Genomic DNA, 53,780 nt, shown 5'->3' with positions numbered 1-53,780 from the left:
AACACCGCCCGCATACGCTCCACTTCGTGCACGTCCACGCTCCTCAACATGCTCTTGATCAGCGCAAACGGGAAGACCTAACGGAGTCCTACTAGAAGGCCCGCAGGAAGCGCCACAGAAAGCGTCACAGGACTTGAAGGAACCGCTGGCTCAGGACTCGAAGGAACCGCTGGCTACAGAGAAGAGAACCGACGAAAGACCGAAAGACTTACTCGTCCTCGGCCAGCGTCAGCTCGACGCCGCCCACGAAGCCCGCGGAGAGGTTGTAGATGAAGGCGCCGAGCGTCGCGAGCGCCGTGGCGAGGACCACGTCGATGACCGCGATGATCGTCGTGAACATCAGGACGCGCGGCAGCGACAGGAAGGACTGCAGGTCGAAGCCGTTGGACTCGTTCGAGCCCGTCGCCTCCGAGATCGTGCCGCCCACCGTGGAGAAGACGCCCATGGCGTCCATGACCATCCACAGCACGGCGGCCGCGACGATCGTGCAGATGCCCAGCGCGATGGAGAGCAGGAAGCTGACCTTCATCACCGACCACGGGTCGGCCTTGGCCACCCGCAGCCGCGCCTTGCGCGTACGAGGCGTCGTGCGCGCCCCCGTCCGCGGCCTGCGCACGGAACCCGTCTGGGAGTTCTGCTGGTAGGCCTGCGGCGGGTGGTACGGCTGGGACGCCTGCTGCTGGGGCTGGCGCTCACCGGGCAGAGCACCGGTGGCGTTCGGGGACCCTTGGCCCCCTTGGGACCCGTCGGCGTACTGCGCTGACTGAGCCGGCTGCGGCCCTCGGGTGTCGGTCACGGTTCCCCCCTGGGATCCACGGGACTCATGCGAGTCGGGAGAATCAGTGGCGGAGCCACGGACACCGTCTGTACCGGCTGTGCCGGCTCCACTTGCTCCGGCGCCCGTGGCTCCACTCACGATGACTCTCTCCTCGCGCTACTCGGCCGCGGACTCCGTGCCCTCGTCCGTACCGGCGGCCGGCTCGCCCTCGGCCGATTCGACGACGATGTCACCGTCGACCTCTTCGGCCTCGCGCCCGGCCTCGGCGTTACGAGCGATACCGACCACGGCATCGCGCTTGCCCAGGTTGATCAGTTGGACGCCCATGGTGTCACGGCCCGTCTCCCTGACCTCGTTGACTCGCGTACGAATCACACCGCCGCTGAGGGTGATGGCGAGGATCTCGTCGGTCTCCTCCGTCACCAGCGCGCCCACGAGCTCTCCGCGGTCCTCCACGATCTTGGCGGCCTTGATTCCGAGGCCACCACGACCCTGGACGCGGTACTCGTCGACGTTGGTGCGCTTGGCGTACCCACCGTCGGTTGCGGTGAAGACGAAAGTACCCGGCCTGACGACATTCATCGAGAGCAGTTCGTCGCCACCGCGGAAACTCATTCCCTTGACGCCCGACGTCGCACGGCCCATGGGGCGCAGCGCGTCGTCCGTCGCCGTGAACCTGATCGACTGCGCCTTCTTGCTGATGAGCAGCAGATCGTCCTCGGACGAGACGAGTTCGGCACCGATCAGCTCGTCGTCCTTGCCGTCGTCCGTCTCGCGGAGGTTGATGGCGATGACGCCGCCGGAGCGAGGCGAGTCGTAGTCCTTGAGCGGCGTCTTCTTTACGAGGCCGCCCTTTGTGGCGAGAACCAGGTAGGGCACCGCTTCGTAGTCACGGATCGCGAGGATCTCGGCGATCTGCTCGTCCGGCTGGAAGGCGAGCAGGTTCGCCACGTGCTGTCCGCGGGCGTCCCGTCCGGCATCCGGAAGCTCGTACGCCTTCGCGCGGTAGACCCGGCCCTTGTTCGTGAAAAACAGCAGCCAGTGGTGCGTCGTCGACACGAAGAAGTGGTCGACGATGTCGTCCTGCTTCAGCTTCGTGCCACGCACGCCCTTGCCGCCGCGCTTCTGCGAGCGGTAGTCCTCCGTCTTGGTGCGCTTGATGTAGCCACCGCGCGTGATGGTGACGACGATGTCCTCTTCGGCGATCAGGTCCTCCATGGACATGTCGCCGTCGAAGGGCACGAGCGCCGAGCGACGGTCCTCGCCGAACTTGTCGACGATCGCCGCGAGCTCTTCGCTGATGATCTGGCGCTGCCGCTCGGGCGAGGCCAGGATCGCGTTGTACTCGTTGATCTTCGCCTGCAGTTCGTCGTGCTCGGCGACGATCTTCTGGCGCTCCAGGGCGGCGAGCCGGCGCAGCTGCATCTCGAGGATGGCGTTGGCCTGGATCTCGTCGATCGAGAGGAGGCCCATCAGGCCCTCACGCGCGACGTCGACCGTCTGGCTGGCCCGGATGAGCGCGATGACCTCGTCGATCGAGTCCAGGGCCTTGAGGAGGCCACGCAGGATGTGGGCCCGCTCCTCGGCCTTGCGCAGCCGGAACTTCGTGCGCCGGACGATGACCTCGACCTGGTGCGTCACCCAGTGGCGGATGAAGGCGTCCAGGGAGAGGGTGCGCGGCACGCCGTCGACCAGGGCGAGCATGTTGGCGCTGAAGTTCGACTGGAGGTCGGTGTGCTTGTAGAGGTTGTTCAGCACGACCTTGGCGACCGCGTCCCGCTTCAGGACGACGACGAGGCGCTGGCCCGTACGGGAGGACGTCTCGTCGCGGACGTCGGCGATGCCGCCGACCTTGCCGTCCTTGACCAGGTCGGCGATCTTCTGCGCGAGGTTGTCGGGGTTGGTCTGGTAGGGGAGCTCGGTGACCACCAGGCACTGGCGGTTCTGGATCTCCTCGACCGCGACGACCGCGCGCATGGTGATGGAGCCACGGCCCGTGCGGTACGCCTCCTCGATGCCCTTACGGCCCACTACTAGTGCGCCGGTGGGGAAATCGGGGCCCTTGATGCGCTCGATGAGGGCGTCGAGCAGCTCCTCGTGCGAGGCGTCCGGGTGCTCCAGGGCCCACTGCGCGCCTGCCGCGACCTCGCGGAGGTTGTGCGGCGGGATGTTGGTGGCCATGCCGACCGCGATACCCGCCGAGCCGTTGATCAGCAGGTTCGGGAAGCGCGCGGGCAGGACCGTCGGCTCTTGGTTGCGGCCGTCGTAGTTGTCCGTGAAGTCGACGGTCTCCTCGTCGATGTCACGGACCATCTCCATGGCCAGCGGCGCCATCTTGCACTCGGTGTACCGCATGGCGGCCGCCGGGTCGTTGCCCGGAGAGCCGAAGTTGCCGTTGGAGTCCACCAGGGGCATCCGCATCGACCACGGCTGGGCCAGGCGGACCAGGGCGTCGTAGATGGAGGAGTCGCCGTGCGGGTGGTAGGTGCCCATGACGTCGCCGACGACGCGGGCGCACTTGTAGAAGCCCTTCTCGGGGCGGTATCCGCCGTCGTACATCGCGTACAGGACGCGGCGGTGTACGGGCTTCAGGCCGTCCCGTACGTCGGGCAGCGCGCGGGACACGATGACGGACATCGCGTAGTCGAGGTAGGAGCGCTGCATCTCCGTCTCGAGCCCGACGGGCTCGACACGCATGCCCACGCCGGGAACGGCGGGCTCCTCTTCGGGCATCACAGGGGTGTTCTCGTCGGCCATTGCTGGTCAAAGTCCTTTCGAGGTGCGGCTTGTACGGGCCGACTCAGATGTCGAGGAAACGGACGTCCTTGGCGTTGCGCTGAATGAACGAGCGCCTTGCCTCGACGTCCTCTCCCATCAGCACCGAGAAGAGGTCGTCGGCCTGTGCCGCGTCGTCCAGGGTGACCTGGCCGAGAACGCGGTGATCCTGGTCCATCGTCGTGACGCGCAGCTCCTCGGCGTTCATCTCGCCGAGACCCTTGAAGCGCTGGACCGAGTCGTCCCTGACGCGCTTGCCGGCCTGGCGGCCGATCTCGATGAGGGCGTCGCGCTCGCGGTCCGAGTACGCGTACTGGAAGTCGTCCCGGCTCCACTTGATCTTGTAGAGCGGCGGGCGCGAGAGGTACACGTGACCCGACTCGACGAGCGGCCGCATGAAGCGGAACAGGAACGTCAGGAGCAGGGTGTTGATGTGCTGGCCGTCGACGTCGGCGTCCGCCATCAGGATGATCTTGTGATAGCGGAGCTTCTCGATGTCGAAGTCCTCGTGCACGCCCGTGCCGAAGGCCGAGATGAGGGCCTGGACTTCCTGGTTGTGCAGGATCTTGTCGATCCGCGCCTTCTCGACGTTCAGGATCTTGCCTCGGATGGGCAGGATCGCCTGGTACATCGGGTCACGGCCGGACTTCGCCGAACCACCGGCGGAGTCACCCTCGACGATGAAGATCTCGCACTTCGTCGGGTCGTTCGACTGGCAGTCGGAGAGCTTTCCGGGCAGCGAGGCCGATTCGAGCAGGCCCTTGCGGCGGGTCAGGTCGCGCGCCTTGCGGGCGGCGACGCGGGCCGTGGCGGCCTGGATGCTCTTGCGGATGATGTCCGCGGCCTCGTTCGGATTGCGGTCGAACCAGTCCGTGAGGTGTTCGTGCACGACCTTCTGCACGAAGGTCTTCGCCTCCGTGTTGCCCAGCTTGGTCTTCGTCTGGCCCTCGAACTGGGGCTCGCCGAGCTTCACCGAGATGATCGCCGTCAGACCCTCGCGGATGTCCTCGCCCGTGAGGTTGTCGTCCTTCTCGCGCAGCAGCTTCTTCTCGCGCGCGTACCGGTTGACCAGGCCCGTCAGCGCGGCCCTGAAGCCCTCCTCGTGCGTACCGCCCTCGTGCGTGTGGATCGTGTTCGCGAAGGAGTAGACACCTTCGGTGTACTGCGAGTTCCACTGCATCGCGATCTCGGCCGAGAGCATGCGCTCCTTGTCCTCGGCCTCGACGTCGATGACGGTCGGGTGGATCACCTCACCCTTGCGGGAGTTGAGGTACTTCACGAAGTCGACGATGCCGCCTTCGTAGTGGTACGTCACCGTGCGGGCCTCGGGGGCCGCCTCGTCGTCGGTCGCCTCGGTCGAGTCCGCACCCGCCGTCGCCTTCGCCGACTCGCGCTCATCAGTGAGTTTGATGGTCAAACCCTTGTTGAGGAACGCCATCTCCTGGAAGCGCCGTGCCAGCGTCTCGAAGGAGTACACGGTCGTCTCGAAGACGTCCGGGTCGGCCCAGAAGGTGACCGTGGTGCCGGTCTCCTCGGTCGCCTCGTGCCGCTCCAGGGGGGCGGTCGGGGCTCCCGTCTTGTAGTCCTGCGTCCAGCGGTAGCCGTCGGTCTTGATCTCGACGGCGAGCTTGGTGGACAGGGCGTTCACGACGGAGACACCGACGCCGTGCAGACCACCGGAGACGGCGTACCCGCCGCCGCCGAACTTGCCGCCCGCGTGCAGCACGGTGAGCACGACCTCGACGGCCGGCTTCTTCTCGACGGGGTGGATGCCCACCGGGATGCCACGGCCGTTGTCGATCACGCGCACGCCGCCGTCGGCGAGAATCGTGACGTCGATCGTGTCCGCGTGACCGGCCAGCGCCTCGTCCACGGAGTTGTCGACGACTTCCTGCACGAGGTGGTGCAGGCCACGCTCACCGGTCGACCCGATGTACATGCCAGGTCGCTTGCGGACCGCGTCCAGACCCTCGAGGACGGTGATCGCGCTGGCGTCGTACGAGGCCGTGACCTCGCCGTTCTCGCCTGCGGCGGTGGACGGGATGTTCTCGTTGGGGTTGCCGGAATCGGCCACGAAGCGCCCTTTCTGGCACAGCACAAGCCAAGCACCCGGCGGTGGCCGGAGCGGCTGCGTCGTTCAGCGATAGTCAGCGTTGCTCGGTGCGACCCACAAGTGGGGCGGGATTAGCTTCCAGTCTACCGGTAGCGCCGACAGTGATGGGGGTTTGCCGGTACCTGAGTCCGCATGTGCCGTCCTGAACCGGCATCATCCGACTCCCCATATGCGGCCCGGGGCTCTAAGAGGCTCACAGCGGCACTCAGCGCTTTGAGGTGTCAACCTTGAGCTACCAACCGGTACGGCCTCAGCCGTAGGTGTCTCCGGGGCCCGTGCTGCCCGGCGCGCGCAAGGGTCCGAAGCGCCGCGTGGGGCCGCTGGGACCAAGGACTTTGATGAGGCGCACGGTGCCGTGGCCGAGGTCCTCGTTGAGGCGCGCGACGAGCTGCGGGGCCAGGAGGCGCAGGTTCGTCGCCCAGGCCGTGGAATCGCACTGGACGGTCAGAACGCGCTCGTTCTCGTCGTACCGCTGTGGCACGCAGTGTTTGGCCAGGTCCTCGCCGACGATCTGCGGCCAGCGGCCCATCACACCGCCCACCGCGGCCGGGGTCTCCCAGCCGCGCTCGGTGATCAGGCGGTTGATGGCGGAACCGAGCGGCTGCGGGTCACGCCCGTCGGCGCGCGCGCCGGAGCGAAGGCCGCCTCTACGGGCCTGCTTCTTCTGCTGCGCGGCGTCCCCACGCGCGCGTGCCTGCTCCTTGGCGGCGCGCAGGGCGACCCGGGCGAGATCGACACCGGAGGGCTCGGGCGTCTTCGGCGTCTCCTTGGGAGCGTCCTTGGCGGGCTCTTCCGCGCTCATACGCGCTCCACCGCGCCGTCCGACACCGCGAACCGCGTCCCGGCGAGCACGCCCGGCACGTCGTCGTCCACCGCGGCCGTGACCAGGACCTGCTCGCCCGGCGCCACCAGCTCCGCGAGCCGCTCCCGGCGGCGCGCGTCGAGCTCCGCGAACACGTCGTCCAGGACGAGCACGGGTTCGTTTCCCTCGGCGCGCAGGAGGTCGTACGAGGCGAGGCGCAGCGACAGGGCGTACGACCAGGACTCGCCATGGCTCGCGTACCCCTTGGCGGGGAGCTGGCCCAGCTTCAGGAGCAGGTCGTCGCGGTGCGGGCCGACCAGCGTCACTCCGCGCTCGATCTCCTGCTTGCGGGCCTCTTCGAGGGCGGCGATGAGCTGCTCGAACAGAGCCTCGCGCGTGTGGCCGTCGCCCGGGGCGGACGGCTTGTACTCAAGGGTGACGGGCCCGCCGCCGGGCGCCAGCTGTTCGTACGCCTTGTCGGCGAGCGGCTGCAGTGCGGCGATCAGGTCGAGCCGCTGGGTGAGCAGTTCGGCGCCCGCGCGCGCGAGGTGCTGGTCCCAGACGTCGAGTGTGGACAGGTCCATGGAGCGCCCGCCGTGCCGCCGTGCCAGGGCCGCCGACTTCAGGAGGGTGTTGCGCTGCTTCAGCACCCGGTCGTAGTCGGAGCGCACGCCCGCCATGCGCGGGGAGCGGGCCGTGATCAGCTCGTCGAGGAACCGCCGGCGCTCACCCGGGTCGCCCTTGATCAGCGCCAGATCCTCGGGCGCGAACAGCACCGTACGTACGATTCCGAGCACATCACGGGGCCTGACCTGCGAGGACCTGTTGATGCGGGCGCGATTGGCCTTGCCCGGATTGAGTTCGAGTTCGACCAGCTGCTGGCGCTCGCCCTGCCGGACCGCGGCCCGGACGACGGCACGCTCGGCGCCCATGCGCACCAGGGGGGCGTCCGAGGAGACCCGGTGGCTGCCGAGCGTGGCGAGGTAGCCGACGGCTTCCACGAGATTCGTCTTGCCCTGGCCGTTGGGGCCCACGAACGCGGTGACGCCCGGATCGAGAGGGACCTCGACCCGGGCGTACGAGCGGAAGTCGGCCAGCGACAGATGCGTGACGTACATGGTGTGCGCCGACCTCCCCCGGCTTCCTTCTCTTGCTGAGAGGCCTGTGGGAAACAGCGGATGTTCCCCACAGGCTGTGGATCAGTTCTCGCTCTTGGACTCGACCGCGTGGCCACCGAACTGGTTGCGCAGCGCCGCGATCATCTTCATCTGCGGGGAGTCGTCCTGCCGCGAGGCGAACCGGGCGAAGAGCGAGGCCGTGATCGCGGGCAGCGGCACGGCGTTGTCGATGGCGGCCTCGACCGTCCACCGGCCCTCTCCGGAGTCCTGCGCGAAGCCGCGCAGCTTCTCCAGGTGCTCGTCGTCGTCCAAGGCGTTGACCGCGAGGTCGAGCAGCCAGGAACGGATGACCGTGCCCTCCTGCCAGGAGCGGAAGACCTCGCGCACGTCCGTGACGGAGTCGACCTTCTCCAGGAGCTCCCAGCCCTCGGCGTAGGCCTGCATCATGGCGTACTCGATGCCGTTGTGGACCATCTTCGAGAAGTGGCCCGCACCGACCTTGCCGGCGTGCACGGAGCCGAAGTCGCCCTCGGGCTTGAGCGCGTCGAAGATCGGCTGGACCTTCTCGATGTCCTTGGCGTCGCCGCCGTACATCAGGGCGTAGCCGTTCTGCAGGCCCCAGACGCCGCCGGAGACGCCGCAGTCGACGAAGCCGATGCCCTTGGCGGCGAGCTCCTCGGCGTGCTTCTCGTCGTCCGTCCAGCGGGAGTTGCCGCCGTCCACGACGACGTCGCCGGGCTGGAGCAGCTCGGCGAGCTCATCGACGGTGGACTGGGTCGCGGCTCCCGCCGGAACCATCACCCAGACGACGCGCGGACCCTTGAGTTTGCCCACAAGCTCTTCGAGGCTGTGGACATCCGCGACGTCCTGGTTGCGGTCGTATCCGATGACGGTGTGGCCTGCGCGGCGGATGCGCTCGCGCATGTTGCCGCCCATCTTGCCGAGGCCGACGAGACCGAGCTCCATCAGTGGTTCCTTAAGTAGCGATGTGGCGTGGAGGCACCTTCGTACCCGCGTCCGAGCCTACGCCCGGACGCCCGCTCACACCTGTGGGCTCAGCCGCTCAGACGTACAGGCATGATCAGGTACTTGTAGGCCTCGTCGGCCTCCGCGTCCAGGGCCGGCCTGCCGCTCAGGAGCGCGGGCTTCGTCGACGTCGTGAACGACAGCTGGGCGACCGGGGAGTCGATCGCGCTCAGGCCGTCGAGCAGGAACGTCGGGTTGAAGGCGATCGAGACGTCGTCACCCTCGAGCTGGGCGTCGACCCTTTCCACAGCCTGTGCGTCGTCGCTGGAGCCGGCCTCCAGGATCAGCACGCCCTGCTCGAAGCTGAGCCGCACCGGGGTGTTCCGCTCGGCCACCAGGGCCACGCGCTTCACGGCCTCGACGAACGGGGCCGTCTCGATGACCGCGATCGAGTTGAACTCGGTGGGGAAGAGCGTCTTGTACTTCGGCAGGTCGCCCTCGAGGAGACGCGTGGTCGTACGCCGTCCGGCGCCCTCGAAACCGATCAGGCCCTCACCTGCACCGGAGCCGGACAGCGCCAGGGTGACCGTGTCGCCGCTCGTGAGCGCCTTCGCGGTGTCCAGGAGCGTCTTGGCGGGCACCAGGGCGACCGCGGACGCCTCGGGGTTCTCCGGCTTCCACAGGAACTCGCGGACCGCGAAGCGGTAGCGGTCGGTGGAGGCCAGCGTGACCGTGTCGCCCTCGATCTCGATGCGTACGCCGGTCAGGACGGGCAGCGTGTCGTCGCGGCCCGCGGCGATGGCCACCTGCGCGGCGGCCGAGGCGAAGACCTCACCAGGGACCGTGCCGGTCGCGGTGGGCATCTGCGGCAGCGCGGGGTACTCCTCCACAGGAAGTGTGTGGAGTGTGAATCGCGAGGAGCCGCAGACCACCGTGGCCCGTACACCGTCTGTGGAGATCTCCACCGGACGGTTGGGGAGGGCGCGGCAGATGTCGGCGAGAAGCCGGCCGGAGACGAGGACCGTGCCCTCGTCGTCGATCTCGGCGTCCACGGAGACGCGCGCTGAGACCTCGTAGTCGAAGCTGGAAAGGCTGAGTGCGCCTTCCTCGGCCTTCAGCAGCAGGCCCGCGAGGACAGGTGCCGGTGGCCGGGCCGGGAGACTGCGCGCCGCCCACGCCACTGCCTCCGCGAGTACGTCGCGTTCCACCCGGATCTTCACTTAGCCGCCCTCCTGCTGTTGCTGGCACTGGGGACCAGTCTGACGCACCGCGCTGACAGTGGGTGCCCGTCGGGGTCAAGTCGTGACGAGCGGCGTCTGAGGTCCGGAGCGCGAGTTGTGCACAGGCCCCTCTTCGAAGCCAATTCCCCGGTGACTCTAGGGGGCAGTAGTAGTAGGGCCTGTGGAAACCGTGGATAACCGCGTATGCGCAGGTCAGTGCCGGTTTTTTATCCACTGCGCCTGTGGGCGGAGGCGGTGGACAACCGGTGGTTTCTGTGGACGGGCGAAAGTTCTGCACACCCGATGCACAGGGAGGGGGTACTTCTCCCCAGCGCCATCCCCAGTTTTACCCACCTTCCCCACAGGCCAACCGACCACCTTGGTGTGACGCCTTTCACTCGGCACGGTGACGGGGCGCGTTGCGTTGCCGAACAGTGGACAGCCGTGTGGAGAAGCTGGGGAAAGCTGGGGACAACCGGCCCGAGCCTGTGGGTGGCCGGTGGACAAGTTCATGCACACCCTGTGGACGAGATTTTCCTCCACAGGCTGTGGAGGACCGTCGTCCACCAATCCACAAGCACTTGACCTGGCTTGATGATCCTTCAGCAGGGTCCCCTGTGGACAGCGTCTGGACAACTTCCCGGTCCCCAGGGTGTGGAGGGGAAAAAGTGCGCACATCTGTGGAGAACAGGCCTCTCAGCTGGGGAAATCGAACAGCGGGGACGGTCCGACGGGCTCCACGCGCGCGTGCACAACGGCAAAGGGCGCCCCGGAAGTTGTCCCGGGGCGCCCTTGAGAGGTGTTCGGCGGTGTCCGTCAGCCGTTCTTGATGCGGTTGGTGAGCTCGGTGACCTGGTTGTAGATCGAGCGCCGCTCGGCCATCAGGGCGCGGATCTTGCGGTCCGCGTGCATGACCGTCGTGTGGTCGCGGCCGCCGAACTGCGCGCCGATCTTGGGCAGGGAGAGGTCCGTCAGCTCGCGGCAGAGGTACATCGCGATCTGGCGGGCCGTCACCAGGACGCGGCTGCGCGAGGATCCGCAGAGGTCGTCCACCGTGAGGCCGAAGTAGTCCGCGGTCGCGGCCATGATGGCCGGAGCCGTGATCTCCGGAGAGGCGTCCTCGCCGCCCGGGATCAGGTCCTTCAGGACGATCTCCGTCAGCCCCAGGTCCACCGGCTGCCGGTTGAGCGAGGCGAAGGCCGTGACCCGGATCAGCGCGCCCTCGAGCTCACGGATGTTGCGTGAGATGCGGGACGCGATGAACTCCAGAACCTCCGGCGGGGCGTTGAGCTGCTCCTGCACCGCCTTCTTACGAAGGATGGCGATACGCGTCTCGAGCTCCGGCGGCTGGACGTCGGTGATCAGTCCCCACTCGAAGCGGTTGCGCAGCCGGTCCTCCAGCGTCACCAGCTGCTTGGGCGGCCGGTCGCTGGAGAGCACGATCTGCTTGTTCGCGTTGTGGAGCGTATTGAAGGTGTGGAAGAACTCCTCCTGCGTCGACTCCTTGCTCGCGAGGAACTGGATGTCGTCGACGAGCAGGATGTCCATCTCGCGGTACCGCTTGCGGAAGGTGTCGCCCTTGCCGTCGCGGATGGAGTTGATGAACTCGTTCGTGAACTCCTCGGAGCTCACGTAGCGCACGCGCGTGCCGGGATAGAGGCTGCGGGCGTAGTGACCGATGGCGTGCAGCAGGTGCGTTTTGCCGAGCCCGGACTCCCCATAGATGAAGAGGGGGTTGTACGCCTTGGCGGGCGCCTCGGCCACGGCGACGGCCGCCGCGTGCGCGAAGCGGTTCGAGGCGCCGATCACGAAGGTGTCGAAGAGGTACTTCGGGTTGAGGCGCGCGGTGGGTTCGCCGGGCGCCGACGCCGGGGCCGGCTGAGCGGCCAGCGGGCCGGGGGTGCCGCTGCCGTGGACACCGTGACCGTTGCCGTGGCCGCCGCCCCTGGGGTCGTGGCCGCCGGATCCCTGCGACTGGTCGTGACGCTCACGTCTGTCGTGGCGGTCGTGGCGGTCCTGCTGGTCCTGCCGGTCCTGGCGGTGCTGTTCATACGGGGAGTGCCCCTGCGGGGGCTGCGACCGGTAGTCGTGCTGGGGCTGCTGCTGGGGGCTCGCGTACGGGTCCCGCTCGGGGAAGCCGAGGCGCTGCTGCTGCCAGCCGTAGTCGTCCTGCTGGGGCTGCTGCTGCGGCCAGGCGCCGGGCGCGGGGCGCTGATAGTCGGGGTACGCCGGGCGGGCGGTCGGCAGCTGGTCGGACCCGTGGCCCGAGGAGTGGTCGTCCGAGGTGCGGCGGCCGTAGCCGTCGTACTGCTCATGCCCCTGATGGGGGCCCGGGTGCTGCTCCGGCTCCTCATAGCGCTGCTGCTGTTGCTGCTGGCCGGACTGCTGCTGGTACGGCGGCGTCGTGGGGCCGGGCCGGTCCATCGGGTCGCCGACCGAGTCGTCCACCGTGATGGCGATACGGATCGGGCGGCCGCACTCGCGGCTCAGCGACTCGCTGACGATGGGGGCGAGGCGGCCCTCGAGCACGCCCTTGGCGAACTCGTTCGGCACGGCCAGCAGGGCGGTGTCGGCGACCAGTGCCAGCGGCTGGCAGCGCTTGATCCAGCGCTCGTCCTTCGCGTCTACTCCGTGTCCCCGCCCCTCACCCAGCAGCTGCTCCAGAACTCGTGGCCACACTGCGGCAAGATCGGCAGGTACGTCAGCCACAAGGCACGCTCTCTCACGGGGTCCCACGAAGGTGTGGTTCTTGGGACGGAAATCGGGATGGGCAGGGAGAAGGGAATGAATCGGAGTTTGGCCACGGTAGTCAGGGCAACGGCTGCGGTTCAAGTTGTTGTCCACAGGCTGTGCACAGTGTCTCTCCCTGACGGTCGGTTTGACCGGATGGCGTAGCCCCGCGTACCGTGACCAGGTCGAGTTGTCGATGGCTGCTGCCGCCTGCCTCCGATGGGCAAAGATCACGATCTGTGATTGTGAAGCGGTGCACTCGGTGCGTATTCGCGAGCTTCTCGTGGGCGCACGGTGACAGCCAGGCGATGTCCCGCCACCACACAATCATTTCTGGAGCCCCCGAGTGAGCAAGCGCACCTTCCAGCCGAACAACCGCCGCCGCGCCAAGACCCACGGCTTCCGCCTGCGGATGCGCACCCGTGCCGGCCGCGCGATCCTCGCGAACCGTCGTGGCAAGGGTCGCGCCAGCCTTTCCGCCTAATCGTTTAGGTCATGACGTCGTGCTGCCTACCGAGCATCGGCTGAGGCGGCGCGAAGACTTCGCGACCGCGGTACGCCGAGGACGACGGGCCGGACGCCCGCTTCTCGTCGTCCATCTTCGTAGCGGTGCAACGGACCCGCACGCGCCTGGGGAGAGCGTTCCCCCGACGCGTGCGGGTTTCGTCGTGAGCAAGGCCGTTGGCGGAGCAGTCGTACGCAATACGGTGAAGCGCAGGCTTCGCCATCTGATGCGCGACCGGGTGAGCCAGCTGCCCCCCGGTAGCCTGGTAGTCGTACGAGCGTTGCCCGGATCGGGTGACGCCGCCCATGCACAGCTGGCCCAAGACCTGGACGCCGCCCTTCAGCGGCTGCTGGGAGGGGGCGCTCGATGAAGTACCCACTGCTGGCTCTGATCAAGCTGTATCAGTGGACGATCAGTCCGCTGCTTGGTCCGGTGTGCAAGTACTACCCGTCGTGCTCTCGCTACGGCTACCTGGCCATCGACCGGCACGGTGCGATCAAGGGAACGGCGCTGACGGCCTGGCGCATCCTGCGGTGCAATCCGTGGTCGCTCGGTGGTGTCGACCATGTCCCGCCGCGCAAGCGTCCGCGGTGGCACGAGATGCTGCGCGCCATGTGGCGCGAGCGCAAGGGCGGGCCCTCCGCCGCTGGCGTGCCCTCCGAGGAGATGTCCCCGGATACCCCGAGCCCGGCCGCCGAGACCCCGTCCCATGCTCAAGGAGCCTGATTAGTGGACACGATTGCCAGTCTGTTCAGCTTCATCACGACACCCGTTTCCTGGGTCATCGTCCAGTTCCACTCGCTGTACGGGGCCATTTTCGGTCCTGACACGGGCTGGGCCTGGGGCTTGTCCATCGTGTCCCTGGTGATCTTGATCCGTATCTGCCTGATCCCGCTCTTCGTGAAGCAGATCAAGGCGACCCGGGCGATGCAGACGCTGCAGCCCGAGATGAAGAAGATCCAGGAACGCTACAAGAGCGACAAGCAGCGTCAGTCCGAAGAGATGATGAAGCTGTACAAGGAGTCGGGTACGAACCCGCTCTCCTCGTGCCTTCCCATCCTGGCGCAGTCGCCGTTCTTCTTCGCCCTCTACCACGTGCTCTCCGGCATCGCGTCGAACGACACCGTCGGTGTCATCGACAAGCCGCTGCTCGAGAGCGCGCAGAAGGCACACATCTTCGGTGCCCCGCTGGCCGCGAAGTTCATGGACAGCCAGGAGAAGGTCGAGGCGCTCCACGCCTCGCTGACCGACGTCCGCGTTGTCACCGCGATCATGATCATCCTGATGTCGGCCTCGCAGTTCTTCACGCAGCGCCAGCTGATGACGAAGAACGTGGACACGACGGTCAAGACGCCGTTCATGCAGCAGCAGAAGATGCTGATGTACGTCTTCCCGATCATGTTCGCCGTGTTCGGCATCAACTTCCCGGTCGGTGTTCTCGTCTACTGGCTGACCACCAACGTGTGGACCATGGGTCAGCAGATGTTCGTGATCCGCCGCAACCCGACTCCGGGCTCCAAGGCTCAGGCCGCGTACCTCGAGCGCCTGCAGAAGCAGATCACGCACCACAAGAAGGTCCGGGGCCGCGGCAACGTCAACGTCATCAAGGCGATCGTCGCCAAGGGACGTGACCGCAACGAGTTCGAGCGCAAGTTCATCAACGGTCTGAGCAAGGCGGGCCTCGCGGCCCAGGCCGACGGCACCGTCGCGCCGAGCGACTCCGCTGTCGCCACGGAGACCGAGGACGGGACTCCCGTCGGCGGCGCTACCCCGAAGCGGCAGCAGCCCAAGCGCCAGAGCAAGTCGCAGCGCCAGTCCGCCGCCACTCACGGCAAGACGGAGAGCGACACGGCGACCCCTTCGGACGCGAAGACGTCGCTGGAGAAGACTCAGGACGAGCCTGAGGACGCCGCTCCCAAGGGCAAGCCCGCGGGTGGCAAGTCGTCCGGGTCAGGTAACGCACGCCAAGCCAAGTCGGGGCAGCGCAAGGGCCAGCAGCGGCCCAAGCACCCGTCCAAGAAGTAGAAGGAGTCCATCCCGTGACGGAAGGCACCACCGCCCCCGCCGAGGCCGAGGTCGAGGCCGGCGACACCCTCACCCGCCTCGAGCAGGAGGGTGAGATCGCGGCGGACTACCTCGAGGGTCTGCTGGACATCGCCGATCTCGACGGCGACATCGACATGGACGTCGAGGCCGACCGCGCCGCTGTCTCCATCATCAGCGACTCGAACAGCCGCGATCTGCAGAAGCTCGTGGGCCGTGACGGTGAGGTCCTGGAGGCGCTCCAGGAGCTGACGCGTCTCGCCGTGCACCGCGAGACCGGTGACCGCAGCCGCCTCATGCTGGACATCGCGGGCTACCGCGCCAAGAAGCGCGAGGAGCTCTCCGAGCTGGGTGCCAAGGCCGCGGCCGAGGTGAAGAGCTCGGGCGAGCCGGTCAACCTCAAGCCGATGACGCCCTTCGAGCGCAAGGTCGTGCATGATGCGGTCAAGGCCGCCGGTCTGCGCAGCGAGTCCGAGGGCGAGGAGCCGCAGCGCTTCGTCGTCGTGCTTCCCGCCTGATCGCACGTCGTTTCCCGGCCCCGTCTGTTCGCAGGCGGGGCCGGTCTTTGTCAGCCTGATAGTCAGCCACCCCAGTGCGGTACGGAAGGACGGTCCCCGTGACGGAGGCAGCGGAGCTCCCCTCGGCGCCCGAGCAGGCCCGGGCGGTATTCGGTGAGCGCTTCTCGGACGCGGTCCGGTACGCGGAGTTGCTGGCCGACGCGGGAGTGCAGCGAGGACTGATCGGCCCCCGCGAAGTGCCTCGGCTGTGGGAGCGGCACCTGCTGAACTGCGCGGTTCTCTCCGAGGTCGTGCCCGAGAACGTGATGGTGTGCGACGTCGGCTCGGGGGCGGGTCTGCCGGGCATTCCGCTGGCCCTCGTCCGCCCGGATCTGAAGATCACGCTGCTTGAACCTCTGCTGCGGCGGACCACCTTCCTCACCGAAGTGGTGGAGCTGCTCGGGCTCGACCATGTGACCGTCGTGCGGGGGCGCGCCGAGGAGGTCCTTGGCAAGCTGCCTCCCGTCCATGTGGTGACCGCGCGGGCCGTGGCGCCACTGGACCGCCTCGCGGCCTGGGGCGTGCCGCTCCTGCGTCCCTACGGGGAGATGCTTCTGCTCAAGGGCGACACGGCCGAGGAAGAGGTCAAGGCCGCTGGGGCCGCACTGAGCAAGCTCGGCGCGGTGACCACCTCGGTGCTGCATGTCGGTGAGGGCGTGGTGGACCCACTGTCCACCGTCGTGCGGGTCGAGGTCGGGGAGAGCCCCGGCGGTGTGCGCTTCGCGGCCAAGCGCGCGAAGGCTGCTCGGACCGGTCGTACTAGGCGTCGTCGCTGAGCTGTCCTGCCCTCGTCGTTGATCCGTCCTGACGACGAGCCGTACTCCACACAAGCTGCCAAACGTACGCATACCGGGGTGTCGCGCATGCGGCACCCCGGCTGCCGTGCATCGTGTTTCACGTGAAACGTCGCTCACTGCTGCATGGCATCATCAGTCGCGGCCGCGCTGTGGAACCTCGCGAGCGTCGGCCACTCGGTTCCCTCGATAAGGGAACGGAGTTGTCCACAGAGGTGGATTCGTCCACAGAAGACCGGGCCTCGCTGGTTCACGACCCTCAAAGCATGGGAGGCTCTGTTCATTGCGAGCCTGAAGTCGAGGAGAGTGAATCCTTGCGGTCCGACGCCAACATCGCGGGACCGATGACCGATCCGGTCCCCGGTCCCCGTACCGAGTCGGCGGGGGAGGATGTTTCACGTGAAACACCGCCCCCGATGGACGACACCCCCATCGGTCGTGCTGCCCAACTGGCGGTGGAAGCCCTGGGCCGAGCAGGCGAGGGCCTGCCACGACCCGAGCAGACCCGAGTCATGGTGGTTGCCAACCAGAAGGGTGGAGTGGGCAAGACGACGACAACCGTCAACCTCGCCGCTTCGCTCGCTCTGCACGGCGCGCGCGTCCTGGTCATCGACCTCGACCCGCAGGGCAATGCTTCCACGGCGCTGGGTATCGACCACCACGCGGAAGTGCCGTCCATCTACGACGTGCTGATCGACAGCAAGCCACTCTCTGAAGTCGTGCAGCCGGTCCCCGATGTAGAGGGACTCTTCTGTGCCCCGGCCACCATCGATCTCGCCGGTGCGGAGATCGAGCTGGTGTCGCTGGTGGCCCGAGAGAGCCGACTGCAGCGAGCGATCCAGGCGTACGAGCAGCCGCTGGACTACGTCCTCATCGACTGCCCGCCTTCGCTTGGACTGCTGACGGTCAACGCTCTGGTTGCCGGCGCGGAGGTGCTGATCCCCATTCAGTGCGAGTACTACGCACTGGAGGGCCTCGGTCAGCTCCTGCGCAACGTCGACCTGGTCCGAGGGCACCTCAACCCTCATCTGCACGTCTCGACGATTCTGCTCACCATGTACGACGGCCGCACGCGGCTCGCTTCACAGGTGGCGGACGAGGTGCGCACTCACTTCGGCGAAGAGGTCCTGCGGACGAGCATTCCCCGCTCGGTCCGGATCTCCGAGGCGCCGAGCTACGGCCAGACCGTGCTCACCTACGATCCGGGGTCGAGCGGTGCCCTCTCGTACTTCGAGGCGGCACGAGAGATCGCGCTTCGCGGCGTCGGCATTCGCTACGACGTACAGCACGCCCACCTGGGCGCTCAGAATGATCAGCACAGCACGACGGAGGGGATGCAGTGAGCGAGCGACGGAGAGGGCTGGGCCGTGGCCTCGGCGCTCTGATCCCTGCGGCCCCGACGGAGAAGTCGACCGCCCAGGCCATGAACGGAGCCTCGGCTTCGCCCAGCGCCGTACCAGTACTCACGGCCGAGCGGGGTGTGGCGGCCGCGAAGGTGACGGCGCTCCCGCAGAGCCCTGTTTCACATGAAACGGAGCAGCCGCCGAAGGAAGCGGTGGAGATCGAGGAGAGCCCGGTCGGTGCGCACTTCGCCGAGCTGCCTCTCGACTTCATCACGCCCAACCCGAGACAGCCCCGTGAGGTCTTCGACGAGGACGCCCTCGCCGAGCTGGTGACCTCCATCAAGGAGGTCGGGCTTCTCCAGCCTGTCGTCGTTCGGCAGGTAGGGCCCTCGCGCTACGAGCTCATCATGGGTGAGCGGCGTTGGCGGGCTTGCCGTGAGGCAGGACTCGAGCGCATCCCGTCGATCGTCCGCGCCACGGACGACGAGAAGCTTCTCCTGGACGCGCTCCTGGAGAACCTGCACCGTGCTCAGCTGAACCCGCTGGAAGAGGCTGCCGCCTACGACCAGCTGCTCAGGGACTTCAACTGCACGCACGACCAGCTCGCGGACCGGATCGGCCGTTCCCGCCCGCAGGTCTCGAACACGCTGCGGCTGCTGAAGCTGTCGCCGGCGGTTCAGCGCAGGGTCGCCGCGGGCGTGCTCTCCGCGGGCCACGCTCGCGCTCTGCTGTCCGTCGAGGACTCGGAGGAGCAGGACCGCCTCGCGCACCGGATCGTGGCCGAGGGGCTCTCGGTGCGGGCCGTCGAGGAGATCGTGACCCTCATGGGTTCGCGGCCGCAGAGCACTCCGCGGGCCAAGGGGCCGCGCGCGGGTGCCCGGGTGTCGCCGTCGCTGACCAGCCTTGCCTCTCGTCTCTCCGACCGGTTCGAAACCCGGGTGAGGGTGGACCTGGGGCAGAAGAAGGGCAAGATCGTCGTCGACTTCGCCTCGCTGGAAGACCTGGAGCGCATCCTCGCGACGCTCGCTCCGGGTGAGGGGCCGGTCCTGAAGAACGGGCTCGCCGAGGACTCGGCCGAGGACGGCACGGAGGGCGAACAGGCCTGAGTCTCATCAGCCAGTCCGCCGAGAGCGGGCCGTGTCCGGTGTGTACCGGAACACGGCCCGCTCTTTGCTTTCCTACGGTATCGGTGCAATCGCATCGTGGATACGATGCGATTGGGTATGGCACATCCAGCTGCGGCGCCTCATTGGGGAGGGGAGGGCCATGCGATCGGTGAGCCGGACCGGACTGATGACTGCGGGCCTTGGGCTGGGAGCTGTCGGCGGATTCGTCGGCAGCCTGCTGAAGGAACGGAGCGCTCTGACTGCCGCCCGTGATGCGGCGGGCGAAGGAAGTGAGGAACAGCCTTCATGGGGCGTCGGCTCGTACCGCTCACGCTGGACAACCTTCCGGACCTTCCCCAGCGTTGCCGGACGTGTGTCTTCTGGGAGCTGGACCCGGTCAGCGGCCAGGCCGCGGTAAAGGCCGGGACGCCGGAGCTCGAGAAAGAGGCGTGGATCTCCGCGGTCCTGCTCGAGTGGGGATCCTGCGGTCGGGTCGTCTACGTAGATGATCTTCCGGTGGGCTTCGTGCTGTACGCCCCGCCGGCGTACGTACCTCGCGCCACCGCGTTTCCGACGAGCCCGGTGTCCCCCGATGCCGTCCAGCTGATGACGGCCTGGATCATGCCGGGTTATCAGGGCCAGGGCATCGGCCGCGTCATCGTCCAGACCGTCGCGAAGGATCTGCTGCGACGGGGGTTCAAGGCGATCGAGGCTTTCGGGGACGCCCGATGGGAGAAGCCCGCCTGTGTGCTGCCCGCCGATCACCTGCTGGCGGTGGGCTTCAAGACGGTCCGTCCGCACCCCTCATACCCACGGCTGAGGCTTGAGCTGCGTACGACGCTCTCCTGGAAGGAAGACGTCGAGATGGCGCTCGACCGGTTGCTGGGAGCGGTACAGAAGGAGCCCGTGCTCCGGCCGCTCTGATCCTGGGCAGCGCCGACTACCTCCTGTCATGCGAATGGGCCAGCCCTGGTGGGCTGGCCCATTCGTGTTTCACGTGAAACAACGCGTCGCCTGTTGTGGCGTCGCTCGTTACTCGGCGATGAAGTCCGCGAGGTCGCGCTCCAGGGCCGCCTTCGGCTTGGCGCCGACGATCGTCTTGGCCACCTCGCCGCCCTGGTACACGTTCAGGGTCGGGATGGACATGACGCCGTACCTGGCCGCGATGCCCGGGTTCTCGTCGATGTTGAGCTTGACGATCTCGATCTTGTCGCCGTGCTCGGCCGCGATCGCCTCAAGAGACGGCGCGATCTGGCGGCACGGTCCGCACCAAGCGGCCCAGAAGTCCACCAGGACGGGCTTGTCGTTCTTCAGGACGTCTTCCTCGAAGGAGGCGTCGGTCACGTTCTTCAGAGTGCCGGCCACGGCGGGCTCCTTAACTCGGTGATGCGGTGGGGAGGATGGGATGTCAGACGGCGGCGGCGGCCGTCTCGCTGTCCACGAGGGCAGCGAGGAACCGCTCGGAGTCCAGGGCGGCGGAGCAGCCGGTGCCGGCCGCCGTGATCGCCTGGCGGTACGTGTGGTCGACGACGTCACCGGCGCCGAAGACGCCGGGCACGTTCGTCCGGGTCGAGGGAGCGTCCACCTTCAGGTAGCCCTCGTCGTCCAGGGTGAGCTGGCCCTTGAAGAGCTCCGTGCGCGGGTCGTGGCCGATCGCGATGAAGAGGCCGGTCACGGGCAGCTCGGAGGTCTCACCCGTCTTCAGGTTGCGCAGCGTCAGACCGGAGAGCTTCTGCTCGCCCTTGATCTCGGCGACCTCGCTGTCCCAGATGAAGCTGATCTTCGGGTCGGCCATCGCGCGCTCCTGCATCGCCTTGGAGGCACGCAGGCTGTCGCGACGGTGCACGATCGTCACGGACTTGGCGAAGCGCGAGAGGAAGGTGGCCTCCTCCATCGCGGTGTCGCCGCCGCCGATCACGGCGATGTCCTGGTCCTTGAAGAAGAAGCCGTCGCAGGTCGCGCACCAGGAGACGCCGCGGCCGGAGAGCGCGTCCTCGTTCGGCAGGCCGAGCTTGCGGTGCTGGGAGCCCGTCGTGACGATGACGGTCTTCGCGCGGTGCACGGTGCCCGCCGTGTCCGTCACGGTCTTGATCTCACCGGTGAGGTCGACGGAGATCACGTCGTCCGGCACCAGCTCGGCGCCGAAGCGCTCGGCCTGGGCCCGCATGTTGTCCATAAGCTCGGGGCCCATGACGCCGTCCTGGAAGCCGGGGAAGTTCTCCACCTCGGTGGTGTTCATCAGCGCACCGCCTGCGGTGACGGCGCCCTCGAACACCAGGGGCTTCAGCGACGCTCGCGCGGTGTAGAGCGCCGCCGTGTAGCCGGCGGGCCCGGAGCCGATGATGATCACGTTACGGACGTCGGTCACGGCTTGATTCCTCGTCTCTGGAGACTGCTGCGTACTGCTGGTGGGTGCCTGTATCAGGTCTCTCATCCCACCCAACGGATCCTACGGGGCATGCATTCCCGACGTGTCCGAGCGCACGGAAGCATGTCAGGGGACGCCAGGATGCCACGCTGTGCTGAGTCTCCCGCCGCAGTGGTGAGAAGGTCAGGGCCGCGCGTAGGAGTTGGTCAGCAGAACCTTGCCCGCAGCGGAGGCAGACGACGCCTTGTCCACACACGTCGCGTCGACCACGTACGCGGAGACCTTCGTCGCGTCGGAGTCATGGGACGCCACGACGAGGTAGGCGTCCTTCCCCTTATAGGTGCCCTTCTCGGCAGCCAGCGGAGCCTTGTCGCCGATACCGAGCTGGATGCACGTCGGGACGGTGACCGTGGGCTCGCGCATCTTCTGTTGTTCCTTCGGGGACTCCGGGCTGGACCGCACGTCGAAGGACGGCTTGTCGCTGCCGGACTCGGGGCTCGTGGTGGGGGCCTTGGCGAGCAGGTCCGTCACCTGACCCTTGAGGTTGTCCTCGGAGAAGGCGTGCGCGGAGTTGGTGTGTTCCGAGGCCGTCTCGCCGCCGCCTCCCGAGTCACCGCCAACGTTCTGCAGCAACAAGGAACCGAGGCCGATGGCGGCTGCCGTGAAAACGGCGCCCAGTACTACGTTGCGTTGACGGCCGCTCCGCAAGCGACCGCGTCGTCCAGGCCCAGTGGCAGCGCGGGAGTGTCCCGCAGGGCGATCGGCGGGCTCGCCGCGTTGCACGGAGGCGGGCGATGTTTCACGTGAAACACGTGCGGCTGCCGTTGGCTCCGGTGCCGGGTCCGGATCGATCGCCTCAACTGATCCTGGTGCGATGGAGTCAAGGAGCGCTTCCGCGGCCAGAGCGGCGTCGATGCGTCCTGCGACGTCGGCCGGCATCCGCGGCGGCCCCGGCAGGGTGCCGAGAATCCCCCGGATCTCCTCCAGGGAGTCATAGACGTCGGCGCAGAGCTCGCAGTCGTCCAGGTGCTGCCGGACGTCGGCGGTTCGGGACGGAGGCAGCAGGCCCTCCGTGAGGTCGGAGATCTCGGCGACTTCTGGGTGCCCGGCCGAATCGGTCGTGGTTGTCACGCTCGCCCACCTCCGCCCTTCACAGCAGCTGAATCGCTTGGTCCCGCGTCCCGTGGTCCCGCTGCAGGTGGGACGGATGTCCCCTGCGTCCGGTTCCTTCCGCGGTCAGACTTCTTGCCTTCTTCGCCGTCGCCGCCGTCTCCGCTCTGCTCACGGGGTTCCGTACGCAGATGGGTGAGCAGCGGCAGCAGTCTGGCTCTGCCGCGAGCGCAGCGGCTCTTCACGGTGCCGGTGGGTACATCGAGCACGCTGGCAGCTTCGGCCACCGGGTACCCCTGCATGTCCACGAGGACGAGGGCGGCGCGCTGGTCGTGCGGGAGGGTGCCCAAAGCCTCGATGAGCTCGCGGTGGAGATCGCCGCGCTCAACAGGCGCTTCCGCCGACTCGTGCGGTTCGAGGAGTTGCTCGAGCCGTTCGGTGTCGTCGATGGGGGAGGTCTTGCGGGATGCCGCCTTACGGGCCCGGTCGAGGCAGGCGTTCACGGTGATGCGGTGCAACCACGTCGTGACGGCCGACTGGCCGCGGAAGGTGTGGGCGGCGCGGTAGGCGGAGACCAGAGCGTCCTGGACGGCGTCAGCGGCTTCCTCGCGGTCGCCCAGCGTGCGCAGGGCCACCGCCCACAGGCGGTCGCGATGGCGTCGGACGAGCTCGCCGAAGGCGTCCTTGTCCCCTGCCACGTGGCGGGCCAGGAGGTCCTTGTCGCTGATCTCGCCGTGCGTGGTGTCGTCCACCGTCGAACCCCCTCCCCCGGTGAGCCTCGGCCTCAGCCCGTGAACTTCACGTCCGTGATGGCCTGCTTGTACCCGGCGCTGCTGTACTCGTCACGCGGTGACTGCGGTACGTCGGTGAGCCAGACCAGTACGTACCGTGTGGCGACCGGCTTCTTCGCCTTGATCTTCGCGGACTGCCCGGTGGTCGTGACGGTCCCGATCTTCTTCATGGAGCTCGGGGGCGTCGAGGAAGACATCGAGTCCGCGGCGTACAGCTCGACCGTCGTGTGGTCGCCGCCGTACCGGAGCCCGAGCGACGCGGCCGACACGTCCTCTTCCTTGCCGAGGTCGTAGACGATACCGACGCCGGGCTTGTACGGGGCCAGCTTCGGGCCCTCTATGAAGCTCTTCGACCGCCAGTAGGTCGAGTCGTCACCGTCGTACGTGTTGGGTACGCCCGCGAGATCTTGCGGGCCGCCCTTGAGCACGTACTCCTCGCCGTTCACGATCTTGATCGGATGCGCGGTCTTCGGCTCGCTCTTCTCGCCGTCGTCGGACGTGTCGGCGCTGCCGGGGTCCTCGGAATTCCCCCGGTCCATCAAGGCGTCCGCGAGCTGCCAGCTGCCGAGCCCCAAAGCCGCGATGAGCAGTGCGGACACGGCCCACTTGAGGGCTTTGCCGGTACGGCTCTGCAGCGGGGGCGGCGGGGTCGGGACGGCCTGGGTGACACCGGGGCGGGGTGTGGTGCGGCCGTAGGTGCCCTGCTGGTACGTCGTCCGCTGGTACTCGGGCGGTGCGGTGAAGGCGGGCTCCGGCGGGCGGATGCGCGGCATCTCGCCGATCGCCTTCACCAGCTCCTCCGGGGTCGTGCACGGCGGATCCTGGCGGGAAGCCGTCGCACCCTCGTTCACGAGCGCGCGCATGGCGAGCTCGGAGAGGCCCCTGTGCACGCCTGCGCGCACCTGGTCGGGGGCGATGAGGCCGACACCCTTGGGGAGCCCGGAGAGGCCGTACGCGTCGTCCTCGTACGGCCAGCGCTGGGTCAGTGAGGCGTACAGGAGCGCGCCGATCGCTTTGGTGTCCGTGCGCTGCGGGGTGTCGGAGCTGATGCCGCGCAGCGCCGCGTTCACGGCGAGGCCGCGGATGCGGTACTGCCCGGAGGACGTCCGCAGCACCGCGCTCGGGGTCAGCCGCAGATGGGCGAGCCCCTCGCGGTGGGCGGCCGCCATGGCTTGGGCGACCTGACTGACGAGCTGATACGCGTCGTGCGCCTCAAGAGGGCCCGCGGCGAGCAGCGCGGTCAGTTCCGTGGCGTCCGGCAGCCACTCATGAACCACGTAGACGAGGTCGTTCTCCTCGACGGCGTCCAGAACGTGGACGAATCGGGGATCGCCGAGCAGCGCCGACGAGCGGGCCGCGGCGAGCACCGATCGTGCCCGCGGATGGTCGGCGGGCAGCAGGTGCACGCCGACAGCGCGGCGGAGCTTCTCGTCCACCGCACGCCAGCTGCTGAAACCGTCCAGACGGGTGACGCATTCTTCGAGTCGGTAGCGTCTGGCGAGCTTGTGGCCGCTGTGCAGCTCGGGGGGTGATGCCGCCCCCGCGCCCATGGGCTCACCCATCTCTGCTGCGCCTTCTTCTGCCGTTTCCCGCTCCCGGGTCTGGGCCACCCCGTCGGCCGTGGCCTCGTCCGCCTTCGCGGTCAGCGGCTCATCGCCACTGTTGTCTGCCACGTCGACGGCAGCCGTGCTCCGTTCCGCCACCGTCGTTCCTGCCTCCCCATCCATCGCGCTTCGTCAGACGCCAAAGCCAATTGTGCCCACAGTCCGGCGCTATGCACGACACGCGGTGGCCGGTGATGGTTGTGCGAACCCCTGTATCTCACCGTCCGAGACGGCCGCGCACCATCCCGACCATCGAATTGAGCTCCGCAATCCGCATCTTTCGGGCGGCCACGAAGAAGACACCACCGAGAATGACTCCACCGACCACCAAAGCGATCAGGGAACCACCCGCTCCGTCGCCCAGAGTCTTGAGGATTCCGTAACCTGCGGCGCCGCCGAGAAGGGCCGCGGGGATGCACGCCATGGCGAGTCGGGCGTACGTGCGCAGGACTTGGGTACCGTCCAGATCGCCGCCGAGGCGGTTGCGCAGCCTGCGCCAGGCGACTCCGACGCCGACCGCGTAGGCGAGGCCGTACGCGGCGGCCATGCCGACCACGGCCCACTCCGCGGGCAGGAGGACGTAGGCGAGGACACTCGCCGCCGCGTTGACGGCGGCCACGATGACCGTGTTGTAGAAGGGCGTCCGGGTGTCTTCGTAGGCGTAGAAGCCGCGCAGGACGACGTACTGAACCGAGTACGGGATCAGCCCCAGGCCGAACGCCATCAGGACGAATCCCATGGACTGGGCGGCCTGGCTGCCGCTGGAGGCGAAGAGCAGGGTGCACATCGGGACGCCGAGGGCGACGAACGAGAAGGCGACCGGGACGATCGCCACCGCTGAGGTGCGCAGCCCTTGCGAGATGTCGTCGCGGACCGCGCCGGCGTCGTTGTCGTGGGCCGAGCGCGAGATGCGGGGCAGCATGGCCGCCATGACGGAGACGGTGATGATGGCCTGCGGCATGCCCCAGATCAGCTGGGCGTTGGAGTAGGCCATGATGCCCGAGCCGTCCTTGCCGGAGGCCTTGCCCGCGGCGGTGGCCAGCTGGGTGACGACGAGGACGCCGGCCTGGTTGGCGAGGACGAAGAGCACCGTCCACTTGGCGAGCTTGACCGCCTTGCCGAGCCCGTGGCCCTTCCAGTCGAAGCGCGGCCGGAACCGGAAGCCCGTCTCGCGCAGATACGGGATCATCGCCAGGGCCTGGACCACCAGGCCGAGCAGGGTGCCGATGCCGAGGAGACGGACACCGTCCGCCGGGATCGACTCGACCCTCATGCCGGAGTCGCCGGACGTCCCGTAGACCCAGATGAACAGGCCGAACGTGAAGATCATGACGATGTTGTTGAGGACCGGCGTCCACATCATCGCGCCGAACTTGCCGCGGGCGTTGAGGATCTGGCCCATCACCACGTGCACGCCCATGAAGAAGATGGTGGGCAGGCAGTAGCGGGCGAAGGTGACCGCGACGTTGTTGGCCGCCTCGTCGTTCGCGATGGGGGTCGACATCAGCTTGACCAGTAGCGGCGCCGCGAAGACGGCGAGGCCGACGATGAGCCCCAGCGCGACCATGACGAGGGTCAGCAGACGGTTGGCGTAGGCTACGCCGCCGTCCTTGTCGTCCTTCATGGCTCGCACCAGCTGCGGCACGAACACCGAGTTGAGGCCGCCGCCGACGGTCAGGATGTAGATCATCGTCGGCAGCGTGTACGCGACGGTCCAGGCGTCACCGAGCGTCGCGGCGCCGAGAGCCGCGGTGATCACCATGGTGCGCACGAAGCCGGTGAGGCGGGAGACCATCGTGCCCGCGGCCATCACCGCACTCGACTTCAGCAGGCTCGACGCCCGTCCGCCGCCGCCCGACTTCGGGGCCGGTGCGGGGGCCGGGGGAGCTGCCGGTGCCGGGACCATCGGAGGCTCGGCAGGCTGGTAGCCGCCCTGCTGCTGATAGCCGTCGCCTTGGGGGTACCCAGGGCTCTGCGGATAGCCATTGCCCTGCGGGTAACCGGTGTTCTGGGGGTAGCCGTCCTGTTGGTAGCCACCGGACTGCTCGCGGTAGCCGCCGTGCTGCTGGTCCCGGAAGAGGTGGGCGAAGGCGTCCGGCTCGTGACGTTCCTCGCCGGCCTGGGTGACCAGGTCGTCGACGCCCACGAACTGCGTCGTGCGGGCGTCGTCACCGTACGGGAGGTGCCGGGTCGGGCCTTCGGGTTCGGGGGCCGGGGTCTGCGCCCATACGCGAGGGTCCGGGGCGTGCTCAGGGGAAGGCGGCTGGGCGTAGAGCGGCTGAGGGTCCTGGTAGTACCCGGGCGGCGGCGGGGGGTGCGCGGCGCGGTCGTACAGCGCCTCGGTCACCGGGTCCTGGGTGGCGAGGTCCTGTGCCCGGTAGGGGTCCTGGTCGTAGGCATCCTGGAGGTACACGTCCGGCGCAGGCTGGGGTGGCACCTGCCCGTCCTCAGGAGGACCGGAACCGCCCGCGCCCTGGCCACGGTCACCGTCGTACGGCGCGTTCATGGATTACCCCACCTCATCGTCCCCGGGCCCACCGGCCACGACATCGCTCAACGGTCCACTCTCTCACCCGTGTCCGACGGGTCGGTGCTTTCCGGAGCGGTGTCCGGTGTCGGGTCACTCGGCTGCTCGGGGTCGTCCTCCCCGGACTCTGTGCCGGACTCGCCGTCCGGTCCGGCCTCCGGGCCGTCCTCCGGGCCCTCCTCCGCCTGCTTGCGGGCGGCCCGCTTGCGCTGGGTGTACATCCGGAATCCGGCGAGGACGAGCAGCAGTACGCCGCCCGCGATGACCAGCATCACCGTGAGGGTGATCTCGGTGACGTTCACATCGAACTGGACCCTCTTGCCGTACGGCTGCCCGTCCTCGGTGTAGAGCTGGGCGTAGACCGGGACCGGTCCGTTGGCATTGGCCGTGGTGGTGAACTTCACCGACTGGGCGTGCCCGCCCGAGATCTTGACCGGCTGCTCCCAGTAGGCCTTGCCGCCGATCTTCAGACGGGTGGGGTTCTCCGACGTCAGGCGCAGAACCATGTGATCGACGCCCTGGACCAGGTTGTTCTGCACCGTCACGGGGATCGTCGCGCTGCGCCCGGAGAGCTTCGCGTCCGACTTGTCGATCAGTGCCACTTGCTCGACGAGCGTGGTCAGGTAGTCCGACACGCCCTGGCGGAATGTCGCCGCCTCGGCGGCCCTGCCCCGCCAGGACGTCGACATCTCGCGGTCTATGGCCCGCCCGAAGGGCGTGATGACGCGGTCGGGCTCGCTGAGGATCGTCTGGAAACGGTTGAGCTTGTTCTGGGTGCCCTGGATCGAGGTGAAGGCCGACTTCGGCAGCTCCTGCTTGCGCAGCGCCGCCGGGTAGGACCTGGCGGACGGAACCTGGGTCGTGGCCGCCGGGTCCGGCTTCGCCTTGGCCGCCGCCGAGAGATCCTGCGGCTCGGACCAGCGCTCTTCCGAGAGCGCGGTCAGGGCCTTGGCCATCGCCTGCGCCTGGCTGGCGGACGGCATGCGCTGCGGGGCCACCACGATGCTCCGCTGCTTGTCCGGGTCCTGCAGCGTGACCATCAGGCTCTGGGCGAGGAACTGCTGCACGGCGAGCGTGGAGTCCTCGGCCCCCGTCATGTCGCCCTGGAAGGCCGTGGAGAGGCGTGCGTCGGCCACCACGGCCGTCGTGCCGCCGCCGATGGGCCGGGCGGCGTTGGGCGTGTACGGCAGCGCGTTGCCCTCACGCAGGCTGTCGCTCCGGGCGATCACCGAGTGGGCGCCCGCCGAGGTGGAGACGTCGACGATCGACGGGTCGAGGGCGCCGTCCACGGGCCACGCGAAGTCCGACTGCGGCTTGACGTGAAGGATGGAATCCACGGCCATCGCCCCGGCGTCGGTGGCGTCCTTGAGCTGGCCGAGGGAGCCGGTGACGGTCCTGCCGTTGTGGGCCAGCGAGGCCAGGTCGGGATCGGCGAAGGGCAGCGCCACGACCTTCTTGTTCTTTACGGTCTGCTCGAGCTTGTTGAGCCAGTCCTTGGCGAGCGCCTGGTTCTTGCCCGCCGTGGTGCCCTTGCCGTCGGCGGTCTGCACCCGGTAGTTCCGTGTCATGTGGTCGACCGAGGCCAGCAGGTCGGGGTCGACGACCCAGGTCACGTCGAGCTGACGGCCCAGGGACAGCATCTGTTCCAGGCGGCCGCCCGGAGCGAGCTCCTTGGCCAGGTCGTCGTCCGTGAAGACGGGAGTCTGCTGCTCGTCCGAGCCGGTCTCCGCCGTGAGATGCGAAGTGGAGATGAGCGGCCACAGGTAAGTCGTCTTGGTCTTGGTGTCGGCGGCGCCCGACTGCCACGGCAGGAAGGTCCGCTCGAAGCCGAGTACCTGGGACCACGGCTGGGCATTGGTCCGGCCGGTGAGCGAGACGCCCAGCTGGTAGACGCCGTCGGCGCCGAGGTCAAGCGCCTTGACCGGGACGGAGATGCTGAAGTCCTGGCGGATGCCGGGGGCGAGCTTGGAGAACTTCTTGACGTACTTGCCGCCCACCTCGGTGCCGTCGGCTCCCGGGCGGTAGCCGGTGCGCTTGGCGGCGGAGTCGATCTGGCTCCGGCCGTTCAGGACCGGCCCCAGGCGCAGCCCGACCTCGGCCCCTGTGACCGGCTGCTTGCTGTCGTTGGTGACGGTGCCGGAGATCGTGAGCGTGTCGCCGTCCGTCGGCGCGGTGGGTGTGAGTTTGTTGAGCGAGACGTCGACGGTGCTCGAACCGGTGGCGTCTGCCGGCGCGCTCGGCGTCGCGGCGTGTGCGGTCGGCTCAGCCGACATCTGCAGCACGCCGGCCAGCAATGGGGCCCCAGCCAGCAACGCTGCCGTACGCCGCAGCCACCGGCGGGCAGGTGAGGGACTGGTCCCCGGGAAGTCTGCCGCCTCGGCCACGCGTTGCCCGTCCTCGTCGTCGTCAGTGGTCGTCGGTTGTGCGTCCACGCATGGTAACGAGGTGCGCTGTGGCTAAGTGCCGCGGACTGCTCCACATGATCGGAAGACCTGGCCGGAGAGGGGCGCGCGGCCCTGGAGGCCCCGCCGAAAACGGGGCGGCTGGGGGCGTCCGGGGCACGTACCCTTTTCTGTTGTGCCGAACGCCAATGAAGAAAACCCCAGCGCACTGAGCCAGGTGCAGCGCCGCGCGGTCAGTGAACTGCTGCGTGTGTCCCCTGTCGCGGACGACCTTGCCCGCCGTTTCCAGGAGGCCGGGTTCTCTCTCGCCCTGGTCGGCGGATCAGTCAGAGACGCGCTCCTTGGCCGGCTCGGCAATGACCTGGACTTCACGACGGATGCCCGCCCCGAGGATGTACTGAAGATCGTCAGGCCGTGGGCGGACTCGGTCTGGGAGGTCGGGATCGCCTTCGGCACGGTCGGGAGCCAGAAAGACGGCTACCAGATCGAAGTCACGACATATCGGTCCGAGGCCTACGACAGGACCTCGCGCAAGCCCGAGGTGTCGTACGGCGACTCCATCGAGGAAGACCTCGTGCGTCGCGACTTCACCGTCAACGCGATGGCCGTCGCTCTCCCGGAGAAGGAGTTCATCGACCCGCACGGAGGCCTTGAGGACCTCGCGGAGCGTGCCCTGCGAACCCCTGGCACCCCCGAAGAATCCTTCTCCGACGACCCGCTGCGGATGATGCGGGCCGCCCGGTTCGCCGCGCAGCTCGACTTCGAGGTGGCTCCGGAGGTCGTCGCCGCGATGAAGGCGATGGCCGAGCGCATCGACATCGTCTCCGCGGAGCGTGTCCGTGACGAATTGAACAAGCTGATCCTCTCGCCGCACCCGGCGAAGGGGCTGGCTCTACTTGTCGACACAGGCATCGCCGACCGCGTCCTGCCGGAGCTTCCGGCGCTGCGTCTGGAGAGTGACGAGCACCACCGTCACAAGGACGTCTACGACCACTCGCTGATCGTCCTCGAGCAGGCGATGGCGTTGGAGGAGGACGGCCCGGACCTCACGCTGCGGATCGCGGCGCTGCTGCACGACATCGGAAAGCCGCGGACGCGGCGCTTCGAGGACGACGGCCGCGTCTCCTTCCACCACCACGAGGTGGTGGGCGCCAAGATGACCAAGAAGCGGATGACGGAGCTCAAGTACTCCAACGAGCTCGTGAAGGACGTCTCGCGCCTGGTGGAGCTGCACCTGCGCTTCCACGGCTACGGGACGGGCGAGTGGACGGACTCCGCCGTACGCCGTTACGTGCGCGACGCGGGCCCCCTCCTCGACCGGCTGCACAAGCTGACCCGGTCCGACTGCACGACGCGCAACAAGCGAAAGGCCAACGCGCTGTCGCGTGCGTATGACGGCCTAGAGGAGCGCATCGCGCGGCTCCAGGAGCAGGAGGAGCTGGACTCGATCCGTCCCGACCTCGACGGCAACGAGATCATGGAAATCCTGGACGTGCGGCCGGGCCCGGCGATCGGCCAGGCCTACAAGTTCCTGCTGGAGCTGCGGCTGGAGAACGGGCCGATGGAGCGTGACGCGGCAGTCGCGGCGCTCAAGGAGTGGTGGGCCGCGCAGGAGTGAGGTGGGGCGAGGTGCGGTGTTTCACGTGAAACATCGCACCGGATCCGGACATGCGAAGGGGCACTGTTTCACGTGAAACAGTGCCCCTTCGCGTTTGCTGCTACTTGTTCTTCAGGCAAAGCACCACGTCGTGGCCGCTGCCGGTCTGGTAGTAGGAGACCTCGGTCCCCTTGACCGCGTCGCACTTGCTGACGCTGCTGGTGTTGTCGAACTTCTCGATGACCTCGAACTCGGCGTCGCTCGAGGAGCAGTCGGTGTTCTTGAGGTCCGGCGCGGACTGCGTGCCCTTGTTGTGCAGGCAGTCACCGACGGCCGTCGTCTCGGCATCGCTCTGGCCGAAGTACCACTTGCCGGCGGCGATGAGGATGGCGACGACTATGAAGCCGCCGATGCGCAGCATGAGCTTCTTGCCGCGTCCACCACCGCTCGGCGCGGCCGGAGGAGGAACCGGCGCCCCCTGGTTGTACGGCGGGTAGGGCTGCTGCGGCGCGGTGGGCTGTCCCGGCTGCCCGGGGTGCGGCTGCAGGCCCTGGCCGTACGGATTCTGGCCCTGGGGCGGAGTAGTCACTTTGGGGGTCCCCCTCGAACGGAAGCGCGATGGCGCGGATACGACGTCCGTAAGTTATCCGGCCGCAGTGACATCTCTGAAGTCCAGAGGTGCTCTGTGTCACTGATGTGACACTTACTGCGCGTCAAATCTGGCCATAGCGGCAGCAATCGCCGCGTAGATAACGGCCACCGTGACCACCAGGGGGACCGATCGCCCGTCAGGCGGCAGCATCAGAGCGGCCACTCCGGCCGCAGCGACGAAAGCGACGTTGAACAGGACGTCGTAGACCGAGAAGATCCGGCCACGGAATCTGTCGTCCACCGCCGACTGCACCACCGTGTCCGTGGTGATCTTCGCGCCCTGCGTCGTCAGCCCCAGCAGGAACGCGGCGATGAGCAGCGGGGCCGGGGTGAACGGGAGGGCGAGCGCCGGTTCCAGGATCGCCGCGGAGCCCGCGCAGGTGACGATCCAACCGGCGGCCGTCAGGCGGCTCACGGCCCAGGGAGTCAGCACGGCCGCAACGAAGAAGCCCGCACCCGAGACCCCCACGGCGAGCCCCAGCAGGGCAAGACCGTCGGGTTCCGAGGACGACCAGGCGTACCGGCAGAGCATCAGGACCATGACCGTCAGGGCGCCGTAGCAGAACCGCATGAGCGTCATCGCGAGCAGCGCGTGGGCGGCCGGGCGTCGCTGCGACAGATGCCTCACCCCGGCCACCAGGTCCCGCGCCGTACCGGAGAGCGCCACGACGAGGCGAGGCTGCACCACCTCCGGATCCGGGCCCAGCAGTTCCCGCGTCATCCGGAGCGAGGCGAGCGCCGCGCACAGATACAGGGCGGCTCCGAGCAGCACGACCGCCGCGTCCGAGTCGAAGCCCACCAGGCGAACGACGAACGCGAGGCCACCGCCCACGGTGGCGGCCAGCGTCCCCGCGGTCGGTGAGAGGGAGTTGGCCATCACCAGGCGCTCGGCGTCGACCACGCGCGGCAGCGCCGCGGAGAGCCCGGCGAGGACGAAACGGTTCACGGCCGTGACACAGAGCGCGGAGGCGAAGAACAGCCAGTCCGGCACACCGCTCAGCATCAGCACCGCGGTCACCGAGGCGAGAGCGGTCCGCAGCAGGTTGCCGTACAGAAAAACCTGACGGCGTGGCCAGCGGTCGAGGAGCACGCCGGCGAAGGGGCCGATCAGTGAGTACGGAAGGAGCAGCACCGCCATCGCGGAGGCGATCGCGCCCGGCGAGGTCTGCTTCTCCGGCGAGAAGACCACGTACGTGGCGAGGGCCACCTGATAGACGCCGTCAGCGCCCTGGGAGAGCAGCCGCACGGCGAGCAGCCGCCGGAAGTCCCGCAGGCGCAGCAGTACGCGCAGGTCACCGACGACAGCCATGATCCCCAGCCTCACATACGAGGAGGGTCCCCGGGCGGATTGCCCGAGGACCCTCAACAGCCGTTCAAGGGGCGAGCTTTAGCGCTCGACCTCGCCCTTGATGAACTTCTCGACGTTCTCGTAAGCCTCGTCGTCGAAGTACTGCACCGGCGGCGACTTCATGAAGTACGAGGACGCGGAGAGGATCGGGCCGCCGATGCCGCGGTCCTTGGCGATCTTCGCGGCGCGCAGGGCGTCGATGATGACACCGGCCGAGTTCGGGGAGTCCCAGACCTCGAGCTTGTACTCCAGGTTCAGCGGGACGTCGCCGAAGGCGCGGCCCTCGAGGCGGACGTACGCCCACTTGCGGTCGTCGAGCCAGGCCACGTAGTCCGAGGGGCCGATGTGGACGTTGTTCTCGCCCAGCTCACGGTCACGGATCTGCGAGGTGACGGCCTGCGTCTTCGAGATCTTCTTGGACTCGAGGCGGTCGCGCTCCAACATGTTCTTGAAGTCCATGTTGCCGCCGACGTTGAGCTGCATGGTGCGCTCGAGACGGACACCGCGGTCCTCGAACAGCTTCGCCATCACGCGGTGGGTGATGGTGGCGCCGACCTGGGACTTGATGTCGTCGCCGACGATCGGGACGCCCGCCTCGGTGAACTTGTCGGCCCACTCCTTGGTGCCGGCGATGAAGACCGGGAGGGCGTTGACGAAGGCGACCTTGGCGTCGATGGCGCACTGCGCGTAGAACTTCGCGGCGTCCTCGGAACCCACCGGCAGGTAGCAGACGAGAACGTCGACCTGCTTGTCCTTGAGGACCTGGACGACATCGACGGGGGCCTCGGCGGACTCCTCGATGGTCTGGCGGTAGTACTTGCCCAGGCCGTCGTGGGTGTGGCCGCGCTGGACGGTGACGCCCGCGTTCGGCACGTCGCAGATCTTGATGGTGTTGTTCTCGCTGGCGCCGATGGCGTCCGAGAGGTCGAGCCCGACCTTCTTGGCGTCGACGTCAAAGGCGGCGACGAACTCGACATCGCCGACGTGATAGTCGCCGAACTGGACGTGCATCAGGCCCGGGACCTTGGCGTCCGGGTCTGCGTCCTTGTAGTACTCGACGCCCTGGACCAGCGAGGCGGCGCAGTTGCCCACGCCGACGATGGCTACGCGAACCGAACCCATTCCGGTTGCTCCCTGTGTGATCTGTGTATTCCGGATGAGACCCCGCGGACCGCGGGGCCTCACTTGGCGGTGTCATCGGACGGATCCGGCGGCGGGTTCGTGTCCCGCCGCCGGGGCAGGCCGCCCGACTCCCCAGATGTGCTGTCGTGCTGAGCGGAGCCGTCCGGGGCGGACCGTTGCTGGTCCCGCCCCGCGCGCTCGCTCTCGATGAGCTCGTTCAGCCAGCGCACTTCGCGCTCCACGGACTCCATTCCGTGCCGCTGCAGCTCAAGCGTGTAGTCGTCCAGGCGCTCCCGGGTACGGGCCAGGGAGGCGCGCATCTTCTCCAGACGTTCCTCGAGGCGGCTGCGACGCCCCTCGAGCACCCGCATGCGTACGTCCCGCGAGGTCTGCCCGAAGAAGGCGAAGCGGGCGGCGAAGTGTTCGTCCTCGTACGCGTCGGGGCCGGTCTGGGAGAGCAGCTCCTCGAAGTGCTCCTTACCTTCCGCCGTCAGCCGATAGACGATCTTGGCGCGGCGCCCGGAAAGAGGTGCCGTGAGGGCCTCCTCGGGGGTGCCGCCCGTTTCCTCGATCAACCAGCCGTTGGCGACCAGCGTCTTGAGGCAGGGGTAGAGCGTCCCGTAGCTGAAGGCGCGGAACCATCCCAGCGAAGTATTGAGCCGTTTACGCAGCTCATAGCCGTGCATCGGGGACTCGCGCAGCAGGCCGAGGACGGCGAACTCGAGGATGCCGGAGCGTCTGCTCATCTTCGCCTCCCGTCTGTCAGCGTCTGTCGACACGGTCTTTATGCCGAGCTGATGTATCGACTCGATACATCGAGACGATAGAACGGCCCGCCTGTTGAGACAAGAGGGGAATCGGTGAACGGCGTCACATCACCGATTCGTAGGAAGTAACTTGCCTGATTTGGGGTGAACTTCTGCGCTAAGAGGGTTTTGACGGTGCGTAGTCTGTGCGCCATGCAGACCGCCGGGAACCAAGTGACGCGTGAGGGCGTCGTTGACCCTGGTGTAGTGCGGATGAGTGCCGACAGCGGCGCATCCGTACTTCGGGGGGACCGGAAACCAGCCGCCGTTTCCAGGCGCGGATACCTGCGCCTGCCCGAGGAGTAATCGTTCGATGAGCGAGCACCGTCGCAAACCGCCGCAGCCGCAGGGCGGCGGACGCGCCGCGGCCAGACGCGGCGTCCCAGGCGCGTCGTCGGGTCGCCGCGCGGCACCGCGTGGCGCCACTGGGTCGCCCACTTCCTCAACCGGCTCGCACGGAGCGGGGGCCCCTGACGACGGGGACCGTTCCTACGGCGGCCGTGCCGAGGCCCGCCGTGCCGCGCAGCGCAGTGGTGCTGTCGGCTCGGGTGGGGGCCGCCGCAGAGCGGCCGATGGAGCCGGCGCCGGGCGCGGAGGCGCCGGAGGCGGCGGGCGCCGTGGTGGTGGCGGCCCGAACGGGCCCGGCCGAGGCCGAGGCCGTGGCGGTCATGAGCCCGGCAAGAAGCGGTTGATCAACTACCCGCGTTCGGACAAGGACGGCCTGCGCCGCTGGGTTCCGTCCTGGCGTCTCGTCACCGGCCTGTTCGTCGGGTTTCTCGGTGGCCTGATGGCGGTCACCGGGATCGCGTACGCCTTGGTGGAGGTGCCGAAGGTCGACGAAGCGGCCAAGGCGCAGAACAACGTCTACTACTGGGCCAACGGCAAGCAGATGGTCGCGACCGGTGGTGAGACGAACCGCCAGATCATCGACTACGACAAGATCCCCGAAGCGATGCGCACCGCCGTCATCTCGGCCGAGAACAAGACGTTCGAGGACGACAAGGGCGTCGACCCCATGGGCATCGCGCGGGCCGTGGTCAACATGGCCAAGGGCGGCGAGACCCAAGGTGGCTCGACCATCACCCAGCAGTACGTGAAGAACGCGCGCCTGGGCGACCAGTCGCAGACGTTCACGCGTAAGTTCAAAGAGCTCTTCATCTCCATAAAGGTCGGCCGGACTGTCAGCAAGGACGAGATCATGGCGGGGTATCTCAACACCGCCTACTACGGTCGAGGGGCCTACGGCATCCAGGCGGCTGCGCGCGCCTACTTCGACAAAGACGCCGCGGACCTGAACCCCAGCGAGTGCGCGCTCCTGGCTACGGTCCTGAAGGGCGCCACGTACTACGACCCGGCTGGCTCTCCTGAGGTTGACCCTGCGGCTTCTCGGGAGGCCAACACCGCGCGTGCAACGAAGCGCTGGAAGTGGATCCTCGACGAGGAAGTCAAGGACGGTCACCTGACCGCCCAGGTCCGGAACAAGTACACGGAGTTCCCGAGGCTTCACAACCCCCGCTCCAACGCTCAGTTGGGCGGGCAGGTCGGTTACCTGGTCGACCTGGCCAAGGCCTACGTGATCAACAACAGCGACGGTCAGATCACGGCCAGCGACCTTCAGCAGGGTGGCTACGAGATCCACACGACCTTCGACAAGAGCAAGGTGCTGAAGCTCGAGAAGTCCGTGGAGAAGGTCCGCAAGGCGAAGATCAAGCCCAAGCTGCGCAAGGACAAGGACACCCACGTCCAGTTCGGTGGCGCGTCCGTGAATCCCAAGGACGGGGCGATCGAAGCCATCTACGGCGGTGAGGACGCGACCAAGCACTTCACCAACAACGCGGACCAGACCGGTGCGCAGGTGGGCTCGACATTCAAGCCTTTCGTGCTGGCTGCGGCTTTCAAGGACGGAACGCGCTCCAAGAGCGGGCCGGCGATCCAGGGCGAGGACCAGCGCACCATCGTCAACCCCAAGAGCCTGTACAGCGGCAAGAACAAGCTCAAGATCCAGAACTACGACGGCACCGTCTGGAAGGACCGGGAAGGCAAGGAGTGGCTGCAGACCAACGACGGTGACGCGTCGTACAACGCGCCGACCTACCAGATCGACCTCCGTGAGGCGATGCGGGAGTCGGTGAACTCGGCCTACGTACAGCTGGGCATGGATGTCGGCCTGGACAAGGTGAAGGAGGCGGCCATCGCCTCCGGCATCAAGGAGAACAGCCTGGCCAGCGCCAACTACCCGTCCTTCTCGCTCGGCACGTCCTCTCCGAGTGCGATCCGTATGGCCGGCGCGTACTCCACCTTTGCGGCCAGCGGCAAGCAGAACGAGCCGTACTCGGTGAAGGAAGTCGAGTACAAGGGCAACACCGTCTACCAGCACGACGCGCAGCCCAAGCGGGCCTTTGACCCGGAGGTTGCCGACAACGTCACCGACGTGCTTCGGACCGTCGTCGAGAAGGGCACGGGCAGCGCGGCCCAGCTGAGCGGCCGCCAGGTGGCGGGCAAGACCGGTACGACTGACGGCAACAAGTCCGCCTGGTTCGTGGGGTACACCCCGCAGTTGTCGACGGCGATCAGCATGTACCGCCTCGACGACGATGAGGGGAACAAGAAGCGCGAGTTCCTGGAGATGTTCGGCACGGGTGGCGAGGAGAAGATCCACGGTGCCTCGTTCCCCGCGCAGATCTGGAAGAGCTACATGGAGCAGGCTCTGAAGGGCGAACGCGCGCTCAACTTCCCGGTCCCGCAACCGATTGGAAGGGTCGTCGGAGAGACTCCGCCCCCGGCCCCGAGCCCGACCCCCTCGAAGACCGAGGAGCCGGAGGAGAGTCCCTCGCCGACTCCCTCGAAAACCAGCCCGTCTCCGACCCCGTCGGACAGCCCTGATCCCGATGAGTCCTGTGCCGAGTGGGACTGGCAGTGCAACAACAACGGCGGTCAGGCGGACGGCGGCACTACCGACGGCAGCACCGGCGGGGAGTCGCCACCGGCCACGGATGAACCGACTGGCGGCGGAGGTAACAACGGGAGCGGTAATGGAGGCTGGCTAGGGGGCCCGGCAGGCTGACCCCCGTGAGTATGTTTCACGTGAAACGCACTGTTTCACGTGAAACATGTGCCATCGAGCGTTGATAAGGGCCGCCACACCGGCATCGGTGTGGCGGCCCTCGCCGTGTTCTCAGGTGCATACGGCAGGATGTGCGGCATGCCCAGTGCAGAGACGACGCGCACGAGCGTGCACAAGACCACTAGTGCACAACAGTCGGAGCCCGTACGGCCGACCCGAGAGGATGAGGTCGCCGCGGCCGGCAGTGAGCTGATCGGCGGACCCATCGGCCGCAGAGTGCTGTACGCGGCGACATGGTGGGCTCCCGTACGCGTCATCGCGCTCGTGGCCATCGGGATGTTCGCGCTCGGCATGGTGCAGAAGATGCCGTGCTACGACGGTGCCTGGTTCCAAGGTGCGAGTTCGCAGTACACGCACGCCTGCTATTCCGACATCCCGCACCTCTACCAGGGGCGCGGATTCGCCGACGGGCTCGTCCCCTACTTCGACAAGCTGCCCGGCGACATGGAGTACCTCGAGTACCCGGTGCTGACCGGCGTGTTCATGGAGGTGGCCTCCTGGCTGACCCCGGGCAGCGGCAGCATCCAGCACCAGGAGAAGTTCTACTGGATGGTCAACGCAGGGATGCTGATGGCCTGTACGGCGGTCATCGCCGTCTGTGTCGCCCGCACCCACAGGCGTCGCCCCTGGGACGGCCTGATGGTCGCCCTGGCGCCCGCGTTCGCGTTGACGGCCACCATCAACTGGGACCTGTTCGCCGTCGCTCTCACGGCCGCCGCGATGCTGATGTGGGCCCGTGGTGGGGTGCTCTCCGCGGGAGTCCTGCTGGGCCTGGCGACGGCGGCGAAGCTGTACCCGGCGCTGCTTCTGGGCCCGCTGCTCATCCTGTGCTGGCGAGCGGGGCGCTGGCGGGCCTTCTGGGTGACGGCCGGGGCCGCGGTCGGTGCCTGGCTCGTGGTGAACCTGCCCGTGATGATCACGCATGACGCGACGGGCTTCCACATCCGCGAGGGCTGGGCGAAGTTCTACACCTTCAGCCAGGAGCGGGGAGTCGACTTCGGATCGTTCTGGCTGATCCTCTCGCAGCGCATGGACGACCCGTTGTCCACGGACACGGTCAACACCCTGGCGACGGCGCTGATGCTCCTGTCCTGCCTCGGGGTCGGCGCGCTGGGCCTGACCGCGCCGCGCCGCCCGCGTTTCGCGCAGCTCGCCTTCCTGGTCGTCGCCGCGTTCATCCTCACCAACAAGGTCTACTCGCCGCAGTACGTACTGTGGCTGATCCCCCTCGCCGCGCTGGCCCGCCCGCGCTGGCGTGACTTCTTGATCTGGCAGGCGTGCGAAGTCGCGTACTTCCTGGGGATTTGGCTGTACCTCGCGTACACGACAAGCGGGGACGCCCATAAGGGCCTTCCGACCGAGGGCTATCAACTCGCCATCGTGGTGCACCTGCTGGGGACGCTGTACCTGTGTGCCGTGGTCGTGCGCGACATCCTGATGCCCGAGAGGGACCCGGTGCGGCGGTCCGGCGACGACGACCCCTCAGGGGGCGTCCTGGACGGTGCACCGGACGTCTTCGTCCTTGGCCAGGCGGCCCATCCGCGGCGGCATGCGGTGCACCTCACCGAGGGCCCCCAGGTGCGGTGGGGAACGAAGCCGACCGACGTTTCACCCTGAGCGAACAGGCTGAGGTAGCCGGGAACGACTGAAGGGCCGGAAGCGACGATGGTCGCTCCCGGCCCTTCAGCCTGCGGTCGGTCCGTCTGTGATCAGCGGTCGACGATGCGGTCGAACTGCGTGGTGGTGTGCCGCAGATGGGCCACCAGCTCCTCGCCCACCTTCGGCTCGGGCGCGTCCGAGGGCACGAAGAGGATGGAGACCTGCATGTGTGGCGGCTCCGCGAACCAGCGTTGCTTGCCGCCCCACACGAACGGCGAGAGGTTGCGGTTGACGGTCGCGAGGCCCGCGCGGGCCACGCCCTTCGCCCGCGGCACCATGCCGTGCAGCGCCTTCGGCGCCTCCAGGCCGACGCCGTGCGAGGTGCCGCCCGCGACGACGACCAGCCAGCCGTCGGACGCGACCTTCTGCTGGCGGTAGCCGAAGCGGTCGCCCTTGGTCACCTGCGTGACGTCCAGGACGGCGCCGCGGTACTGCGTGGCCTCATGGTCACCCAGCCACAGATGCGTGCCGATGCGGGCGCGGAAACGCGTCTGTGGGAACTGCTGCTGCAGGCGGGCGAGTTCGTTGGCCTTGAGGTGGCTGACGAACATCGTGTGCAGCGGAAGACGGGCGGCACGCAGCCGGTCCATCCAGGCGATGACCTCCTCGACGGCGTCCGAGCCGTCGGTGCGGTCCAGCGGCAGGTGGATCGCGAAACCCTCGAGCCGTACGTCCTCGATGGCCGCGTGCAGCTGTGAGAGCTCCTGCTCGCTCACGCCGTGCCGCTTCATCGAGGACATGACCTCGATGACGACGCGGGCGCCCACGAGGCCGTGTACGCCGTCCAGGGACGACACGGAGCGGATGACGCGGTCGGGCAGCGGCACGGGCTCCTCGCCCCGCCGGAACGGGGTCAGGACCAGCAGATCGCCGCTGAACCAGTCCTTGATCCGGGCGGCTTCGTACGTGGTGCCGACGGCGAGGATGTCGGAGCCGAAGCGGGTCGCTTCCTCCGCGAGGCGCTCATGACCGAAGCCGTAGCCGTTGCCCTTGCAGACCGGGACGATTCCCGGAAACTGCTCCAGCACGTGCTTGTGGTGTGCCCGCCAGCGCGCGGTGTCGACATAGAGCGTGAGCGCCATGGCCGGATCCCGGAACCTTTCTCGTGGCTGCGGTGTATCAGAGGTATGAAGACTATTCGGGGTTACGCGAATTGTGCCGGGGCGGTGCGGTCAGCGGCGCGACATGTAGATGTCGAGCGCCTTGTGGAGCAGCTTGTTGAGCGGGAAGTCCCACTCGCCGATGTACTCGACAGCCTCTCCACCCGTGCCCACCTTGAACTGGATCAGTCCGAAGAGGTGGTCCGTCTCGTCCAGGGAGTCGGAGATGCCCCGCAGGTCATAGACGGTGGCGCCGAGCGCGTAGGCGTCCCGGAGCATCCGCCACTGCATCGCGTTCGAGGGCCTGACCTCACGGCCGATGTTGTCCGAGGCACCGTAGGAGTACCAGACGTGCCCGCCGACGACGAGCATCGTCGCCGCGGACAGGTTCACGCCGTTGTGCCGCGCGAAGTACAGCCGCATGCGGTTGGGGTCCTCGGAGTTGAGGGCCCGCCACATCTGCTGGAAGTAGCCCAGCGGCCGGGGGCGGAACTTGTCGCGGATCGCGGTGATCTCGTAAAGGCGCTGCCATTCGGCGAGGTCCTCGTAACCACCCTGGACGACCTCGACGCCGGCCTTCTCGGCCTTCTTGATGTTGCGTCGCCAGAGCTGGTTGAAGCCCTTGAGGACCTCGTCCAAGGAGCGGTTGGCCAGCGGCACCTGGAAGACATAACGCGGCTGTACGTCACCGAAGCCGGCGCCGCCGTCCTCCCCCTGCTGCCAGCCCATCTTCCGCAGCCGGTCGGAGACTTCGAAGGCACGCGGCTCGATGTGCGAGGCCTCGACGTCCCGCAGGCGCTTCACGTCCGGGTTCTGGATGCCCGACTTGATCGCGGGAGCGTCCCAGCGCCGGATGACGACCGGCGGGCCCATCTTCACGGAGAAGGCGCCCTGTCGCTTCAGATGCGCCAGCATCGGCTGCAGCCAGTCGTCCAGGTTCGGCGCGTACCAATTGATGACCGGGCCCTCGGGAAGGTACGCGAGGTAACGCTTCACCTTGGGCAGCTGTCGGTAGAGCACCAGGCCCGCACCGACGAGTTCGCCGGTCCGGTCGTCGAACCAGCCCAGGTTCTCCGAACGCCATTCACTCTTCACATCCGCCCATGCCGGGACCTGGCAATGACTTGCCGACGGCAGGCTCTGGATATACGCCAGATGCTGCTCGCGACTGATGGTCCTCAGGGTCAGACTCATTCGGGGCGCTCCTCGGGCTGGTGTGTCCCCATGGGTACAGGGGCTCCGGCTCTCGCGCCGAAGCCTACTGTGCCCCGAGAGCGCCCCGTCTGGGCGTACGGAACCTTGGCACCCGGCTCAGGTGCGCCGGGGGCGTTCGGGGGTGGCTACCAGAGCCCGCCGAAGAGTCCGCCGTGGGCCATACCCAGGAAGAATCCGACCGCCGAGGCCCCGAGGCCGAGGATCAGGCCGAAGCGCTCGCGGGTCGTCTCGGAGATGAACTGTCCCCAGGCACCCGTGGCGATTCCCACCAGACCGGCCCATGAGCTGAGCAGGTGGAGGTTGTGGAACATCGCCGTGACGAAGGCGATGGCACCCAGGAGCAGGGTCACGCCGAGCAGCGTGTCCTGCATGGGATGGGCCTTGCCGTCCGTGGCGAAGAGAGAGCCCGCGGTATTCGGTCGCAATGTCTGTGCCATGAGGCACCTCCTGCGGAAGGCGGCGCATCGTAGCGCCATACACACCCGATGTGTACAGATTCTGCCCGTCCGCGGCCGGATTTCAACCGGAAGCCTAGGTGCGGGTACTCTGTACCGTCTGCACCGGTGTCTGCCCAGGCCATGGCAGGGACTCCCGATCGGCTCAACGATCGGGGAGCCCGATTGTCAGTGGCTGCCGATACCGTTGCGTACGCATCACGACCCTCCTGCCACGGAACGACCGTGGCCGCTGAGTCCAAAGGAGGTGGGTTCCACATGCGTCACTACGAAGTGATGGTCATCCTCGACCCCGATCTCGAGGAGCGCGCTGTCTCCCCGTTGATCGAGAACTTCCTCTCCGTCGTCCGTGAGGGCAACGGAAAGGTCGAAAAGGTCGACACCTGGGGCCGTCGTCGTCTCTCGTACGAGATCAAGAAGAAGCCCGAGGGCATCTACTCGGTCATCGACCTGCAGGCCGAGCCTGCGGTCGTCAAGGAGCTCGACCGCCAGATGAACCTGAACGAGTCGGTCCTCCGGACCAAGGTCCTCCGTCCCGAGACCCACTGAGCTTCCCAGCTCAGCGGTATTCGGGATCCGAGTAGCAGCAGCAAAAGCAGCCAGCAGCAAACCCGCCGAGAGGTTCCCCCATGGCAGGCGAGACCGTCATCACGGTCGTCGGCAATCTTGTCGATGACCCCGAGCTGCGCTTCACCCCGTCCGGTGCGGCGGTCGCGAAGTTCCGTGTCGCGTCCACTCCCCGCACCTTCGACCGTCAGACCAATGAGTGGAAGGACGGCGAGAGCCTCTTCCTCACCTGCTCGGTCTGGCGTCAGGCGGCGGAGAACGTCGCGGAGTCGCTCCAGCGAGGCATGCGCGTCGTCGTGCAGGGCCGGCTGAAGCAGCGGTCCTACGAGGACCGTGAGGGCGTCAAGCGCACGGTCTACGAGCTGGACGTCGAGGAAGTGGGCGCCAGCTTGAAGAACGCCACGGCCAAGGTCACCAAGACCACCGGTCGAGGCGGCCAGGGCGGTTACGGCGGCGGTGGCGGCGGCCAGCAGCAGGGCGGCGGCAACTGGGGCGGCGGCCCCGGTGGCGGCGGTCAGCAGCAGGGCGGCGGCGGTGCTCCCGCCGACGACCCCTGGGCGACCGGTGCGCCGGCCGGCGGCGGTCAGCAGGGCGGCGGCGGTGGCTGGGGCGGAAGCTCCGGCGGCAGCGGCGGCTCTGGCGGCGGCTACTCGGACGAGCCCCCCTTCTAGGCCTCAGGGCCAAGGGTGGGCCGTTCCCACACTTCTTGATCACACAGGAGAAACACCATGGCGAAGCCGCCTGTGCGCAAGCCTAAGAAGAAGGTCTGCGCATTCTGCAAGGACAAGGTCACGTACGTGGACTACAAGGACACGAACATGCTGCGGAAGTTCATTTCCGACCGCGGCAAGATCCGTGCCCGCCGCGTGACCGGCAACTGCACGCAGCACCAGCGTGACGTCGCCACGGCCGTGAAGAACAGCCGTGAGATGGCGCTGCTGCCCTACACGTCCACCGCGCGATAAGGGAAGGGTGACCGACTAATGAAGATCATCCTCACCCACGAGGTCTCCGGCCTCGGTGCCGCCGGCGAGGTCGTAGACGTCAAGGACGGCTACGCCCGCAACTACCTGATCCCGCGGAACTTTGCGATCCGCTGGACCAAGGGTGGCGAAAAGGACGTCGAGCAGATCCGTCGTGCTCGCAAGATCCACGAGATCGCGACCATCGAGCAGGCCAACGAGGTCAAGGCCAAGCTCGAGGGCGTCAAGGTCCGTCTGGCCGTCCGCTCCGGCGACGCCGGTCGTCTCTTCGGTTCCGTCACCCCGGCTGACGTCGCTTCGGCGATCGAGGCTGCCGGTGGCCCGAAGATCGACAAGCGCCGTGTCGAGCTGGGCTCGCCGATCAAGACGCTGGGCGCCCACGCGACGTCCGTGCGTCTGCACCCCGAGGTTGCCGCTCAGGTCAACATCGAGGTCGTCTCCGCCTAAGCACTGCGCTTGGCAGGGCTGAAGCAAACGTTGGGCCGCACCCTCAGGGTGCGGCCCAACGTGTTTCACAGGCAGGGTGTTTCACGGGCGCGCTGTTCATGGGGCTGTTTCACGTGAAACAGCGGGACGGGCGTCAGCGGGTGGCGCCGGTAACGATCCAGTGGCCGGAGCGCGTACGCAGCCAGAGAGTCACCATGCGGACCGCCATCATGAGGGTCATCGCTCCCCAGACGGCGGTCAGTCCGCCCCCGAGGGTGGGCACGAGGAGCGCCACCGGAGCGAAGACCGCCAGCGTGGCCAGCATGGCCCAGGCCAGGTACGGGCCGTCTCCGGCGCCCATCAGGACGCCGTCGAGGACGTAGACGATGCCGCAGATCGGCTGGGAGATGGCCACCACCACCAGTGCGGGAAGGGCCGCGTCCTGGACGACGGAGTCGCTGGTGAAGAGCGGGATGAACAGTGGCCGGGCAAGGACGACCAGCACACCGAGGGCGACGCCCGAGGCGATGCCCCACTGCACCATGCGACGGCAGACGTCGCGTGCTCCCTGTGGATCGTTCGCGCCGAGGTAGCGTCCGATGATGGCCTGGCCCGCGATGGCGATGGCATCGAGCGCGAAGGCCAGAAGACTCCACAGGGACAGGATGATCTGGTGGGCGGCCACATCGGCGTCGCCGAGGCGGGCCGCCACCGCGGTCGCGATCATGAGGATCGCCCGGAGCGAGAGCGTACGGACGAGAAGCGGGGCGCCTGCTTGGGCGCAGGCCCTGATGCCGGCGGCGTCGGGGCGCAGGGAGGCGCCGTGGCGTCTGGCCCCGCGGACGACGACGAAGAGATACACGGCGGCCATCGCGCACTGGGCGATGACGGTTCCCCAGGCGGAGCCGGCGATGCCCAGACCGGCGCCGTAGACGAGGGCCACGTTGAGGACACCGTTGGCCACGAAGCCGCCGATCGCGACGTACAGCGGGGTCTTGGTGTCCTGGAGCCCGCGCAGGACACCGGTGGAGGCCAGCACGACGAGCATGGCGGGGATGCCGAGCGAGGAGATGCGGAGGTACGTGATCGCGTACGGCGCCGCCGTGTCCGAAGCGCCGAAGAGCTCCACGAGCGCGGGTGCGGTGGGAAGAACGACGGCGATGACGGCGGCCCCGAGCAGCAGGGCCAGCCAGATGCCGTCCATGCCCTGGCGGATGGCGGCCTGGAGATCCCCGGCGCCCACCCGCCGGGCGACGGCGGCAGTGGTCGCGTAGGCGAGGAAGACGAAGACGCTCACGGCGGTCGTGAGGAGTGCCGAGGCGACGCCGAGACCGGCCAGTTGGGCGGTGCCGAGGTGGCCCACGATGGCGCTGTCGGCCATCACGAAGAGAGGCTCGGCGACGAGCGCGCCGAAGGCGGGAACGGCGAGGGCGATGATCTCTCGGTCATGCTGTCGCCGAGCGGCCTTGGGTGCCGCGGGAGCCTGTGTCATGGGCACCAATCTAATCTTCCACAGGTAAGAGATGCAATGCCCCTAAGACCCTTACCTGGTCTCGAGTCGGACACTCTTCGAGGCGCTGTTCGGCAGGATCTTGGTCCGACTGGGGAAGTTTTTCTTCTGCACAGCCGGTGGATGGGAAAGGTGCAGGTCAGGGCGGGTTTCTGGAGAACGCTGAGTGCTTGTTCACAGGGCTGTCCACCGAGCCGTGCACAGGTTTGGCGGGGTTCTCCACAGCAACGCGCCCGTCATCCACACCGCCTGTGGATAACCAGATTGGCTGACGGTGCCCACGGGCCTACCGTGGGGCGGCGCCCCCCTCGTGATCCGGCCTCGGAAAGCCCGTAAAACCGACGCGTCAGAACCGGAGTTGGGCCGCTTATTTGTCAGTGTCGTGCCGTAAGAAAGAAGGGCACGGCGAGGTCCGCGCGGCGGACGTGAGGGAGGTGGCCCGGTGAGTATCTCCGAGCCCTTGGACGACCCCTGGGCCGACAGCGGTCCCAGTGACCGTCTGCCCGCCTCCCGACAGCGCCGCGACGGAGGCAGAGGCCGCGACGAGCAGCACGAGCGCGGCCGCGAAAGCGGTGGCTGGGACGGCGGTGGCACCGCCTTCGAGCGCGTACCGCCGCAGGATCTCGACGCCGAGCAGTCGGTGCTCGGCGGCATGCTGCTCTCCAAGGACGCCATCGCCGATGTCGTCGAGGTGCTCAAGGGCCACGACTTCTACCGGCCCGCGCACGAGACGATCTACACGGCGATCCTTGACCTGTACGCCAAGGGGGAGCCGGCCGACCCGATCACCGCGGCGGCCGAACTCACCAAGCGCGGTGAGATCACGAAGGTCGGCGGGGCGTCGTATCTGCACACCCTGGTGCAGACGGTGCCGACGGCGGCGAACGCCGAGTACTACGCCGAGATCGTCCACGAGCGGGCGGTCCTGCGTCGCCTCGTCGAGGCGGGCACGCGCATCACACAGATGGGATACGCGGCCGACGGTGACGTCGACGAGATCGTCAACAGCGCCCAGGCCGAGATCTACGCGGTCACCGAGCAGCGCACCAGCGAGGACTATCTGCCGCTCGGCGACATCATGGAGGGCGCGCTCGACGAGATCGAGGCGATCGGCTCGCGCAGCGGCGAGATGACCGGTGTGCCGACGGGCTTCACGGACTTCGACTCGCTGACGAACGGCCTGCACCCGGGCCAGATGATCGTCATCGCGGCCCGCCCCGCCATGGGTAAGTCCACGCTGGCCCTCGACTTCGCGCGCGCCGCGTCGATCAAGCACAACCTGCCCAGCGTCATCTTCTCCCTGGAAATGGGGCGCAACGAGATCGCGATGCGTCTGCTGTCCGCGGAGGCCAGGGTGGCGCTGCACCACATGCGCTCCGGCACGATGACGGACGAGGACTGGACGCGGCTCGCGCGGCGGATGCCCGAGGTCTCGGCGGCCCCGCTCTACATCGACGACTCCCCGAACCTGTCGATGATGGAGATCCGCGCGAAGTGCCGCCGTCTCAAGCAGCGAGCCGACATCAAGATGGTGATCATCGACTATCTGCAGCTGATGCAGTCCGGTGGTTCCAAACGCGCCGAGAGCCGCCAGCAAGAGGTCTCGGACATGTCGCGAAACCTGAAGCTGCTTGCCAAGGAGCTAGAGGTTCCGGTCATCGCGCTCTCGCAGCTGAACCGTGGTCCCGAACAGCGCACGGACAAGAAGCCTCAGGTCTCCGACCTGCGTGAATCCGGCTCCATCGAGCAGGACGCGGACATGGTGATCCTGCTGCACCGCGAGGACGCGTACGAGAAGGAGTCACCGCGCGCGGGCGAGGCGGACATCATCGTGGGCAAGCACCGTAACGGCCCGACGGCGACGATCACGGTGGCCTTCCAGGGTCACTACTCGCGCTTCGTGGACATGGCGCAGACGTAGCGGTTCCGCTTGATGGGGGCCGGTCCGCGTAGCGGGCGGCGATCGTCGCGGCGCGGTCGCGCAAGGCGGTGCGCAACGACATCGGGGACAACGCTTCCGCGTCCGTGCCGAGCTGCCACAGCGCCCATTCGGCATGGCGTGAATCCTGGTACGTCACCTCAAGCCGCAGCCAGCCGTCTGCCTCGGGCTCTTCGGCGCGGACCGCCAGCGCCGTACTCAGCAGATCATCGCGGCGCTCAGGGCTCACCCGTACCAGCACGGCGATATGACCGTCGGACAGAAACCGCGCACAGCGTTCCCGCCATGCCTGTTCCAGATCGACCTGGTTCGGTCGCTCTGCCGGTTCGTGGAGCTCGTCGGCGGCGAGTATGCGCGACAGCCGGTAGGTGCGGTCCGCGCCGGACCTCCTGGCCAGCAGGTAGCCCCGGTCGCGCACGGTGACCAGGCCGATCGGGTCCACCGTGCGCCACTGCGGTGGCTGACCTGTGGCCGCGTAATGGATACGCAGCCTGTGCCCGGCGAGCACCGCGCGCCTGACCTCGATCATGGTGGTGTCGGGTACCTCCTCAGTGACCGGTCGCCGCGAGAGGAGGTCGGTCTCCGGCTCGACAAGGATCCGCCGGGCGGCGTCGCTCGCCGAGGCCTGATGGCTCTCGGGCAGCGCGTCGACCACCTTGCGCATGGCCGAGGCGAGCGCCGAGCCGAGGCCGAACGTCTGCTCGCCGCGCCCCGATCCGGCGGTCAGCAGGGCGAGGGCCTCGTCGTGATTCAGGCCGGTGAGCTCGGTCCGGAAACCGGGCAACAGGGCGAAACCGCCGTGCCGTCCGCGTTCGGCGTAGACCGGGACGCCTGCCGCGGACAGCGCCTCGATGTCCCGCAGCACGGTGCGGGTGGACACCTCGAGCTCGCGAGCCAACGTGTCCGCGGTCAGTCGGCCGCGCTGACGGAGCAACAGCACCAGCGAGACGAGTCGGTCGGCGCGCATACGAGAACCCTCTCAAATACATGACCGAGGATGTCGTGAATTGTTGCGAGGCTCCTGAGCACCGACGTCACCGATGGCCTTCAGAGTGCCGCCGGACGTACGTGTTCGCCATGAATCGAATGGAGCTGATGTGGCAATGGAACGAACGGCAGTCAATCCGGTGACGTGGTCGGTGGAGATGGGATTCAACCAGGGCGAGGTCGTCTCCGGGCACACCCGGACCCTGTACTGCTCCGGGCAGACCGCGATGAGCGATGACGGCAAGCCCCAGCATGAAGGTGACATGGCCGCTCAGTTGGCGCTGAGCCTCGACAACCTGGAGGCCGTGCTCGGCGCGGCGGACATGTCCCTCGCGAACCTCGTCCGGCTCAACGTGTACACCACCGACGTCGACCTGCTGTTCCCGCACTACGGCGTGCTGGCGTCGCGGTTGGGCGTTGCCGGGGTGGCACCGACCACCACGATGCTCGGCGTGACACGGCTGGCGATCCCCGGTCAGATGGTCGAACTCGAGGGCACTGCCGTCGCGTGAGGCGACCTGCGAGCCGCGCCGGGTAGGGCTTCCGCCGGTGCGGCATGGGGTTCTGGCGATACGTCAGGTCAGGCACCGAAAGGCATCGCCGAGGGTGGCCAGGCCCTCGGCGATGTCGGTGGCGGTGGGGGCGGCGTAACCGAGGACCAGGCCGGGGCGGTGCGGTCGCTGGCTGTGCCAGGACAGGGGCTGGACCTTCACACCGCGAGCCAGGGCCGCGGCGGCGAGCTCCGTGTCACGGAAGTCCGCGTCGAAGGTGATCGTCAGGTGCAGGCCCGCCGCGGCGCCGTGCACGACGGCTTGGGGCAGATGCGTCCTGACGGCGGCGATCATCGCGTCCCGGTGGCGGCGGTGGCGGCCGCGCAGAAGGCGCAACTGGCGTTCCAGGGCGCCCGATTCCATCAGCTGGGCCAGGACCAGCTGGGGCAGTACGGCGTTGCCGAGATCGGCGAAGCGTTTGGCGGCCACCAGCGCGTCCCGGTACCTCGGCGGCGCGAGGACCCAGCCGATGCGCAGCGCCGGAGCGAGCAGCTTGGACACGCTCCCGGCGTAGCAGACGTGCTCGGCGAGCAGGGAGCGCAGGGCGGGAACCGGTGAGCGGTCGTAGCGGTGCTCGGCGTCGTAGTCGTCCTCGATGATCAGCCCGTCGCGCTCGGTGGCCCAGCGCATCAGGTCCCGCCGCCGCTCACCCCCGAGCACCACGCCGGTCGGGAACTGGTGTGCCGGAGTCAGCAGTACCGCGGGGGCGTTCGTGGCACGCAGCTCGTCGACGCGGATGCCGTCGGCGTCGACCGGGACCGGCGGGGTGTCGAGGCCGCCGTTGCGCAGGTGCTGACGGGCGCCGAGTGAGCCGGGGTCCTCCACGGCCACCGTACGGATGCCGTCACCGTGCAGCACCTGGCCGAGCAGGGTGAGGGTCTGTGCCGTGCCCGCGACGATGACGACATCACCCGGGTCGGCACGAGTGCCTCGGTTGCGGGCCAGCCAGTCGGCCACGGCGGCCCGCAGCGACGGGGCCCCGCGTGGATCTCCGTACCCGAGAGCCGAGGACGAGAGCTCTTTGAGGACGGCGCGTTCGGCGCGCAACCAAGCGGCGCGGGGGAACGCGGCGAGGTCGGGCATGCCGGGAGAGAGGTCGATCCGGGCCGGAGCGTCCCGCAGCGCGTCGTAGATGTCCGTGCCGGGTGGGGCGCCGAACAGGGCGTCCGGCGGTGAGAGAAGGGGGCCCTCGGGAGTGGCGGGCCGCGCCGTTGGCGGTGCGGTGGGCCAGGCCTTCGCCGGTGCGTCAGGACGGGCCTGCGCCGGTGAGTCGGGCCGGGCTTTGGCTGTCGAGCTGGGCTGGGTCTTCGCCGCTGAGCAGGGCCGGGCCGGCGTCGGTGCGGCTACCACCACGGTGCCGTTCCGCCCGCGTCCGGCGACATGGCCGTCCTCGCTCAGGCGCTGATAGGCCTCGGTGACCACGCCACGGGACACGCGGAGTTCGGCCGCAAGGACGCGGGTCGCCGGGAGTCTGCTGCCGACCGGGAGGTGGCCGTCCGCTATCGCGAGGCGGAGGCGCCGGGCCAGCCAGTCCGCGCGACCGCCCACGGGGGCATCGGCGATGTTCAGCTGGAGGAAGTCCGCGCCGACCGGGGTTTCGTGCGTTATGGACCGGTCGATGGCGCGGTCATTGGACCTGTTCACCGGGCCATAGTGGCAGCAGGGTGAAGCCATGCAGACAGCAGCAGCCGCATCCGACGTCCCCCTCACAACGACCCTGGCTCCCGCCGCCCGCCCGGCAGTTGACTACGTGCATGGGTACTCCCACCGCGAGGCACGCAGGCTGGGGGACCAGGCCGACACCCTCGCCGCGCTGCTGCACGACGGCACGGCGTATCCGGCGGGAAGCCGGGTCCTGGAGGTCGGATGCGGCGTCGGAGCCCAGACCGTCCACCTGATCGACTCCAGCCCCGGGGCTCACTTCGTGGCCGTCGACCGGTCGGCTGAGTCGCTGGCAAAGGCCCGCGCCCGTGTGACGGCACACGCGCCGGAAGCACATGTGCGGTGGCGCCGTGCCGACCTCTTCGCTCTTCCCTTCCCGGATGCCGAGTTCGACCACATCTTCGTCTGCTTCGTACTGGAGCATCTGGCCGCCGCACGGCAGGCGCTCGCCGGACTGCGGCGGCTGCTGCGGCCGGGCGGGACCCTCACCGTGATCGAAGGGGACCACGGGTCGGCGTTCTTCCATCCCGACAGCGCCTACGCCCGCACGGCGATCGACTGCCTGGTCCGGCTCCAGGCCGACGGCGGGGGGAACGCTCTGGTCGGGCGGCAGTTGCAACCGCTCCTCGCGGAGGCCGGTTACGACGGTGTCCGGGTGCGGCCCCGCACCGTCTATGCGGACCGGACCCGCCCCGAGCTCGTCGAAGGCTTCACGCGCAGCACGTTCATCGCCATGATCGAATCCGTCAGGGACGACGCGCTGGCCTCGGCCCTCATCACCGAGACCGACTGGGACCGCGGGATCGCCGACCTGCGCAGGACCGCGGAGGACGGCGGGACCTTCCACTACACGTTCTTCAAGGCCACGGGTACGCGTCCTGAACAGCGGTGAGCTACAGCGGTCAGCGGAAATGGCTCGACGCGCGGCTTCTCCACAGGTGGACTAGGGCCATGACATCACCGCGTGAAGAGTTGCTGCCCACCACCCGTCGAGCCTTGCTGCACCGCGTCGCCACCGCTCAAGCGGAGGGGAGGGCGCCCTCGCTCGTCGCTTCGGTGCTCAGGGACGGTGAGTTGGTGTGGACCGAGGGCCGCACGTGCGTCGAGGGGCACGCGCCGGACGAGAACGTCCAGTACCGCATCGGCTCGATCACCAAGACGTTTACGGCGGTGCTGGTGATGCGGCTGCGCGACGAAGGCGCTCTCGACCTCTCCGATCCCCTGGAGAAGCATCTTCCGGGTACGGACGCGGGCGACGTGACCATCGCGGAACTCCTCGCCCACACCAGCGGTTTGGCGGCTGAGACGCCGGGTGAATGGTGGGAGCGTACGCCCGCTTCGCAGCGCCCTGAGCTTGGTGACGTGCTGGGTGAGCAGCCCTTCAAGCACCCCACCGGGCGCCGGTTCCACTACTCGAACCCCGGCTACACGTTGCTCGGTTCGCTGATCGAGGCGCTGCGGGGAGAGCCCTGGGAAGCCGTGTTGCGCCGCGAGATCCTGGAGCCGCTGGGCCTGGACCGTACGAGTGCGCAGCCGCAGGCCCCGCACGCGGGTGGCTGGGCCGTTCACCCGTGGGCGGACGTGATGATGCCCGAACCGGCGGAGGACCTGGGTCTCATGGCTCCGGCCGGGCAGCTGTGGTCCACGACGGCGGACCTGGGGCGTTTTGCCGCCTTCCTTCTGGAGGGCGACGACCGGGTGCTGTCCGCCGGCACGGTGCGGGAGATGCGGGAACCCGCCTCGCCCCTGCAGTCGGGGGACTGGGACGTCACGTACGGCCTGGGGACGCAGCTGATCCGCGGGGACGGGCGCACCTTGGTCGGGCACGGCGGGTCGCTGCCGGGCTTCATGGCCGGGTTGTGGGCGAGCGCGGAGGACGGCCTGGTGGCGGTCACGCTGACCAACTGCACCTCGGGCCCCGCCGTGACGGCGTTGGCCTTCGACCTGCTGAAGATCGTTGCCGAGGCCGAGCCTCGTATCCCCGAGGCATGGCGCCCCCTGCCCGAGCTGGACAAGGGTCTGCTGGAGCTGGCGGGGCCCTGGTACTGGGGGACGAGCACCTTCGTGCTGCGGCCGAAGGGCGACGGTGCTCTGGAGCTGGCGCCTCTTGCGGGCCGGGGCCGCGGCTCGAGCTTCCGACCGAACGGCGACGGGACCTGGACCGGGCTCCACGGTTACTTCGCCGGGGAGCAGTTGCGGGCGGTGCGGCGGCCCGACGGGACGGTGAGCCATCTCGACCTCGGCTCGTTCTTCTTCACCCGGGAGCCGTACGAGGCGGGGACTCCTGTGCCGGGCGGGGTGGACCCGGAGGGGTGGCGCGGGCTTCCTTCGTAGGACCCTTACAGGGCCTGTGAGCTGGTGGGGGGGGGGGGGTTTTCGGGTGAAAAACACGCCGCGCGGGGAGCGCAACAAGCGGGGAGGAGATG

46 protein-coding genes are annotated in these 53,780 nt (G+C 68.0%); 20 read left to right on the top strand and 26 right to left on the bottom strand.

What is annotated here, in order from left to right; genetic code table 11:
* Positions 1–208: 208 nt before the first annotated feature.
* The 8 genes from ACWFRU_RS33260 to dnaA form a co-directional block, all read right to left on the bottom strand.
* Positions 209–916 carry a DUF3566 domain-containing protein gene (locus ACWFRU_RS33260; RefSeq protein ID WP_453691847.1) on the bottom strand — a complete coding sequence of 236 codons (708 nt, stop codon included), beginning with the start codon at positions 914–916 and terminating at the stop codon, positions 209–211.
* A gap of 18 nt (positions 917–934) precedes the next feature.
* Entirely contained in the window at positions 935–3,535 is a 2,601-nt protein-coding gene (gene gyrA, locus ACWFRU_RS33255; protein ID WP_453691846.1) for a DNA gyrase subunit A, read from the bottom strand.
* 43 nt (positions 3,536–3,578) lie between these two features.
* On the bottom strand, positions 3,579–5,651 hold the full coding sequence (gyrB, locus tag ACWFRU_RS33250) for a DNA topoisomerase (ATP-hydrolyzing) subunit B (protein WP_453691845.1): 2,073 nt from the start codon (positions 5,649–5,651) through the stop codon (positions 3,579–3,581).
* Positions 5,652–5,916: 265 nt separating this feature from the next.
* Complete coding sequence (locus tag ACWFRU_RS33245; protein ID WP_453691844.1) at positions 5,917–6,468, bottom strand: DUF721 domain-containing protein; 552 nt, start codon at positions 6,466–6,468, stop codon at positions 5,917–5,919.
* The gene (gene recF, locus ACWFRU_RS33240; RefSeq protein WP_453691843.1) at positions 6,465–7,586 is read right to left on the bottom strand and encodes a DNA replication/repair protein RecF; all 1,122 of its coding nucleotides are present in this window, start codon (positions 7,584–7,586) and stop codon (positions 6,465–6,467) included. Before recF ends, ACWFRU_RS33245 begins: the two co-directional genes overlap by 4 nt.
* Positions 7,587–7,667: 81 nt before the next feature.
* Positions 7,668–8,552: a phosphogluconate dehydrogenase (NAD(+)-dependent, decarboxylating) gene (gene gnd / locus ACWFRU_RS33235; protein WP_453691842.1), complete on the bottom strand. Its 885-nt coding sequence runs from the start codon at positions 8,550–8,552 to the stop codon at positions 7,668–7,670.
* 89 nt (positions 8,553–8,641) lie between these two features.
* Positions 8,642–9,772, bottom strand: a complete 1,131-nt coding sequence (dnaN, locus tag ACWFRU_RS33230; RefSeq protein WP_399395609.1) for a DNA polymerase III subunit beta — start codon at positions 9,770–9,772, stop codon at positions 8,642–8,644.
* Positions 9,773–10,588: 816 nt separating this feature from the next.
* Positions 10,589–12,481 (bottom strand): chromosomal replication initiator protein DnaA, encoded by a 1,893-nt coding sequence (gene dnaA, locus ACWFRU_RS33225; RefSeq protein WP_453691841.1) that lies wholly within the window; start codon positions 12,479–12,481, stop codon positions 10,589–10,591.
* A 367-nt stretch (positions 12,482–12,848) separates the two neighbouring features.
* Between dnaA and rpmH the strand changes: the two genes are divergently transcribed.
* The 9 genes from rpmH (at position 12,849) to ACWFRU_RS33180 (ending at position 19,774) form a co-directional block, all read left to right on the top strand.
* Positions 12,849–12,986 (top strand): 50S ribosomal protein L34, encoded by a 138-nt coding sequence (gene rpmH / locus ACWFRU_RS33220; RefSeq protein ID WP_006381191.1) that lies wholly within the window; start codon positions 12,849–12,851, stop codon positions 12,984–12,986.
* A 19-nt stretch (positions 12,987–13,005) separates the two neighbouring features.
* Complete coding sequence (gene rnpA / locus ACWFRU_RS33215; RefSeq protein WP_453691840.1) at positions 13,006–13,377, top strand: ribonuclease P protein component; 372 nt, start codon at positions 13,006–13,008, stop codon at positions 13,375–13,377.
* Positions 13,374–13,733 (top strand): membrane protein insertion efficiency factor YidD, encoded by a 360-nt coding sequence (yidD, locus tag ACWFRU_RS33210; RefSeq protein WP_363210335.1) that lies wholly within the window; start codon positions 13,374–13,376, stop codon positions 13,731–13,733. Before rnpA ends, yidD begins: the two co-directional genes overlap by 4 nt.
* A gap of 3 nt (positions 13,734–13,736) precedes the next feature.
* Positions 13,737–15,032 (top strand): membrane protein insertase YidC, encoded by a 1,296-nt coding sequence (gene yidC, locus ACWFRU_RS33205; RefSeq protein WP_453691839.1) that lies wholly within the window; start codon positions 13,737–13,739, stop codon positions 15,030–15,032.
* A 14-nt stretch (positions 15,033–15,046) separates the two neighbouring features.
* Positions 15,047–15,568, top strand: a complete 522-nt coding sequence (locus tag ACWFRU_RS33200) for a Jag family protein (RefSeq protein WP_135332061.1) — start codon at positions 15,047–15,049, stop codon at positions 15,566–15,568.
* Positions 15,569–15,666: 98 nt separating this feature from the next.
* Complete coding sequence (gene rsmG / locus ACWFRU_RS33195; RefSeq protein ID WP_361193803.1) at positions 15,667–16,383, top strand: 16S rRNA (guanine(527)-N(7))-methyltransferase RsmG; 717 nt, start codon at positions 15,667–15,669, stop codon at positions 16,381–16,383.
* A 284-nt stretch (positions 16,384–16,667) separates the two neighbouring features.
* The gene (locus ACWFRU_RS33190; protein ID WP_363210331.1) at positions 16,668–17,744 is read left to right on the top strand and encodes a ParA family protein; all 1,077 of its coding nucleotides are present in this window, start codon (positions 16,668–16,670) and stop codon (positions 17,742–17,744) included.
* Complete coding sequence (locus ACWFRU_RS33185; protein ID WP_453691838.1) at positions 17,741–18,850, top strand: ParB/RepB/Spo0J family partition protein; 1,110 nt, start codon at positions 17,741–17,743, stop codon at positions 18,848–18,850. The genes ACWFRU_RS33190 and ACWFRU_RS33185 overlap by 4 nt, the downstream gene beginning before the upstream one ends.
* A gap of 306 nt (positions 18,851–19,156) precedes the next feature.
* Positions 19,157–19,774, top strand: a complete 618-nt coding sequence (locus tag ACWFRU_RS33180) for a GNAT family N-acetyltransferase (protein ID WP_363210329.1) — start codon at positions 19,157–19,159, stop codon at positions 19,772–19,774.
* Between the two features lie 108 nt (positions 19,775–19,882).
* On the opposite strand, the gene trxA is transcribed toward ACWFRU_RS33180, so the two are convergent.
* The 7 genes from trxA to ACWFRU_RS33145 form a co-directional block, all read right to left on the bottom strand.
* Positions 19,883–20,215, bottom strand: a complete 333-nt coding sequence (gene trxA, locus ACWFRU_RS33175) for a thioredoxin (RefSeq protein ID WP_363210328.1) — start codon at positions 20,213–20,215, stop codon at positions 19,883–19,885.
* A gap of 43 nt (positions 20,216–20,258) precedes the next feature.
* Positions 20,259–21,218: a thioredoxin-disulfide reductase gene (trxB, locus tag ACWFRU_RS33170; RefSeq protein WP_365826863.1), complete on the bottom strand. Its 960-nt coding sequence runs from the start codon at positions 21,216–21,218 to the stop codon at positions 20,259–20,261.
* A gap of 183 nt (positions 21,219–21,401) precedes the next feature.
* Positions 21,402–22,349, bottom strand: coding sequence for an anti-sigma factor family protein (locus tag ACWFRU_RS33165; protein WP_453691837.1), 948 nt, complete (start codon positions 22,347–22,349; stop codon positions 21,402–21,404).
* The gene (sigM, locus tag ACWFRU_RS33160) at positions 22,346–23,080 is read right to left on the bottom strand and encodes an RNA polymerase sigma factor SigM (protein ID WP_453691836.1); all 735 of its coding nucleotides are present in this window, start codon (positions 23,078–23,080) and stop codon (positions 22,346–22,348) included. The genes ACWFRU_RS33165 and sigM overlap by 4 nt, the downstream gene beginning before the upstream one ends.
* Before the next feature lie 32 nt (positions 23,081–23,112).
* Complete coding sequence (locus ACWFRU_RS33155; protein ID WP_453691835.1) at positions 23,113–24,822, bottom strand: protein kinase family protein; 1,710 nt, start codon at positions 24,820–24,822, stop codon at positions 23,113–23,115.
* 118 nt (positions 24,823–24,940) lie between these two features.
* Complete coding sequence (gene murJ, locus ACWFRU_RS33150) at positions 24,941–27,229, bottom strand: murein biosynthesis integral membrane protein MurJ (protein WP_453691834.1); 2,289 nt, start codon at positions 27,227–27,229, stop codon at positions 24,941–24,943.
* Positions 27,230–27,276: 47 nt separating this feature from the next.
* Complete coding sequence (locus ACWFRU_RS33145) at positions 27,277–29,634, bottom strand: DUF6049 family protein (RefSeq protein WP_453691854.1); 2,358 nt, start codon at positions 29,632–29,634, stop codon at positions 27,277–27,279.
* 193 nt (positions 29,635–29,827) lie between these two features.
* Here ACWFRU_RS33145 and ACWFRU_RS33140 point away from each other — a divergent pair, with 193 nt between their 5' ends.
* Positions 29,828–31,270 (top strand): CCA tRNA nucleotidyltransferase, encoded by a 1,443-nt coding sequence (locus ACWFRU_RS33140; protein WP_453691833.1) that lies wholly within the window; start codon positions 29,828–29,830, stop codon positions 31,268–31,270.
* Between the two features lie 100 nt (positions 31,271–31,370).
* Here ACWFRU_RS33140 and ACWFRU_RS33135 read toward each other — a convergent pair whose 3' ends face one another.
* The 5 genes from ACWFRU_RS33135 to ACWFRU_RS33115 form a co-directional block, all read right to left on the bottom strand.
* The gene (locus tag ACWFRU_RS33135; RefSeq protein ID WP_453691832.1) at positions 31,371–31,838 is read right to left on the bottom strand and encodes an LppU/SCO3897 family protein; all 468 of its coding nucleotides are present in this window, start codon (positions 31,836–31,838) and stop codon (positions 31,371–31,373) included.
* Between the two features lie 114 nt (positions 31,839–31,952).
* Positions 31,953–33,209 (bottom strand): MFS transporter, encoded by a 1,257-nt coding sequence (locus ACWFRU_RS33130; RefSeq protein WP_453691831.1) that lies wholly within the window; start codon positions 33,207–33,209, stop codon positions 31,953–31,955.
* A gap of 78 nt (positions 33,210–33,287) precedes the next feature.
* Positions 33,288–34,370 carry an inositol-3-phosphate synthase gene (locus ACWFRU_RS33125; protein WP_453691830.1) on the bottom strand — a complete coding sequence of 361 codons (1,083 nt, stop codon included), beginning with the start codon at positions 34,368–34,370 and terminating at the stop codon, positions 33,288–33,290.
* A gap of 59 nt (positions 34,371–34,429) precedes the next feature.
* Positions 34,430–35,116, bottom strand: coding sequence for a helix-turn-helix transcriptional regulator (locus ACWFRU_RS33120; protein ID WP_453691829.1), 687 nt, complete (start codon positions 35,114–35,116; stop codon positions 34,430–34,432).
* A 502-nt stretch (positions 35,117–35,618) separates the two neighbouring features.
* Positions 35,619–35,846, bottom strand: a complete 228-nt coding sequence (locus ACWFRU_RS33115) for a hypothetical protein (protein ID WP_453691828.1) — start codon at positions 35,844–35,846, stop codon at positions 35,619–35,621.
* 18 nt (positions 35,847–35,864) lie between these two features.
* Between ACWFRU_RS33115 and ACWFRU_RS33110 the strand changes: the two genes are divergently transcribed.
* Positions 35,865–38,240 (top strand): transglycosylase domain-containing protein, encoded by a 2,376-nt coding sequence (locus ACWFRU_RS33110; protein ID WP_453691827.1) that lies wholly within the window; start codon positions 35,865–35,867, stop codon positions 38,238–38,240.
* 129 nt (positions 38,241–38,369) lie between these two features.
* A complete protein-coding gene (locus tag ACWFRU_RS33105) occupies positions 38,370–39,917 on the top strand; it encodes a glycosyltransferase family 87 protein (RefSeq protein WP_453691826.1) in 1,548 nt (515 codons plus the stop codon).
* Positions 39,918–40,009: 92 nt separating this feature from the next.
* On the opposite strand, the gene ACWFRU_RS33100 is transcribed toward ACWFRU_RS33105, so the two are convergent.
* The 3 genes from ACWFRU_RS33100 to ACWFRU_RS33090 form a co-directional block, all read right to left on the bottom strand.
* The gene (locus tag ACWFRU_RS33100; protein ID WP_453691825.1) at positions 40,010–41,041 is read right to left on the bottom strand and encodes an alanine racemase; all 1,032 of its coding nucleotides are present in this window, start codon (positions 41,039–41,041) and stop codon (positions 40,010–40,012) included.
* Between the two features lie 90 nt (positions 41,042–41,131).
* Entirely contained in the window at positions 41,132–42,253 is a 1,122-nt protein-coding gene (locus tag ACWFRU_RS33095) for a lipid II:glycine glycyltransferase FemX (protein WP_361828908.1), read from the bottom strand.
* Positions 42,254–42,399: 146 nt separating this feature from the next.
* On the bottom strand, positions 42,400–42,711 hold the full coding sequence (locus ACWFRU_RS33090; protein WP_453691824.1) for a hypothetical protein: 312 nt from the start codon (positions 42,709–42,711) through the stop codon (positions 42,400–42,402).
* Positions 42,712–42,987: 276 nt separating this feature from the next.
* Between ACWFRU_RS33090 and rpsF the strand changes: the two genes are divergently transcribed.
* The 4 genes from rpsF to rplI all read left to right on the top strand — a co-directional run bounded on the left by rpsF (position 42,988) and on the right by rplI (position 44,726).
* Entirely contained in the window at positions 42,988–43,278 is a 291-nt protein-coding gene (gene rpsF, locus ACWFRU_RS33085) for a 30S ribosomal protein S6 (RefSeq protein ID WP_006604399.1), read from the top strand.
* Between the two features lie 80 nt (positions 43,279–43,358).
* A complete protein-coding gene (locus tag ACWFRU_RS33080; RefSeq protein ID WP_453451487.1) occupies positions 43,359–43,967 on the top strand; it encodes a single-stranded DNA-binding protein in 609 nt (202 codons plus the stop codon).
* A 57-nt stretch (positions 43,968–44,024) separates the two neighbouring features.
* Positions 44,025–44,261, top strand: coding sequence for a 30S ribosomal protein S18 (rpsR, locus tag ACWFRU_RS33075; RefSeq protein ID WP_003949403.1), 237 nt, complete (start codon positions 44,025–44,027; stop codon positions 44,259–44,261).
* A gap of 18 nt (positions 44,262–44,279) precedes the next feature.
* Complete coding sequence (gene rplI, locus ACWFRU_RS33070; RefSeq protein ID WP_190082966.1) at positions 44,280–44,726, top strand: 50S ribosomal protein L9; 447 nt, start codon at positions 44,280–44,282, stop codon at positions 44,724–44,726.
* Positions 44,727–44,859: 133 nt separating this feature from the next.
* On the opposite strand, the gene ACWFRU_RS33065 is transcribed toward rplI, so the two are convergent.
* Positions 44,860–46,197: an MATE family efflux transporter gene (locus tag ACWFRU_RS33065; protein ID WP_453691823.1), complete on the bottom strand. Its 1,338-nt coding sequence runs from the start codon at positions 46,195–46,197 to the stop codon at positions 44,860–44,862.
* A 460-nt stretch (positions 46,198–46,657) separates the two neighbouring features.
* Here ACWFRU_RS33065 and dnaB point away from each other — a divergent pair, with 460 nt between their 5' ends.
* Entirely contained in the window at positions 46,658–48,136 is a 1,479-nt protein-coding gene (gene dnaB / locus ACWFRU_RS33060) for a replicative DNA helicase (protein ID WP_363210311.1), read from the top strand.
* On the opposite strand, the gene ACWFRU_RS33055 is transcribed toward dnaB, so the two are convergent.
* Complete coding sequence (locus ACWFRU_RS33055; RefSeq protein ID WP_453691822.1) at positions 48,081–49,121, bottom strand: helix-turn-helix transcriptional regulator; 1,041 nt, start codon at positions 49,119–49,121, stop codon at positions 48,081–48,083. The two genes, dnaB and ACWFRU_RS33055, sit on opposite strands and share 56 nt — an antisense overlap.
* A 136-nt stretch (positions 49,122–49,257) precedes the next feature.
* Between ACWFRU_RS33055 and ACWFRU_RS33050 the strand changes: the two genes are divergently transcribed.
* Positions 49,258–49,653: a RidA family protein gene (locus ACWFRU_RS33050; protein ID WP_453691821.1), complete on the top strand. Its 396-nt coding sequence runs from the start codon at positions 49,258–49,260 to the stop codon at positions 49,651–49,653.
* A 63-nt stretch (positions 49,654–49,716) separates the two neighbouring features.
* On the opposite strand, the gene pdxR is transcribed toward ACWFRU_RS33050, so the two are convergent.
* Entirely contained in the window at positions 49,717–51,336 is a 1,620-nt protein-coding gene (gene pdxR / locus ACWFRU_RS33045; RefSeq protein WP_453691820.1) for a MocR-like pyridoxine biosynthesis transcription factor PdxR, read from the bottom strand.
* A gap of 28 nt (positions 51,337–51,364) precedes the next feature.
* Here pdxR and ACWFRU_RS33040 point away from each other — a divergent pair, with 28 nt between their 5' ends.
* Together ACWFRU_RS33040 and ACWFRU_RS33035 are read left to right on the top strand one after the other, a co-directional pair.
* On the top strand, positions 51,365–52,246 hold the full coding sequence (locus ACWFRU_RS33040) for a methyltransferase domain-containing protein (RefSeq protein WP_453691819.1): 882 nt from the start codon (positions 51,365–51,367) through the stop codon (positions 52,244–52,246).
* Between the two features lie 59 nt (positions 52,247–52,305).
* Positions 52,306–53,688, top strand: coding sequence for a serine hydrolase domain-containing protein (locus ACWFRU_RS33035; RefSeq protein ID WP_453691818.1), 1,383 nt, complete (start codon positions 52,306–52,308; stop codon positions 53,686–53,688).
* Positions 53,689–53,780: the final 92 nt, after the last annotated feature.

This window comes from Streptomyces sp. NPDC055099, assembly GCF_053607685.1.
The sequence above is the reverse complement of the archived record's forward strand: the minus strand, read 5'-3'. Positions and strand labels throughout refer to the sequence as shown.

Bases quoted from the DNA above. Each gene is read 5' to 3' on its own strand.
- ACWFRU_RS33105 (WP_453691826.1), top strand. From the start codon at position 38,370: ATGTGCGGCATGCCCAGTGCAGAGACGACGCGCACGAGCGTGCACAAG.
- rpsR (WP_003949403.1), top strand. From the start codon at position 44,025: ATGGCGAAGCCGCCTGTGCGCAAGCCTAAGAAGAAGGTCTGCGCATTC.
- ACWFRU_RS33080 (WP_453451487.1), top strand. From the start codon at position 43,359: ATGGCAGGCGAGACCGTCATCACGGTCGTCGGCAATCTTGTCGATGAC.
- yidD (WP_363210335.1), top strand. From the start codon at position 13,374: ATGAAGTACCCACTGCTGGCTCTGATCAAGCTGTATCAGTGGACGATC.
- ACWFRU_RS33050 (WP_453691821.1), top strand. From the start codon at position 49,258: ATGGAACGAACGGCAGTCAATCCGGTGACGTGGTCGGTGGAGATGGGA.
- ACWFRU_RS33035 (WP_453691818.1), top strand. From the start codon at position 52,306: ATGACATCACCGCGTGAAGAGTTGCTGCCCACCACCCGTCGAGCCTTG.
- ACWFRU_RS33095 (WP_361828908.1), bottom strand. From the start codon at position 42,253: ATGAGTCTGACCCTGAGGACCATCAGTCGCGAGCAGCATCTGGCGTAT.
- rpsF (WP_006604399.1), top strand. From the start codon at position 42,988: ATGCGTCACTACGAAGTGATGGTCATCCTCGACCCCGATCTCGAGGAG.
- ACWFRU_RS33130 (WP_453691831.1), bottom strand. From the start codon at position 33,209: ATGGCTGTCGTCGGTGACCTGCGCGTACTGCTGCGCCTGCGGGACTTC.
- ACWFRU_RS33120 (WP_453691829.1), bottom strand. From the start codon at position 35,116: ATGAGCAGACGCTCCGGCATCCTCGAGTTCGCCGTCCTCGGCCTGCTG.
- ACWFRU_RS33090 (WP_453691824.1), bottom strand. From the start codon at position 42,711: ATGGCACAGACATTGCGACCGAATACCGCGGGCTCTCTCTTCGCCACG.
- ACWFRU_RS33190 (WP_363210331.1), top strand. From the start codon at position 16,668: ATGGGAGGCTCTGTTCATTGCGAGCCTGAAGTCGAGGAGAGTGAATCC.
- ACWFRU_RS33040 (WP_453691819.1), top strand. From the start codon at position 51,365: ATGCAGACAGCAGCAGCCGCATCCGACGTCCCCCTCACAACGACCCTG.
- gyrA (WP_453691846.1), bottom strand. From the start codon at position 3,535: ATGGCCGACGAGAACACCCCTGTGATGCCCGAAGAGGAGCCCGCCGTT.
- rplI (WP_190082966.1), top strand. From the start codon at position 44,280: ATGAAGATCATCCTCACCCACGAGGTCTCCGGCCTCGGTGCCGCCGGC.
- ACWFRU_RS33180 (WP_363210329.1), top strand. From the start codon at position 19,157: ATGGGGCGTCGGCTCGTACCGCTCACGCTGGACAACCTTCCGGACCTT.
- gnd (WP_453691842.1), bottom strand. From the start codon at position 8,552: ATGGAGCTCGGTCTCGTCGGCCTCGGCAAGATGGGCGGCAACATGCGC.
- murJ (WP_453691834.1), bottom strand. From the start codon at position 27,229: ATGAACGCGCCGTACGACGGTGACCGTGGCCAGGGCGCGGGCGGTTCC.
- ACWFRU_RS33115 (WP_453691828.1), bottom strand. From the start codon at position 35,846: ATGACCGCCACGGCCTCGGCCTCGGCCGGGCCCGTTCGGGCCGCCACC.
- ACWFRU_RS33125 (WP_453691830.1), bottom strand. From the start codon at position 34,370: ATGGGTTCGGTTCGCGTAGCCATCGTCGGCGTGGGCAACTGCGCCGCC.
- ACWFRU_RS33065 (WP_453691823.1), bottom strand. From the start codon at position 46,197: ATGACACAGGCTCCCGCGGCACCCAAGGCCGCTCGGCGACAGCATGAC.
- ACWFRU_RS33055 (WP_453691822.1), bottom strand. From the start codon at position 49,121: ATGCGCGCCGACCGACTCGTCTCGCTGGTGCTGTTGCTCCGTCAGCGC.
- ACWFRU_RS33245 (WP_453691844.1), bottom strand. From the start codon at position 6,468: ATGAGCGCGGAAGAGCCCGCCAAGGACGCTCCCAAGGAGACGCCGAAG.
- ACWFRU_RS33100 (WP_453691825.1), bottom strand. From the start codon at position 41,041: ATGGCGCTCACGCTCTATGTCGACACCGCGCGCTGGCGGGCACACCAC.
- recF (WP_453691843.1), bottom strand. From the start codon at position 7,586: ATGTACGTCACGCATCTGTCGCTGGCCGACTTCCGCTCGTACGCCCGG.